Origin of the sequence: Chlorogloea sp. CCALA 695 (assembly GCF_003003885.1) — a bacterium.
Lineage (GTDB): Bacteria > Cyanobacteriota > Cyanobacteriia > Cyanobacteriales > Chroococcidiopsidaceae > Aliterella.
In genome coordinates, this window is the sequence record NZ_PVWN01000040.1 from 1 (window position 1) to 41,398 (window position 41,398).

The 41,398-nt window shown below is 41.8% G+C and carries 43 protein-coding genes and 2 tRNA genes; 26 read left to right on the forward strand and 19 right to left on the reverse strand.

What is annotated here, in order from left to right; translation table 11 throughout:
* Nucleotides 1–184: 184 nt before the first annotated feature.
* Nucleotides 185–340 (forward strand): hypothetical protein, encoded by a 156-nt coding sequence (locus tag C7B70_RS26445; protein ID WP_158260519.1) that lies wholly within the window; start codon nt 185–187, stop codon nt 338–340.
* Between the two features lie 406 nt (nt 341–746).
* Here C7B70_RS26445 and crtO read toward each other — a convergent pair whose 3' ends face one another.
* Complete coding sequence (crtO, locus tag C7B70_RS17370) at nt 747–2,441, reverse strand: beta-carotene ketolase CrtO (protein WP_106370269.1); 1,695 nt, start codon at nt 2,439–2,441, stop codon at nt 747–749.
* A gap of 91 nt (nt 2,442–2,532) precedes the next feature.
* On the reverse strand, nt 2,533–3,273 hold the full coding sequence (locus C7B70_RS17375) for a DUF2993 domain-containing protein (protein ID WP_106370270.1): 741 nt from the start codon (nt 3,271–3,273) through the stop codon (nt 2,533–2,535).
* Nucleotides 3,274–3,448: 175 nt separating this feature from the next.
* Between C7B70_RS17375 and C7B70_RS17380 the strand changes: the two genes are divergently transcribed.
* From C7B70_RS17380 to C7B70_RS17410, 7 genes are all read left to right on the forward strand, one after another.
* Complete coding sequence (locus tag C7B70_RS17380; protein WP_106370271.1) at nt 3,449–3,916, forward strand: tetratricopeptide repeat protein; 468 nt, start codon at nt 3,449–3,451, stop codon at nt 3,914–3,916.
* A 30-nt stretch (nt 3,917–3,946) separates the two neighbouring features.
* Entirely contained in the window at nt 3,947–4,825 is an 879-nt protein-coding gene (locus tag C7B70_RS17385; protein WP_106370272.1) for a YihY/virulence factor BrkB family protein, read from the forward strand.
* Nucleotides 4,826–4,897: 72 nt separating this feature from the next.
* Nucleotides 4,898–5,398: a DUF4112 domain-containing protein gene (locus C7B70_RS17390; protein ID WP_106370273.1), complete on the forward strand. Its 501-nt coding sequence runs from the start codon at nt 4,898–4,900 to the stop codon at nt 5,396–5,398.
* 45 nt (nt 5,399–5,443) lie between these two features.
* On the forward strand, nt 5,444–6,457 hold the full coding sequence (locus C7B70_RS17395) for a cysteine hydrolase family protein (protein ID WP_106370274.1): 1,014 nt from the start codon (nt 5,444–5,446) through the stop codon (nt 6,455–6,457).
* A 112-nt stretch (nt 6,458–6,569) separates the two neighbouring features.
* Nucleotides 6,570–7,703 carry a universal stress protein gene (locus C7B70_RS17400; protein ID WP_106370275.1) on the forward strand — a complete coding sequence of 378 codons (1,134 nt, stop codon included), beginning with the start codon at nt 6,570–6,572 and terminating at the stop codon, nt 7,701–7,703.
* A gap of 75 nt (nt 7,704–7,778) precedes the next feature.
* Entirely contained in the window at nt 7,779–8,948 is a 1,170-nt protein-coding gene (locus C7B70_RS17405; protein ID WP_106370276.1) for an anhydro-N-acetylmuramic acid kinase, read from the forward strand.
* Nucleotides 8,949–9,043: 95 nt separating this feature from the next.
* On the forward strand, nt 9,044–10,606 hold the full coding sequence (locus tag C7B70_RS17410) for a serine/threonine-protein kinase (RefSeq protein ID WP_106370277.1): 1,563 nt from the start codon (nt 9,044–9,046) through the stop codon (nt 10,604–10,606).
* A gap of 164 nt (nt 10,607–10,770) precedes the next feature.
* On the opposite strand, the gene C7B70_RS17415 is transcribed toward C7B70_RS17410, so the two are convergent.
* Nucleotides 10,771–10,959, reverse strand: coding sequence for an NblA/ycf18 family protein (locus tag C7B70_RS17415; protein WP_009633391.1), 189 nt, complete (start codon nt 10,957–10,959; stop codon nt 10,771–10,773).
* A gap of 168 nt (nt 10,960–11,127) precedes the next feature.
* On the opposite strand from C7B70_RS17415, the gene C7B70_RS26450 reads away from it, so the two are divergent.
* Nucleotides 11,128–11,301 (forward strand): hypothetical protein, encoded by a 174-nt coding sequence (locus C7B70_RS26450; protein WP_158260520.1) that lies wholly within the window; start codon nt 11,128–11,130, stop codon nt 11,299–11,301.
* Here C7B70_RS26450 and C7B70_RS17420 read toward each other — a convergent pair.
* The 3 genes from C7B70_RS17420 to C7B70_RS17430 form a co-directional block, all read right to left on the reverse strand.
* Entirely contained in the window at nt 11,298–12,977 is a 1,680-nt protein-coding gene (locus C7B70_RS17420) for an AarF/ABC1/UbiB kinase family protein (protein ID WP_106370278.1), read from the reverse strand. The genes C7B70_RS26450 and C7B70_RS17420 overlap by 4 nt on opposite strands.
* 164 nt (nt 12,978–13,141) lie before the next feature.
* Entirely contained in the window at nt 13,142–13,465 is a 324-nt protein-coding gene (locus tag C7B70_RS17425; protein ID WP_106370279.1) for a DUF6825 family protein, read from the reverse strand.
* A gap of 113 nt (nt 13,466–13,578) precedes the next feature.
* Nucleotides 13,579–16,236, reverse strand: coding sequence for a CBS domain-containing protein (locus C7B70_RS17430; RefSeq protein WP_106370280.1), 2,658 nt, complete (start codon nt 16,234–16,236; stop codon nt 13,579–13,581).
* Between the two features lie 129 nt (nt 16,237–16,365).
* Between C7B70_RS17430 and psbZ the strand changes: the two genes are divergently transcribed.
* The 3 genes from psbZ to C7B70_RS17445 all read left to right on the forward strand — a co-directional run bounded on the left by psbZ (nt 16,366) and on the right by C7B70_RS17445 (nt 17,334).
* Entirely contained in the window at nt 16,366–16,557 is a 192-nt protein-coding gene (gene psbZ / locus C7B70_RS17435) for a photosystem II reaction center protein PsbZ (RefSeq protein ID WP_106370281.1), read from the forward strand.
* 90 nt (nt 16,558–16,647) lie between these two features.
* Nucleotides 16,648–17,199: a 6,7-dimethyl-8-ribityllumazine synthase gene (ribH, locus tag C7B70_RS17440; protein ID WP_106370282.1), complete on the forward strand. Its 552-nt coding sequence runs from the start codon at nt 16,648–16,650 to the stop codon at nt 17,197–17,199.
* 63 nt (nt 17,200–17,262) lie between these two features.
* Nucleotides 17,263–17,334, forward strand: a tRNA-Gly gene (locus tag C7B70_RS17445).
* Between the two features lie 247 nt (nt 17,335–17,581).
* Here C7B70_RS17445 and C7B70_RS17450 read toward each other — a convergent pair.
* Both C7B70_RS17450 and C7B70_RS17455 read right to left on the reverse strand, forming a co-directional pair.
* A complete protein-coding gene (locus C7B70_RS17450) occupies nt 17,582–18,451 on the reverse strand; it encodes an endonuclease NucS domain-containing protein (protein ID WP_106370283.1) in 870 nt (289 codons plus the stop codon).
* 175 nt (nt 18,452–18,626) lie between these two features.
* Nucleotides 18,627–18,824, reverse strand: coding sequence for a hypothetical protein (locus tag C7B70_RS17455; protein WP_106370284.1), 198 nt, complete (start codon nt 18,822–18,824; stop codon nt 18,627–18,629).
* A gap of 358 nt (nt 18,825–19,182) precedes the next feature.
* Here C7B70_RS17455 and sufU point away from each other — a divergent pair, with 358 nt between their 5' ends.
* From sufU to C7B70_RS17475, 4 genes are read left to right on the forward strand one after another with little or no spacing between them, the layout of a single operon-like run.
* Nucleotides 19,183–19,647: a Fe-S cluster assembly sulfur transfer protein SufU gene (gene sufU, locus C7B70_RS17460; protein ID WP_106370285.1), complete on the forward strand. Its 465-nt coding sequence runs from the start codon at nt 19,183–19,185 to the stop codon at nt 19,645–19,647.
* Between the two features lie 9 nt (nt 19,648–19,656).
* Nucleotides 19,657–20,178, forward strand: a complete 522-nt coding sequence (locus C7B70_RS17465; RefSeq protein ID WP_106370286.1) for a Ycf51 family protein — start codon at nt 19,657–19,659, stop codon at nt 20,176–20,178.
* A 6-nt stretch (nt 20,179–20,184) separates the two neighbouring features.
* On the forward strand, nt 20,185–21,339 hold the full coding sequence (locus C7B70_RS17470) for an iron-containing alcohol dehydrogenase family protein (RefSeq protein WP_106370287.1): 1,155 nt from the start codon (nt 20,185–20,187) through the stop codon (nt 21,337–21,339).
* Nucleotides 21,336–22,532, forward strand: a complete 1,197-nt coding sequence (locus tag C7B70_RS17475) for an aspartate aminotransferase (protein ID WP_106370288.1) — start codon at nt 21,336–21,338, stop codon at nt 22,530–22,532. The genes C7B70_RS17470 and C7B70_RS17475 overlap by 4 nt, the downstream gene beginning before the upstream one ends.
* Nucleotides 22,533–22,537: 5 nt before the next feature.
* Here the strand turns inward: C7B70_RS17475 and C7B70_RS17480 are convergent, their stop codons facing one another.
* The 4 genes from C7B70_RS17480 to pgl all read right to left on the reverse strand — a co-directional run bounded on the left by C7B70_RS17480 (nt 22,538) and on the right by pgl (nt 25,101).
* The gene (locus tag C7B70_RS17480; protein ID WP_106370289.1) at nt 22,538–22,927 is read right to left on the reverse strand and encodes a hypothetical protein; all 390 of its coding nucleotides are present in this window, start codon (nt 22,925–22,927) and stop codon (nt 22,538–22,540) included.
* A 200-nt stretch (nt 22,928–23,127) separates the two neighbouring features.
* Nucleotides 23,128–23,415 (reverse strand): FHA domain-containing protein, encoded by a 288-nt coding sequence (locus tag C7B70_RS17485; RefSeq protein ID WP_233220977.1) that lies wholly within the window; start codon nt 23,413–23,415, stop codon nt 23,128–23,130.
* Nucleotides 23,416–23,479: 64 nt separating this feature from the next.
* Nucleotides 23,480–24,253 carry an FHA domain-containing protein gene (locus tag C7B70_RS17490; RefSeq protein WP_106370291.1) on the reverse strand — a complete coding sequence of 258 codons (774 nt, stop codon included), beginning with the start codon at nt 24,251–24,253 and terminating at the stop codon, nt 23,480–23,482.
* A gap of 116 nt (nt 24,254–24,369) precedes the next feature.
* On the reverse strand, nt 24,370–25,101 hold the full coding sequence (gene pgl / locus C7B70_RS17495; protein WP_106370292.1) for a 6-phosphogluconolactonase: 732 nt from the start codon (nt 25,099–25,101) through the stop codon (nt 24,370–24,372).
* Nucleotides 25,102–25,207: 106 nt separating this feature from the next.
* On the opposite strand from pgl, the gene C7B70_RS17500 reads away from it, so the two are divergent.
* The 3 genes from C7B70_RS17500 to hisA are packed head-to-tail and all read left to right on the forward strand — an operon-like array spanning nt 25,208 to nt 28,048.
* Nucleotides 25,208–25,855, forward strand: coding sequence for a TIGR04282 family arsenosugar biosynthesis glycosyltransferase (locus C7B70_RS17500; RefSeq protein ID WP_233220978.1), 648 nt, complete (start codon nt 25,208–25,210; stop codon nt 25,853–25,855).
* Between the two features lie 60 nt (nt 25,856–25,915).
* Complete coding sequence (gene aroA / locus C7B70_RS17505) at nt 25,916–27,271, forward strand: 3-phosphoshikimate 1-carboxyvinyltransferase (RefSeq protein WP_106370293.1); 1,356 nt, start codon at nt 25,916–25,918, stop codon at nt 27,269–27,271.
* A 3-nt stretch (nt 27,272–27,274) separates the two neighbouring features.
* Entirely contained in the window at nt 27,275–28,048 is a 774-nt protein-coding gene (hisA, locus tag C7B70_RS17510) for a 1-(5-phosphoribosyl)-5-[(5-phosphoribosylamino)methylideneamino]imidazole-4-carboxamide isomerase (RefSeq protein ID WP_106370294.1), read from the forward strand.
* Between the two features lie 11 nt (nt 28,049–28,059).
* Here the strand turns inward: hisA and C7B70_RS17515 are convergent.
* The 4 genes from C7B70_RS17515 to C7B70_RS28420 form a co-directional block, all read right to left on the reverse strand.
* Nucleotides 28,060–28,132, reverse strand: a tRNA-Arg gene (locus C7B70_RS17515).
* A gap of 328 nt (nt 28,133–28,460) precedes the next feature.
* Nucleotides 28,461–29,546, reverse strand: a complete 1,086-nt coding sequence (locus C7B70_RS17520) for a hypothetical protein (protein WP_106370295.1) — start codon at nt 29,544–29,546, stop codon at nt 28,461–28,463.
* Nucleotides 29,547–29,596: 50 nt separating this feature from the next.
* Entirely contained in the window at nt 29,597–30,589 is a 993-nt protein-coding gene (locus tag C7B70_RS17525) for a hypothetical protein (protein WP_106370296.1), read from the reverse strand.
* Nucleotides 30,590–30,750: 161 nt separating this feature from the next.
* On the reverse strand, nt 30,751–30,876 hold the full coding sequence (locus C7B70_RS28420) for a hypothetical protein (RefSeq protein ID WP_255409349.1): 126 nt from the start codon (nt 30,874–30,876) through the stop codon (nt 30,751–30,753).
* Between the two features lie 2 nt (nt 30,877–30,878).
* On the opposite strand from C7B70_RS28420, the gene C7B70_RS17530 reads away from it, so the two are divergent.
* From C7B70_RS17530 to C7B70_RS17555, 6 genes are all read left to right on the forward strand, one after another.
* Nucleotides 30,879–31,631, forward strand: a complete 753-nt coding sequence (locus C7B70_RS17530; protein WP_106370297.1) for a winged helix-turn-helix domain-containing protein — start codon at nt 30,879–30,881, stop codon at nt 31,629–31,631.
* An 83-nt stretch (nt 31,632–31,714) separates the two neighbouring features.
* Entirely contained in the window at nt 31,715–33,013 is a 1,299-nt protein-coding gene (locus C7B70_RS17535; RefSeq protein ID WP_106370298.1) for a cell wall metabolism sensor histidine kinase WalK, read from the forward strand.
* A gap of 50 nt (nt 33,014–33,063) precedes the next feature.
* On the forward strand, nt 33,064–33,732 hold the full coding sequence (gene phoU, locus C7B70_RS17540; protein WP_106370299.1) for a phosphate signaling complex protein PhoU: 669 nt from the start codon (nt 33,064–33,066) through the stop codon (nt 33,730–33,732).
* A 258-nt stretch (nt 33,733–33,990) separates the two neighbouring features.
* Nucleotides 33,991–34,578, forward strand: a complete 588-nt coding sequence (locus C7B70_RS17545; protein WP_106370300.1) for a Crp/Fnr family transcriptional regulator — start codon at nt 33,991–33,993, stop codon at nt 34,576–34,578.
* A gap of 144 nt (nt 34,579–34,722) precedes the next feature.
* Nucleotides 34,723–36,606: an iron uptake porin gene (locus tag C7B70_RS17550; protein WP_199192330.1), complete on the forward strand. Its 1,884-nt coding sequence runs from the start codon at nt 34,723–34,725 to the stop codon at nt 36,604–36,606.
* Nucleotides 36,607–36,690: 84 nt separating this feature from the next.
* Nucleotides 36,691–37,554, forward strand: a complete 864-nt coding sequence (locus tag C7B70_RS17555) for a Cof-type HAD-IIB family hydrolase (protein ID WP_106370301.1) — start codon at nt 36,691–36,693, stop codon at nt 37,552–37,554.
* A gap of 129 nt (nt 37,555–37,683) precedes the next feature.
* Here the strand turns inward: C7B70_RS17555 and C7B70_RS17560 are convergent, their stop codons facing one another.
* Nucleotides 37,684–38,502: a DALR anticodon-binding domain-containing protein gene (locus C7B70_RS17560; RefSeq protein ID WP_158260521.1), complete on the reverse strand. Its 819-nt coding sequence runs from the start codon at nt 38,500–38,502 to the stop codon at nt 37,684–37,686.
* A 432-nt stretch (nt 38,503–38,934) separates the two neighbouring features.
* Between C7B70_RS17560 and C7B70_RS17565 the strand changes: the two genes are divergently transcribed.
* A complete protein-coding gene (locus C7B70_RS17565) occupies nt 38,935–39,654 on the forward strand; it encodes a Crp/Fnr family transcriptional regulator (protein WP_106370303.1) in 720 nt (239 codons plus the stop codon).
* A gap of 2 nt (nt 39,655–39,656) precedes the next feature.
* On the opposite strand, the gene C7B70_RS17570 is transcribed toward C7B70_RS17565, so the two are convergent.
* Both C7B70_RS17570 and C7B70_RS26455 read right to left on the reverse strand, forming a co-directional pair.
* Nucleotides 39,657–40,742 (reverse strand): phosphate ABC transporter substrate-binding protein, encoded by a 1,086-nt coding sequence (locus tag C7B70_RS17570; RefSeq protein ID WP_106370304.1) that lies wholly within the window; start codon nt 40,740–40,742, stop codon nt 39,657–39,659.
* 374 nt (nt 40,743–41,116) lie between these two features.
* Nucleotides 41,117–41,398, reverse strand: a 282-nt coding sequence (locus C7B70_RS26455; protein ID WP_199192331.1) for a hypothetical protein, incomplete at its 5' end; no start/stop codon positions are given.

Consider the following 41,398-nt stretch of genomic DNA (forward strand, 5'->3'; position numbering starts at 1 on the left):
TTCGGTAGAGGCAGATAGGGTGTCACGCCTGAACCTGGCGAGTAGGACTTTCACCTACATCAAACTGAGAGTTCAGCTAGACTTAGGAGTCTTGGCTGGAGTAGTTATGTACGGACTTTCACCGTGATTTACTACTCAACGAATCGCACGCCGTTTATAAATGTACTAACTTTGGAGTTTGGTAATGACATCATCGATTTATTTAGCCGCTCCCTTGTTTACCCAAGCAGAGGTAGCCTTTAATCAAAGCTTGGCTGACCAATTAACGGCGGCTTGTTACTCCGTTTATTTGCCACAGCAGCAATGCGCGGGAACTACAGACCCGATAAGAACTATTTAATATTTGTATTCGGGGTTTAGATGCCGCCAGTATGGTACTGGTAATTTTAGATGGCACTGATGCGGATTTACCTGCGGCGCAAACTGCACGTATTCCCTAGGTTGAAAAAATTGTTTAATTCGCGGCTGTCTATGCTGTCCTTTGCCGATTAATGAAAGTTCGTGCCAAGATTAAGAGAATCTCTATTGGGGAATCGTAATGTCTAAAGAGAAGAAAAGCAACAAAGAAACCAAAAAGCCAAAAGCGCAGGCTGAAGAATCTAAAAAAGAAAAGAAAGATCCTAAAAGACACGATGGCTTAGGAGGTAAATAGTTAAGGGAATACTATATAAGCAATCAGCGCGATCGCATTTCAGTACAACGTTGATAGAACAGTTTGTAGGGAAAATGCGATCGCATTCTTTCTTTTAACTTCCTTTAAACACTGATTCCACCGTTGATTTTATCGACTCTCTTGCTTCTTTAAACTTCTGCGCGATGGGTTGTTGGTCGTGTAAGAAAATCCTCGCACAATTGCGCCCAGGCATTCCCGAAATAGAACCACCGGGATGCGTCCCTGCGCCTGTAAGAAACAATCCTTCAATCGGTGTTTTGTAATTGGCAAGTTCCGGTAAAGGGCGGAAAAATATCATCTGGTCAAGAGTCATATCAATGTGATAGTAATTGCCTTTATGCGCTCCCAAACGTTCCCCAAGTTCGGCAGGACTTTCTACCCGACGGGCGATAATTGAATCTTTAACATTGGGGGAATAGTCGGCTAACTTATCAATTACTCGGTCAGCTACTTTATTTTTTAGCTCATCCGTCCAACCCGTACCCTTTAAACCTGTACCTTCAGCGCCAGCAATTTGATAAGGGGCAAAAAATTCAATCCAAGCTGTATGTTTACCGTCAGGAGCCATTGAAGGGTCAAGCATGGTAGGAACTACTAAGTACATAGAAGGGTCAGAATCGGGAATTTCGCCCAAAGTACACTTACTATGAGCTTGTTCTACATGAGTAACGGAATCGGCTATTAGTACCGAACCAATTAAATAGCTGTCATCGTGGTTGTGATGTTCAAAATTAAGGGGTTTATCTAAAGCTAAATCTATTTTGAGGATAGTTTCGTTATTGTTGACGATGCGGCGATCTAATCTTTCCCGCAAATTTGGATCGGCGCTATTAACGTCACCCTCATCGATAAGGTGCAGAAATACCCTTTGAGCATCAATATTTGAAATTACCCCTTTGTTGGCGCGGTACTCAACCCCTCCGGCTACTCTTACTCCTACTGCCCTACCGTTATCAATTAATACTTTTTCTACGTGCTGGTCGGTCAGAACTACCCCACCTTTGCTTTTAACCAACTTCAATAAAGCTTGTACTAGCGCCCCTGTACCGCCACGAGGTCTTGACATTCCCGGCTCGTGCCGCATTGCCATCATAATCGCCCCCACAGCGTTAGTTTTTTGAGAAGGCGGCGCACCGAGTTCGGCACATAATCGGGCTAAAGGTGCTTTGAGAAACTCGCTATCAAACCATTCATTAAGGACATCTTCGCCACTACTAAGCATAGTCCGAATAAAGTCTAGGGTTTTAAACGGCGAACCAATCACAGAAAATAAATCTTTCAGCTTTTTGATATCGTAATTGCCAGCAATATCAATAATAGACTTGGGAGGAGCGTTGAACATGGGAATCATTGCCCCTAGTACCCGTTGCCAAAATTCTGTATATTCTTTGTACTTTTTAGCATCGCGATCGCTATATCTAGCAATTTCGGCGCAAGTTTTTTCTAAAGACTTATGCCCCAAAAAGTATTTACCGTCAGGATGGGGACAAAATACTACCGGATCGCATTCTAAATACTCTAACCCGTATTTTCCTAGTTCTAGTTCTTGCACTACTGGCCCTAGGTGGATAAATTCATGATCGATCGCACACAGATTAAACTTAAATCCCGGCGCTTCAGTCGGCAACGATTCTTCGGTAGTAGCTGCACCCCCTGGAACAGAACGCTTTTCCAATAATAAAACGCTATAGCCAGCTTTAAGTAAATAGGCAGCACAGACTAAACCATTATGTCCTGCTCCAATAATCACCACATCATACGATTGCATAAAGCCTTGGCTCCAGATCCCTATTTCCCGATTTTAGAAAAAAGTTATCCAAGATACAATAGTTATGTAGTGCGATATCGCGCATTTAAGCTCATGTTTGCGGGATTTCGCTCACATGAGCTTCGGTGTAAAGAGTTAATTTACCTGGGTGTACTTCTAAGTTTTTGATGCGGATTGCCATTTTTTCTAGTTCAATAAAAGGCAATTGGGTTAGCTGTTTCATCTGTTGTAACAAGGCTACTGCTAGTTCAAGAGAAATATTTTGCCCGTCTTTACACAAAAAACTTTCAATTAGTATGGGCATATTGGCAGTACGGGGACGAATTACAGCATTAAACCCCAGTAACCTAGTCGTACCCATTTCCGTTAATAAAGCGCTGCCATCGACAACTATTTTGCCCTCACTGGGTAACAACAATTCTATTTGTTGCATTGCCATAGTTACAATTTGCCCGTCTACATCAAGTTCTAGCTTTGGCATCTGATTTTTAACGTAGTCTGAGCTTAGAGTGTGATTTAGATCCTCTTGGGTGACAACAAACTTGGCGATCGCATCTACCGGATGAGTTAGTTCTATTTGCCCAAATAAAGCGCTCAGGGGGTTAATTGCCACTTTATCTAGGTGCAACTCCATTTCTTGAACCCGGATGTCTGCTTGCAGCACTAAGCCTTGTCCAGATATGTTTACAGCATCGGCTTGTCCTTGAATAACCTTAAGTAAGTCGGTGCGAACATCTACATCAAGTTTTTCTGCGGAATCTAATTGACTAGACAAGCCTAATTGGGCGGCTTGGGCGATCGCTTGTTCATCTAACCTAGGACTATCAGACATAAAAAATTACCACTTGTCTACACTCTACTACTGCCTAATTTAGAAGCTGAACTGAGACAGTGTATCTGCATCATGGTGGACTTTTGTTTTGGTTAAAAAATTAGACGGCGGCGGAGCGATCGGTTGGTGAACCTCTGTTAAGGTTACTCTCTATATAGGTAATGGAGAGCTACAAATGGTCGACTCTGGACAAACTCATCTAATTGCGGCGGTTGTCGTTGCTGCAAGCTTAATTGCTCTATCTTTTTTTGTATGGGAAGGGATAACTATGTCATCCCTTTATGATCGCGGTGTTAAGTTGTACCAAGAAAAAGACTATCAGAATGCAGAGTCTGTTTTTATCAAAGTGCTTTCCAGACATCCCAGTAACGATGTTGCACGTTTGCTGCTAGGAGAATCGTTAACAGGGCAAAATAAACTAGAAGAAGCGGTGACTCAATTTACGACGCTGATTTCTCGCGCTCCTAAAAATGCCGAGGCGCAAGTAAGATTAGCAATGGCTTTAATGAAGTTAGAAAAAGTAGAAGCTGCCACATTATCTCTACAAAAAGCCCAAGATTTGTATAAGTCTCAACGCAACGAGCAAAAATCTGAGCAAATCGAGCAGTTATTGCAGAGTATTTCGACTGGTAAAAATATCTAATTTCTCCTTGGTACGCCTTCTATTCTTTCTATGTTCGCAACTCGCTTTGTTAGGTTTTTTCAATATCTGCGTTGGGCTACAATCAAAAAAACTATTGCTCGTGTAGGCGAACGAAGGCTACTCGGGTTATCTTCAGAAATTGCTTACAATGCTATGCTGTCCTTGTTTCCAGCTATTTTAGCTATTTTTACAGCGATCGGTTTATTTGAAGAATCTTTGCAATCATTCTTTAAAGATTTAGCAGTACAAATTAGTAAAGTTGCCCCCAATGAAGCGTTAGTATTGATTCGGGATTTTGCCAAACAAATTACCCAAACCAAAAACAGGGGCTTATTTTCTCTCAGTTTTATTGTGGCAATTTGGGCAGCTAGTGGGGCATTAAGTGCGGCTATGAATGCCTTAGACCAAATTCATCAAATACCCTCTAAACAAGTTCGTCCTTTTTGGAAAGCTAAACTTATTTCTATTGGCTTAACTATCGGCACAATTTGCTTGCTGGTATTAGCTTCTTTTTTGATTTTTATTAGCGACTGGTTACTGAACTTTTTTGTCCGGGAGAGTGGTTTTGTTGCTTTGTTAGTAGTTTGGCAATTGCTGCGCTGGCCCTTAGCTTTAGCGATCGTTTCTACGGCTTTTGCCTTTGTTTATCGCTATGGGCCGAGTGTCTGGGATGCTGGTACGCCAATTATGCCCGGAGCTTTCTTAGCTGCTATTTCTTGGGCGCTAGTGTCTGGTTTATTTCGGCTGTATGCGTCCAATTTTGGTAACTATAATCAAGTTTATGGCGCAGTAGGGGCGGTAATCGTTTTGATGCTGTGGCTGTATATGAGCGCCGTAGTGCTACTCGTGGGCGATCAACTCAATGTTACTGTGGGTGAAGCGATGCGGACAAAATTACCTAAGCACTAAATCTAGCTAGAGGTACAGCGCGATCGCAACTTAATTATGTTTCGATACATTAAAGCGCAATAATTTAAATCCATGTCTCAGCCGTCTCAATTTGCCTCTATGCTTGCTCCGTCAAAACTTGCTACGCTCAACCGTTTGCGGAAGTTTAGCCGCCTGCTGGACAATGCTGTGGGCATTCCTGGGACAAAGTTTCGCATCGGCTTAGATCCCATACTAGGACTAATCCCTGGCGCGGGGGACTTTTTAGGGACGGCTCTTTCAGCTTACTTAGTAATAGAAGCGGCGCGCTTAGGCTTACCTAAAGAAACTTTATTTAAAATGGTGTATAACATTGTTTTGGAAAGTGCCGTTGGTACAGTACCAGTAATTGGCGATTTGTTCGATGTTGCCTGGAAAGCCAATACAAAAAACTTTGAATTAGTCGAAGCTCATCTCAATATTCCTCAAGCAGTAGAAAAGAAAAATACCTGGTTTATTTTTCTACTGATAGCTGGCTTATTTATATTCAGCATAGGAATATTAGCTATTAGCTTTTTTACACTTAAGCTACTGATTAGTGTCATAACTGGCTAAATATCTAAAATAAAAGTAAGTGTTACGTTGAGCTTACTTACATATATGCAGACAAAAACCCAGTTACCGATTCCCCCACACTTTGAAGCGCAAAAAGTAGGGGAAGTCTGGCGCGTACCTTACCTTGAAAGGGCGCAGCAAGCTAGAGATTGGGCAAACCTACACCATATTAAGCCAGCTTTTGAAGATAAAAAACGGACTTGTCTGTTGTTGATTGACGTACAAAATACGTTTTGTATTCCTGGCTTTGAGCTATTTGTCGGCGGACAATCGGGAAATGGTGCAGTAGAAGATAATAAGCGATTGTGTGAGTTTATTTATCGCAACTTAGGGTCAATAAGTGCGATCGCACCTACTTTAGATACTCACACAGCAATGCAAATTTTTCACCCGATCTTTTGGATAAATGCCGAAGGAATCCACCCAACTCCCGCCGCTACCAACATTACCCCAAAAGATATCGAACAAGGCAAGTGGAAAGTTAACCCCGCCGTTGCCTATAGTTTAAATTTGACGTACGAAGTTCTGCAAAACCATGCCCTGCATTACGTCAAGCAACTAAGCCAAAATGGTAAATATCCATTAACAGTATGGTTTTATCATTCTATGCTTGGTGGGATTGGTCATGCTTTAGTTTCCGCCGTAGAAGAAGCAGTATTTTTTCATTGTATTGCCCGTGACAGCCAAACTCAATTTGAAATCAAAGGAAATAACCCTTTAACTGAAAACTACTCAGTTTTGCGCCCAGAAGTGCTAGAAAGCTTTGGGGGAAAACAGTTAGCCCAAAAAAACACCCGCTTAATCCAGCAATTGTTAGATTTTGATAAAGTTATTATTGCTGGACAAGCAAAAAGTCATTGTGTAGCTTGGACAATTGACGACTTGCTGACAGAAATTCAACAAATCGATTCAAGTTTGGCAAAAAAAATATATATCTTAGAAGATTGTACAACCCCTGTAGTAGTCCCCGGCATTGTAGACTATACCTCACAGGCGGACTCAGCCTTTGAAAGATTTGCCGATGCTGGAATGAACTTAATAAAATCCACCCAATTCTAAACCACCATTGGGAATTGAAAACCTCTTAATCACCAATTCCCAATCACCAATTACCCATTCCCAATTACCCATTACCCATTACCCATTACCCATTACCAATTCCCAATTCCCAATGTCAACTACAAACTCTTTTATTCGTTCGGCACGTCGGGGTAAGCATAAAATATTTATTGGTATGGCTCCTGGTGTAGGCAAAACCTACCGGATGCTAGAAGAAGGCAAAATGCTCAAACAAGAGGGAATTGATGTCGTTATTGGGCTAATAGAAACTCACGGGCGTAAAGAAACGGCTCAAAAAGTCCTTGATTTAGAGATAATCCCCCGCAAGCAAATTGAGCGCGGGGAGCTAACTTTAACAGAGATGGACACCGAGACAATTATCGAGCGATCGCCAAGTCTTGTATTAGTAGATGAATTAGCCCATACTAATGTACCCGGTTCTGCCACCGAAAAACGCTATCAAGACGTAGAACTAATTTTAAATGCGGGAATTGATGTCTATTCTACGGTAAATATTCAGCACCTAGAAAGCCTCAACGACCTAGTAGCTAGGATAACAGGGGTTGTAGTCCGAGAGCGTGTCCCTGATCGCCTGTTAGAGGAAGCTGACGAAGTTGTAGTAATAGATGTCACCCCCGAAACCTTACTCGAACGCCTCCAAGACGGGAAAATTTACGCACCTCAAAAAATTCAAGAATCCTTACAAAACTTTTTTCAACGCCGCAACCTGATTGCGCTGCGAGAATTAGCGCTGCGGGAAGTCGCCGACAACGTAGAAGATGACGCAATTTCTTCAACCCCCGCCGAAAAATTTTGTAACATTCACGAACGAGTTTTAGTTTGCGTCTCTACTTATCCTAACTCCATGCAATTGTTGCGCCGGGGAGCAAGAATAGCTGGGTATATGAATGCGCCGCTTTATGCTGTGTACGTCGCCAATCTTGATCGCTTTCTTACCAAAGAAGAAAGCCTGCATATAGAAACTTGCTACAAACTTTGTCGAGAATTTGGCGGCGAATTTATCCACATCAAAGACCAAGATATTCCAAGTGCGATCGCTCATGTTGCCCAAGATAGGCATATTACCCAAATTGTAATTGGCGAAAGTCAGCGATCGCGCTGGAAAATGTTATTTCAAGGTTCCCTAACTCAGCAATTGATACGATTGTTAAAAAACATCGATTTGCACATCATCGCTACCGAAAAAATCGCCGCCCCGTCACAATTAAAGGCAGAAATTAAATAGGCGATCAGGCTTAAACTTTAAATTAAGGGTAGAATCTATGCTTTCTAACCCTAAAAATAACAAATCTATTTTAGTATGACTCGTGTAATTGGTTTAATTAGTGGTACGTCTGTAGACGGTATTGATGCGGCATTAATAGACGTAACAGGCACAGAATTAGACTTAAAAGTTGAACTTATCGCTGGAAAAACCTATCCTTATCCCCCCAACTTGTCAGCGCAAATTTTGGCAGTGTGTGGCGGGGAAAAGCTATCAATGGCAGCATTAGCGCTGCTTGACGATCAGATTGCTTGTAGCTTCGCCTGGGCCGCTCAGGAGATTCAAAACAATAGCGATCGCGCGTCACTGATTGGTTCTCATGGGCAAACAATCTATCATAGACCTCTAGGCAAAGTAATTTCCCCTAACAACTTAGCTTATAGCCTCCAACTCGGTAGAGGAGACTTAATTGCTCAAATAACTAAAATTCCCACTATCAGTAACTTTCGCGCCGCCGATATCGCCGCCGGGGGAGAGGGAGCGCCCTTAGTTCCCAAAGTAGACGCTTATCTTTTAAGCCACGAAGAAAAATATACCTGCGTCCAAAATTTGGGTGGAATTGGCAATGTAGCTTACTTACCCCCACGTAGCCAAGAGAATTGGCTAGATAAAATTTGTGGTTGGGATACGGGTCCAGCCAATTCCCTTTTAGACTTAGCCGTACAACATTTCACGAGTGGCGCTCAAACTTATGACCATAATGGAATCTGGGCTGCAAGCGGTACACCTTGCGATCGCTTAGTAGAGCAGTGGTTACACCAAGATTTTTTTGCACAGCTACCCCCTAAATCTACCGGGCGAGAGTTATTTGGCTCTCTATACCTACACCAATGTTTAGCCGACATGGAACCCTACGAACTTAGTCCCGCCGATAAATTAGCTACCCTAGCCGAATTAACCGTTGCTTCTATCGTCCATAGCTACCAAACTTTTTTACCCCAAAAGCCCGACCGAGTGCTGTTGTGTGGCGGTGGCAGTAAAAATCTCTACCTTACCAATCGGTTGCAAGCTTTGCTGCAAAGCGCCGCCGTACTGACTACCGATGAAGTAGGATTAAACGGAAATTTCAAAGAGGCAATTTCTTTTGCTGTGTTGGCATACTGGCGCAATTTAGGGATTGCTGGCAATTTACCTAAAGTTACTGGTGCAAAACAAAAAATGCTCCTGGGAGATATTTATCAAAGTTTCGCCAATGTTGTTAGTTAATACTGTAAAAGAAATGGGTATCCTAAGTTCGTCACCTCCTGTAGCTCCAAGATTTAGCTCGCTTACAAGTTCTCCCTTGATTGAACCGTTATCCTATGACAGATCCCAACATTGGTCGTTTATTAGCTAAACGCTATCAGATTCAAAAACTAATCGGTACTGGAGCGATGGGGCAAGTTTATTGTGCCAATGATATTTTGTTGGGTGGCGTACCTGTAGCTGTCAAATTTCTTGCTCTCTCCATTCAACACAAAAAAATTCGGGTTAAAGAGCGCTTTGAAACTGAGGCTAAAACTTGCGCTTTATTAGGACAAAAAAGTATTCATATTGTCCGTGTGATGGATTACGGTGTAGACGAACAGGGGACACCATTCTATGTTATGGAATATTTGCAGGGAGAAAACTTGAATGATGCTGTCCGGCTCACTCCAATTACTCTACCTAGGTTTTTGAGTTTATCGCGGCAAATTAGTCTAGGTTTACAATGCGCTCACCAAGGTATTTTAGTTGATGGCGAAATTTGTCCAATTATTCACCGGGATGTTAAGCCGAGCAATATGCTTGTAGTTCAAGATCCCAGTTTTGGCGAATTGGTCAAAGTATTAGATTTTGGCATTGCTAAACTAATGCAAAGTGATAGCAATCAAACAAAGTATTATCTGGGAACTTTAGCTTATTCCTCTCCCGAACAAATGGAGGGCAACGATATCGATCCGCGCTCTGATATCTACAGCCTGGGCGTAATGATGTATGAAATGATTACAGGGAGTATGCCTTTTCAGGCAAATACTGAATCTTTTGGCGGTTGGTACAAAGCTCATCATTTCCAAGTTCCCCGTTCTTTTGCCTCTACAAACATTAAACTTATTATTCCCAAAGCAGTAGAGGAGTTGATACATAGTTGTTTAGCTAAGTCTCCGGGCGATCGCCCCCAAACAGTGGGAGAAATTATTGCCGCGATCGTAGCATTAGAACGAATGCAAAGTATAGGAGTAGTACCTAGCGCCCCGCAGACCCTCCCACCGCCACCGCCCAAACAAGAAAGCATTAACCACTCCCTAACGATGGGAGCGCCATTTTTAGATCGATCTTTTTCTGACGACCCAGTTTTTCTACCTACAGCTTGGCCCAAAAATAAGCCCATCGCCGATATTGTCTTTCCCCAACCCATTCGTACCAAAGGCGAAATTATTTCTGCGCTCTGGGTAATGCTACCTCAACAGGAAATTGAAAAACGTTTGCAAGGTGCGCGTTTTAACCAGTTTTTGTTTATCAGCACCCCTCACCCAATGATGCTTTGGATTACAGCACTTTACAGTTCTCAACATGGTGTCAAGTGGCTAGCCTATTATATGGATTTAAAAACTCGTCAAGGTCAAGAAATAACTAGGCTATTAGGAGAATCTGGCTCTTACCGCTTGTTGCTATTTGCCAGAGAATCTCCAGAGTGTGCTTGCAAAATTTTGTTAATGGCGATCGCGCCAGTGCAGCGCCAACAACTGCAACAATGGGTAATGACTAGCCAAAATCTGGTTTCTGTTGCCGAGCCTCAAGTTAGTAAAGGTTTGCTCCGGCAAGAGTTTGAGAAGCTTAAACCGCAGATTTTAGCCAAGTTGCAACTTTCAGGTTTAGATTCGGTTTTTAGTGCTACTTTGTAGAACTTGTTATTTAGATGTGACAATTATTGCTTTATTAATAAATTAAAGTTTTTTCCACCCAGCTTTTTTAAGGTAACGCCCCGACAGCCCCGGCTAGTTTCTGCTCACAGAATTTAGCTAGAGTTGGAGGTCGCCCTTGGTAGACTTAAAAACATTAACTGAGTTTAAACTCCCCCTTCAAAGCCCCATTGGTGCTTAATTAGCTCTTTATAAGTTGCTTCGCGCATTACCATTTGCTGATATAGCTTGACTAAAAAGTCTTGAGCTTGTTCGTGGCTCATTTGCTGTACTTGAGTTTCAAAGGAGCGAATGCTGAACTGTTGTTCTAGTGATAGTTCAATTGGGTTACTCATGATTGACTCCAACAAAAAATATAAAGACGTGGATAGCATTTCTGCTCAGAAGCTTGGCGCTTTGTCAAAATTAACCTTGCTGTATTAACAAATATAACAACTATTTGACAAACTGCACCTACTTCTAAATGCGTAATTACATATAAACCTTAAGAGATAAATTTAACAATGGGGTTAATACGGAAAACTACAGGTAGTTCTAGCAAGTTGACAAGCTTAAGAATGCTCAAACTGAACAAAGCTAAGTATATGTACTTAAAAAAACGCAGCAAAGGAGTCTTTGCTGCGGAATTGGGAATTGGGAATTGGTCAATTACCCATTACCCATTACCCATTACCTAAAATGTTTTATCGTAGCGATCAAGTTGGACAATAGTTTTAATCAAGACAAATCCTAAAGCCCCCGCAACCGTTGCCGCGATCGCCGCCAACCACAGATAATGATTAATTAGCAGTAAAGTAGCAGATAACGTCAATGTACTAGCTACCAAAGCATAGATAGTAGCTAAGGCGATATTGCTTTGACGACGCATCAGGCGCTCAGTTTCAATGGAACGGACTCGCATCCGAATATCGCCGCGTTCTAGCTTGTCTAAAGTGTCTTCTAACCGTCGTGGTAAGCCTAAAGCAGTATTGCCCACTTGCGCCGCTTGACGACCTAATTCATTGAGAAAAGTATTGCCTTGCGAACCATTACCATTTGTCATAATTTCCATTGCAAAAGGTTTTGCAACCTCCATAAAACTAAATTCTGGATCTAAACCTTTGCCTACGCCTTCTAAGGTTGAAAAAGCCCGCATTACAAAGGTAAAAGTAGCCGGAAAGCGGAAAGGCTGATCGTAAGCAATCTCGTAAAGATCCTCACTAATGGCGCTGACGGATTGATTCTCAAACGGTTGATCCATAAAGTGATCTAACATATACTGAATCGAGCGCCGCACTGGGCCCATATCATCAGTAGGTGCGATCGCCCCCAGTTCAACTAAAGAAGCAACTACTTGATTGGCATCTTTTTGAGCAATACCAAATAGTGTTTTCATTAATTGCTCTCTAACTCCTGTCCGAATTTGCCCCATCATCCCAAAATCGTAAAAAATTAACGAACCATCAGGACTAACAGCAAGATTACCGGGGTGAGGATCGGCGTGGAAAAACCCATGATTAAGCAACTGTCTTAAGTAAGATTCCGCACCTTGACGAGCTAAAAGCTTACGGTCTAAACCCGCCGCTTCCAAGGCTTCGTAGTGACTAATTTTAATGCCTGGGACGTATTCTAAAGTTAGCACTCTAGGCGAAGTGTAACGCCAATAAACTCGCGGTACTTTTACCCAGTTGTGGTCGCGGAAATTGCGGCGAAAGGTGTCCGCGTTGCGCCCTTCATTTAAGTATTCTATTTCTTCCCATAAAATTCGGCAGCATTCCTCATAAATGCCTAGCCAATCTCGACCTTTACCCCATTCTGGGTGACTTTGAAAGTAACGAGTAATGGTTTTGAGAATAGTTAAATCGATTTCAAATAATTTTTTTAAGCCGGGGCGTTGAACTTTAATGGCGACAATTTCCCCCGAATGGAGGGTCGCTTTATGAACTTGACCTAAACTAGCGGCGGCGATGGGAATTTGCTCGAAGGAGTGGAATAATTCTGGTAAACTCTTTCCCAACTCCTGCTCAATAATTGCTTTGGTTTGCTCGTAACTAAAAGCTGGAACTTTGTCTTGAAGTTTGGCAAGTTCGTCAACATATTCGCTGGGGAACAAATCGGCGCGAGTAGAGAATAATTGACCGACTTTAATAAACGTTGGCCCTAACTCTAGCAAGGTATTACGAATCCAAACCGCTTGTTCAATCCGTCGAGCCTTGCGTTTTTCTTCGGTAACTCCGCCGCGATAACTCCAAGATTTTTTGTTGAGCCAAAAACCCGTCATTAAAGACAGCACAAACGACCATATGTCAAAGAATCGCCGATTTCGAGAGTAATTATCTCGATTCCAGCGATAGGAATTATCTTTATACACCATCGAACTACGCTTGAATTTGCCTTTAGTTTTGATGGAATTTTTGACAGGAGGAGAAAGAGACACTCGAATTCCTAATCTTTATTTTTGCAGGAGGTCAGAAATAAATACAATGAGATGTTTTTGGGGTAAATCCCTACAAACATAAATCTAATTTTCGTCCCCACTTAGATAGAATTACTACGGTGGCGTTGTAATTCAGCTCTTAGTAGCGCAATTTCGGCTCTAAGTTCATCGACGGTTGCTTGTACGTCCATCGATGGAGAACTAGGAGAGGAATAGGTTGTAGTGCTACCACTAGAACTACTGGCTGCTTCTCGGTTGGCTCGTTCTAGCACTTCAGTCGTAAATTGGCGCAGGCGTTCGCGCTGTTCTGCATCAAATTTACCTAGTTCGCTTAAAGCATCGGTTAAAGCATTTTCTAAATGTTCGTTGGCAATTTCAGCTACAGCCCGACCAACAAAAAAGGCATGAATCAAAGGATTAGTCATAGGTTGTTTCTGCATTCCATACGCAAAGATTATAGCTTGCTTGTCTAGGTCGCCGCCTCCACCGTAGTAGAGATTGAGGTAGCATCATAAAATATAAACTTCTTTACTTTACTTTACAATGGATAGCGAATAGACAAAAACTTTTCGGCGCTGGGGCGATCGTATATTATTCCGTCTAAGGTCGCCGTTAGTAATTCTGTCAACATTTGCCGAAACTGCGGACTTGGTTTATATCCTAGTTTTTTCAAGTCATCGCCATTAAGGGGCGCTTGAATATTTGCCCAGCAATTAAGATACAGCCATATTTGACGGCGGATAATTTTGGGCGATCGCACCACTAGCAATATTAAAGTAGCATCATCGTAGGGTTGCAATAGTTGGAATACTTGACTTTTGGGCGATGTAGGTAGTAATTCTCTAACTTTTGCTTCCGCCGCCTCTAGATTTACTAATCTTTTAATGCTGTCATCGGGCAATTGCAAGTTTTTGGCAACTAAACCGCGTTCTTGGGGTGGTAAGTGAGCAATTAATACTTCTAATCGTAGTAACCAATTAGCAATGCGATCGCCTTTTAATAGTTCTAAAAGCCGCAATTGCTGCCATAAAGAGCGGTTTACGCTCAAATCTGGGTGAATGCACTTTGTAGCATCTAAATCACTCAGTAAGCGTAACCCAGCCTGCCAATAGGGCGATTGGAGGAGATATTTTAATTCGCTGCGGAGACGAGTTTGCAAAGCAGGACGAGTTTTATTATCTGCTTGGTTATAAACGCCGCTAGAAATGGCGTAACGAATATACTCAATACTGCGCTGTTCAATTTCAAACCCCAAGCGCACGGCAAAACGGACAGCGCGATAAATTCTTGTCGGATCTTCAATAAAGCTATTGGCGTGTAAAACTCGAATTTGCCTAGCTTGCAGATCCCGCATTCCGCCAAAAAAGTCTAATAATTCTCCTTTACGAGGATTAGTTAGCCGCATCGCCAGAGCATTAATTGTAAAGTCGCGCCGATACAAGTCTTGGCGAATAGAACTTGCTTCAACTTCAGGATTTGCTGCCGGATAAGGATAAAATTCAGTACGAGCGGTAGCAATATCTACCCATAAAGAATCTAAAATTGGGTCGTTATGCCACAACAAAGCCGCAGTTTGAAAAGCGCCATGAATTTCTAATCGGGCTTGGGGGTACGATGTTTGTAAAGCTTGAGCAAGTTCAACCCCTGCGCCTACATCGGTTGCGTTGTGAAAGCCATCAACTACTAAATCTATATCTTGAATCAGAATCTCAGCTTCCTCTTGAGCTAATAATAAGTCTCGGACAGCGCCACCAACTAGATACAAATGCCAGCCGCGTTGTTCTGCTGCTGTAGAAGCCTTTGTCAGTAGAGTTTGTAAAGCCGGATTTAGACGACTATTGAGTAAACTAAGCAGTGAGTAATTAACAACGAGGGAATTATCAGCATTTTGGATTTTTCGGGCTTTTTCTTGGTGCATTTCCCGCAAAATATCGGTGCGCGTAACTATACCTACCAATTGCCCAGATTTTAAAACAGGTAAGCGTCCAATATCGTAAGTCACCATCAAGTCTTGGATTTCCGGTAACGTGGTGGTAGGACTAATAGTTTTTACGCTTGTAGTCATGTAACCCTTAACTGGGGCGTGACTAAAGCCATGATGCAAAGCAATATCAATATCTCGCCGTGAGACAATCCCGACTAATTTCCCCACCGCATCAACTACCGACAAGCCCGAATGACCGTAGCGCAAAAGAATCCTTTGCGCCTCAGCGATGGTAGTTTCAGGCAATATAGTCCGAACAGGAGATGACATTAATTCTCTCGCTGTAGGTGGCTGGGGAATTTGGTTAGTAAAAGTGTCTATCAGTTGCTTTAAAGTTTCTTCTGGGTTTACTCCTCGCAGGGACAAAGACGCTGCTTGAGAATGACCGCCCCCGCCCATTGGTTGAAACAAAGTATTTAAGTTTGTTTGGGGAATGTGCGATCGCCCGATTATTGTTAGCTTATCTTCATAGCTTGCCCCTAAAAGCATTGCATCGGTTTCGGTTAGCTGCATTATTTGGGAAATGAACCCCGATAATCCTGGTATGTGGTCATCAGTTTTGAGCATTAACCAACCAACGCTGTAGCCGTCGATTTTAATGGTTTCTAGGCTGTTAAGTGCGATCGGCAATAGTGACTGTAATTGTTTGGATAAACCCGGCTCTAAGTAATCACTAACCATCGCTAAAGAGGCTTTTTGCTGCATTAACCATGCTAAAGCTTGAGCATCTCGCGCCGTAGATTGGGCAAAGGTCAAAGAACCCGTATCGACATGAATACCTAAAGCCATAACTGTAGCTTCAGCAACAGTGAGGTCAATATTCGCAGCTTGCAATTGTTCGACAATTAATGTTGTAGTTGCACCAACATCAGCTATTTTTGTTTCTGTGGCGGGAATATCTAGCTGTACGTCGTCATGATGGTCGTAAACGACTATAGACTCTAATTGCGGTAAATCTAACCAGTCGGCAGCAACTCCCAGGCGATCGCGCTTTTGCGTATCTACCACTGCTAACCGTTTTATTTGTGCTGGATTGACGGCGCGGCGCTCGATGATGGCATACTCATCTTTATGTAGTGCCAAAAAATCCCGTACCACCTGATGACAGCCACCAGGGATGACAATTCGGCTACCTGGCAATAAGCGCGTCAAACCTACTGCTGCTCCCAACGTATCAAAATCGGCGGTGGTATGGCACAAAATTAGATCCATGCTGGCAACAATTCTTTCTCTACTCTTACCTTCTATATTGGTGCAATTTCTGATAGCGTAACTATAGGAAATGCTAGTAACATAGCTTGCTTTATACTCAATTTTTTTGCCCCTCTAGGAGAAATATCAATGTTTACAATCCTATTTCAAATTGCTTTATTGGCTTTGGTTGGCTTATCCTTTGCAATGGTTGTTGGTGTTCCGGTTGCCTATGCAACTCCCCAAAGCTGGAACGAATCTAAAAAATTGCTCTGGCTAGGCTCTTTTGCTTGGATTGGGCTAGTATTTTTGGTAGGTGCTTTAAACTTTTTAGTAGCTTAAGTTAGCCTGTAGCTATTAGCTCGTGTCTGAGTCGGCAATTGCTCCTAAAGCTAATAGCTAATGTTCGTATTATTTATGTGAGAGAGATTGATGGCAGTTTTTGAGGGGACTTTTACCCAAACCGAACCGTTACGACTAGCAATAGTAATTGGGCGATTTAATGACTTAATTACAACTAAGCTCTTAGAAGGCTGTCAAGACTGTTTAAAACGTCACGGTGTAGACCCCAATCCTCACGGTACTCAAGTAGATTATTTTTGGGTTCCCGGTAGCTTTGAAGTTCCCTTAGTCGCCCATCAAGTAGCTTTGACTCAGCGCTATGATGCGATTATTTGTTTGGGTGCGGTCATTAAAGGTCAAACTCCCCATTTTGACTATGTAGCTGGAGAAGTGGCTAAAGGTATTGCCGCCATTGGGTTTCAAACGGGAGTCCCGGTAATTTTTGGGATTTTGACCACTGATACCATGCAGCAAGCGATGGAAAGAGCAGGCATTAAAAGCAATAAAGGCTGGGATTATGCCATGAATGCGCTAGAAATGGCAAGTTTAATGCGTAGTATGCGCTCCAACAGCGATTATAATCAATTGCCATCGTCCTTAAAAAGTGCCTCAGCGCAGCTAAGTGAATTGGCGGCGGAATAGTTTGGGCAAAAAGCTTGACAAACTCTGAGAAATTTGAGATAGTGAGTTTTGCACGTTAAAAGTGCGGGTATAGCTCAGTGGTAGAGCGTCACCTTGCCAAGGTGAAAGTCGCGCGTTCGAATCGCGTTACCCGCTTAAAAAAATTATTTTGAATAACCAGTGATGAATATTGCAGGTTGCGATCGCATTTTCTTTCGCGCATCTCAGTTAAACTTAACCACGCCTAATTCAAAACTTGTTTTTATGTGTAATCGTTAATCAAACCCATTGGCAATAACAGTATCTCAAAGTTGAATCTCAACAGTTACTCCATGTTTTGAAGGTAATTTGTAAATTCCAAAGTTGTCAGACAAAAAGTAATAAATAATATGCAAAAAAATATTCAAACATCACTACTTTTTGAGGGCTTATGGAAAAATCCCATGTAATGACTACCACTCGGACTAATGACTTCAGTTGCAGTTGGTACATTATGTTGCACCCAAGTCACAAAAACCCCAACTCCGATACTCGAAGGAACTCGTATTGATACTTCTCTATAGCCACTTTTCGCTCTCTGTTCTTTTACACTAATCTTGAAAAGCTTACTTACCTTCGTAGGATATCCTTGATTATTTAGTCTTTCAATCTCAGATGGTTCTAATTCAGGAAGCCCTAATTTGTAAGCATTTTTGACAAAAACGTAGTACAACAATATATCATTTAAAGACGTAGTAAAAGCAATATCACCACTTTCCGTCCTTACTATAGTATTGTTAGATTGCGAAATATTGACTTTTTTAAGTAGTGAAATATCTACAATTTTTACTTGTGATACTTTCTTTGTATTTAAGTCTGTTAAATGCAAGTAAACTTTACTTTCTTGCTGCATAGTTACAAAAGACATAAACTCAAAATTTAGTTTATGATACTTTCGATCTATCCAACTATGACGATGAAAACTAGGAGCAACTGCAACAAGTCGTACTGGAAGTTCATAATTGATCTGCTGCTGAAAAGGTTTTTCCTCTAACACGCTATGGTAATAACGAGTGAGTTGTTGAATTATGTATCGATCTTCAACATTTTTTAATTCTATTATTACCAATCTATTGTTTTTATCTAGTGCTAAAATGTCGCAGACATCACCGGATGCTGCGTATTGTCGTTTTAAAGGCAATAGCTCAAACAAACTATCTAACTGAGTCCAAACAAAGTTTTCTAGATTATTTTCACTTGCAAACTGCCAACTTTCACCTACTTTTTTCAGCATATACTTCAAAGACGCTAACAAGCTTGACCAGTAGTTTGTTCAGAGGCAATGTACTTTATTATACTCTGTATGGTCTGTATTCTTTGATTTATTAAATCTCCTACCAGTCATAAGATTAAGGGACTGACAGGATAAAAGTAGGTGAAAAAAATTGTTAGTGAAGGCTGTGCGATCGCTACAAGCCTAGTTTTTCTCGAATCGCCCTTTTCGTAACTTCCAAATTCTCTGGAGTATTCGGACAGGGATAGCTTATGGAAGACAGATTAGTATTTAATCTATCCATCAAAGTGTAAAAAGCTTCTTGATCGTGCCGATTTTTCAAAACATAGATACGCAAATCAGAGGTAATCATAGTTGCAAAGTCAGGCTTCATTCTAAAAACCTCCATTCCCCGTTTGGCTCAATTGTAATCTCTATTGCTTCACCTGCTAGTATAACTAACCTGCTATCCCGTTCATCCAGCCTCACTAAGTAGATGGGAAGATAGAATCCCGTTAGATCGAGACACACTTGAACGCAACTTACACACTGTTCAACACTTGGAAAAATAAATAGCTCCTTGCCTTTACTTGGTTTATTAAATGTAATCTAGCATCAGTAGTAAATGCGATCGCCTGTTTACAAATACAAGAGTAAAAAACTTTTTTATACCAGAACAACAACAAATAAATTGCCTGTTACGAATTTAGGGGACTGATAGGATAGAAGAATAATGTCTTGATTATGCAAATATGGCTTTAAGCAATGTCCGCGATTTATATCAGCAGGTAATTTTAGAACACTACAAAAAACCGCGTCATAAAGGGCAAACAAGTCCTGTACACCGCCAGCAACGCGGACACAACCCTTCTTGTGGCGATACGATTGAACTAACCGTACAGCTAAACGAAACGGGCGATCGCATTGAAGACGTAAAGTTTGTTGGTGAAGGCTGTGCGATCGCTATGGCTTCAGCAGACTTAATGGCGGATGCTTTACGCGGAAAGCAAGTAGACGAAGCTTTGGCAATGGTGAAACGCTTTCAAGGCATGATGAAAGGTGAAGATGAGTTTCCCAAAGAATTAAGGAAACTAAATGTTATGCAAGGCGTAGCTCAATTTCCGGTCAGAATTAAGTGTGCTAACCTCTCTTGGCATACAATCAAAGCTGCTTTGGAAAACGATCAATCCCAAGCTATCAGCAACGAACAAGAGTAAATTAAGTCAATGCTAAGTACAGCTACTTTTCTCACCATTGCCCAATGGGTAGGTATTACAACTTTATTCTGTGCTTTTTTAGCAGTATTAGGTTTTAGATTTCAATGGGCGGCTAGGTTTCAGCTAGTCGGCGTTACAGGTTTTTTTGGTGTACTTACGGGGGGCTTATTTGCTTTAAGCTTAGTCCCTATTATGCGAACAGTAGTACCGGGAGCAGTAAAGTTTGCTAGAGTTTACGACGCTGGCTCAAATCAAGCTGTAATTTCTGTAGCGCCCACTATTACCGAAACTGAGCTAGAAGCAACCTTGCGTCAAGCTGCCGGAAACTTGTATTCTTATGGTCGATTGGGGCGAGAGGAGGATAAACTAATTATCCGGGCTAGAACTATTATTCATCCTCAAAAAGGAATGTCAAAGCCCCTATATATTGGGCAAGTCAAGCGCAGCCTTGTAAATAAAGAAGACTCCCAAATGCAGATTGAGATTTTCCCTGATAAATTTGCTCAATTACCTAAACCTGATGTCCGGTAAAAGTCGATGAACCAAGCCTTAAACTCTGCAATTTTTACTCTTAGTGTCGCCCCAGCTAAAGTATTACGCGGCGATCGCATTCTAGAACAAGCTGGAAACGCGATCGCATTTTTAGGTAATCGTCCCCTGATTGTCGGAGGCGATCGCACTTTAAAAGCCACATTACCCCGCTTGCAGAGTGTTTTAGCAGCCCAAAAACTTGACGCAAGTACCGCAAACTACGGATCTGATTGTAGTGAGGCGGGTTTAGCTACGATGCGCGCAGCCGTGAAAGCCCATCAAGCAGATTTAATTATTGGTGTCGGTGGTGGTAAGGCTTTGGATGCGGCAAAGCTATTAGCTTATCAGTGTCATTTGCCCGTAGTGACAATTCCTACCAGTGCGGCTACTTGTGCGGCGTGGACAGCACTATCTAATGTTTATTCCGAGGAAGGGGCATTTTTGTACGATGTCAGCCTCGAAAATTGTCCTGATTTACTATTGCTTGATTACGATTTAATTGCTACTGCTCCTTCTTATACATTAGTAGCAGGAATTGGAGATGCGATCGCTAAATGGTACGAAGCTTCAGTTAGTAGCGGCAACTCTGAACAAACTTTGATTGTTGCTGCTGTACAGCAAGCGAGAGTATTGAGAGATATCTTATTTCAAAAATCCGCCGCCGCTTTGCAATCTCCTGGGAGCGCTGTATGGAAGGAGGTGGTAGACGCAACAGTGTTATTAGCGGGGGTAATTGGTGGGCTAGGAGGCGCAGAATGTCGGACAGTAGCCGCCCATGCCGTTCATAATGGTTTAACTCATTTACCAGTACATAGCAGCATTCACGGCGAAAAAGTTGCTTTTGGGATTTTGGTACAGTTGCGTTTAGAAGAAATGGTACAAGGAAATCAATTAGCCGCGACTTCAAGGCAACAGCTATTAAAGTTTTATACAGAAATTGGATTGCCCCAAAAACTAAGCGATTTAGGACTAGAAAATATTAGTTTAAAAGAGTTAGAACAAGCGGCAGAATTAGCTTTATTACCAAAATCTGACATTCATCGCTTGCCTTTTAAAGTCGCTGTAGAACAACTCCTAGCGGCAATGGTTTCGACAACTGCACCGACTAACAATAAAGACTCCCTCAACCCTATCTGCATCAATGAGGAGGTCAAAAAATGAGTTTAAGTTGGATTAGTCCCGCCGATCGCATTCAATCGTTACCGCCCTATGTATTTGCGCGTTTAGACGAACTAAAAGCCAAAGCTAGAGAACAAGGGTTAGATTTAATTGACTTGGGGATGGGCAACCCCGACGGCGCTACACCTCAGCCAATTGTAGACGCTGCGATTTCTGCCATGCAAAATCCGGCAAATCATGGCTACCCTCCTTTTGAAGGTACGGCTAATTTTCGTCGCGCTATTACTAATTGGTATCATCGCCGCTATGATGTCAAACTCGATCCTGATAGCGAAGCCTTGCCTTTAATAGGTTCTAAGGAAGGATTAACCCATTTGGCGATCGCTTATATCAATCCGGGTGACTTAGTTTTAGTTCCCAGCCCTGCCTATCCCGCTCATTTTCGCGGCCCTTTAATTGCGGGCGGTAAGGTTCACAGCTTGATTCTTAAGCCGGAAAATGACTGGTTAATCGATCTAGCCGCTATTCCTGATGCTGTAGCAAAGCAAGCAAAAATTCTTTATTTCAACTATCCCAGCAACCCCACCGCCGCCACTGCACCGCGCGAGTTTTTTGAGGAGATTGTAGCATTTGCTCGTAAGTACGAAATTCTTTTAGTTCATGACTTGTGTTATGCCGAATTAGCTTTTGATGGCTATCAGCCCACTAGCTTACTTGAAATTCCCGGCGCAAAAGATATTAGTGTCGAGTTTCATACTCTATCAAAAACCTACAATATGGCAGGTTGGCGAGTAGGTTTTGTTGTAGGCAATCGCCATATTATTCAAGGACTAAGGACGCTAAAAACTAACTTAGATTACGGCATTTTTGCGGCTTTGCAAACCGCCGCCGAAACTGCTTTGCAATTACCCGATTCTTACTTGCACGAAGTTCAAAACCGTTACATTCGCCGCCGCGATTTTTTAATTGCGGGATTAGGGGAACTAGGCTGGAATATTCCCAAAACCAAAGCAACAATGTATTTATGGATTCCTTGTCCAGTGGGGATAGGTTCTACAGATTTTGCGCTTTCGGTATTGCAGCAAACGGGAGTAGTTCTCACCCCTGGAAATGCCTTTGGGATAGGGGGAGAAGGTTATGTCAGAATTAGCTTAATTGCCGAATGCGATCGCTTGGCGGAAGTTTTGCAGCGCTTTAAACAAGCTAATATCTGCTATTCAATGGTGAATATTTAGCCCTGTTATCGCTGCGGAGATATAAAGATAAAACTGCTAACCTCTGACGCTGGGCAGCTTGCAAGGTTAGCTAAATTCACTTTTCTATTTTTGTTATTAATGTCATCAATATAGGTATAAGCTAAATCGATATTGCTATTGTTAACTTGTACACCCCAGTAAGATTGATATCCTACTGTTCCCGCCGAAACAGAGTTTATTTTGAGGGTTTCAGGAATAGTATCGCCACAAGGTTCGCATAACTGGTAAATAGTTTGACCTTCTTCTAAGCGAGACACCGCAGCTATTGCTTGCTGCTTGCTCGTGTAGGCGCATTGATCGGCATATACCGCCGATCCTATGAGGGTAAATCCAAATCCTAAAGAAACTACATTAAATATTTTTTTGATTGTCATAAATTTAACCACAAGTATTTTACTTACATAGACTGTGGCTAATAAATTATAGTTCCAAGCTTTTAGACTAAGCTAACGCTTATAAAATAGTTAATTTAATTTTCAATTCTTAATTTATTTAGCCAAAAATGCTAGATGCGTTATCAAAAACTTTGAAGCGCGATTACGCAAAGCCTAGCATCCACTCCAATTTATCGCTATTAGTTAGGTGGACACGGTATCATTGCCACATCGCCAAACCGAATTTGCAACTTTGGCCCAGAAGGAGCAATTCGCATTACTACTCCGTCTACAACAGGTACTTGAGAAATACGTTGCTCGTCTACATAAGTACCATTTGCACCCTTATTAATAATTTCCCAATTTCCATTGCTTTCTCGTAATTCAACGTGCAAGCGCGAAACTACAGAACTGTATAAGACAACTTCATTCTCTTTTGCTCTGCCAATCCGAATTAAAGATTTGTCGTTGAATTGCCAACTTTGCATTGGAGCAGAGTTTTGAGGATGCAAAAGCATTAATGTAATCACGTTGCCAGTATTTTAAAAATTACTAAGAAATTTGAAATAGGAAAGTTACTAAGTCCCCCTTACCTAACGCAATGCGATCGCCTGCGCGCAAGCGATGACGGTTACCATGAGGCAAAGGCAGGTTATTAACATAAGTACCATTAGCGCTGCCTACATCTTCAATGTAATAAGTATCTCCTTCTACCCGAATATCGGCATGAACCCGTGAAACAATTTCCGAATTGGGAAAGCCAGACACGTCAACATCTGGAGGAATGCGATCATTTTGCTTGCCCATATGGACTACCGATAAATTTGGCGGTAATTCAATCAATGTATCGGTTTGAATGTGCAGCAACCGCGCGTGCTGTTGCTGTAATTGAGTTGTAGAACTTGGCTTAGATGTTGCCATTTCTACGGGTGGAACTATAGGGGCAGTTTGTGCCTCTATAGGCTGTGGAGTTAATGGTTCTTCTATAACAGACATCATTGGTGGTTTTGACACCTCTTTTGCTGCTACAGGCATTGCTTCAGTTTGATTATTATTAGTAACTAAAGGCTCTGGTTGCACGAGTGGATCTAAAGCCATCAAATCGGGCATTGGCGAAGTGATATCTGTAGCAATACTTGGTTCCATTTCTGTGGCAACACTAGCCGTTGTTAAGTTAGAACCACACTGACCGCAAAAAGTCGCATCAGACTGAACTTCTGCCGCGCAATTGGGGCAATTTGTCATAGTTGGTAAAGGAGTATAACAAGCTTCGCACGATTGTGCGCCTTCGGGGTTGGAGTGATTGCAGTTAGGGCAGACGGTCATAAATGGGATATGAATAAAAGAACAACTTTCACTTATTGCCGGGGAGAAAGATAATATTTCTACCCCATTTAAGTTTTAGCCTGACAACTTACCATCAGGTGGTAATAATTATTTTATTATGCGCTCTTTGAGGGCAATTCTTGACCTGCGGCCCCGTCGAGCAGCCACCAGAGCTTACCTTGAGGTTGAATTAAGCGGCTGGGATAATTATTAGCATCGGCTACGGGAGCAAAAATTTGTGTTAAAGCCGATCTTTTGCTTGCTCCGGCAACTAAAAATATTACGTCACGAGCTTTATTAATTAGAGGATACGTGAAGGTAATTCGCGGCTGTCCATCTTTATTTCCTACAGTAACAGCGCGATCGCTCACTTTCAAAGCTGCGGTATGGGGAAACAATGACGCTGTATGCCCATCATCTCCAATCCCTAGCAAAATGATGTCTAATACTGGTAGTTCGCCGGGGGAAAGTTGAAAAAACTCTACTAATTCTTGCTCGTACTGGCTGGCGGCGGCGGCGGGATCAACTTCACTTGTTCTTATAGGGTGGATATTGGTAGCGGGAATTGGGACTTTATTTAGCCAAGCAGTACGCGCCATCAATTGATTGCTGTCTGGATGCTCTGGGGGTACATAGCGTTCGTCACCCCAAAAAACATGAATTTTATCCCAAGGTAACGGCTGCTTAGAAATCGCTTCGTAGAGGGGTTTGGGCGTACTTCCTCCGGCTAGAGCGATCGCGCACATTCCTCGCTCGGCAATAGCTGTATTGATGCGCTCAAGAACAATTGCTAAACTGCGTTCAATCAGCGATTCTAAGCTTGGTAAAACTTCAACTATTTTTTCCATTTCTTGCCCATCACTTCTATCATTTAGCAAGACCTACCGAAGTTATCATATTTTTTATTAGTTTACTCGTAGCTACAATAGCAAAAATTTCCAATTTATCAATACTTTGTTTTATAATCAGCCGCCCACAATCATCAACAAACGCTTAATAATTTTTACTCGTTATCCAGAGCCAGGAATCACCAAAACTCGCATGATTCCGGCTTTAGGCGCTGTAGGTGCAGCAAAACTTCAGCGTCAAATGACTGAACATACTTTAGCTCAAGCCCAACTATTGCAGAGTATTGATGACGTTTCTATAGAAGTACGTTTTGCTGGTGGCGACAAACAGTTGATGCAAGCTTGGTTAGGAAATGATATTGAGTGTATAGCTCAAGGAGAAGGGGATTTAGGTCAAAAAATGGCAAATTCATTAATATCTGCCTTTCAAAACCAAACAAAATTAGTAGTAATTATTGGTAGCGATTGCCCAGAGTTAACACCTGCATTAATCTTAAAAGCTTTTCAACAATTGCATTTAGGTAGCGATTTAGTCTTAGGTTCGGCAATAGACGGGGGTTATTATTTAATTGGTTTGAGTAGATTTATCCCAGAGTTATTTGCAGGAATTAGTTGGGGTAGCGCTCAAGTATTTTCCCAAACCGTAGAAGCCGCCCAAAGTCTTAACCTAACCACTGCTTATTTACCACCTTTAGCCGACGTTGATCGCCCGGAAGATTTGCCGATATGGGAGCAAATACAGAAAGAATGTTAACTTCCTGGGCAGGTTTTCTAAGGTACGATAGAACCGCTCAGTCATACGCTAGTTATCCTCATGTCGGCAACCTTAATTACGGTCGAAACTACTACGCAGCTTACAGACGATCTGATTATTCAGCCCCCCGTGTCGGGAATAGCTTTACAAGGTCAAATTGAAGTTCCCGGCGATAAATCAATCTCTCACCGGGCTTTAATGTTAGGAGCGATTTCCCAAGGTGAAACCCAAATTCAAGGTTTGCTTTTAGGCGAAGATCCTCGTAGTACCGCCGAATGCTTCCGGGCGATGGGTGCAGAGATTTCTGACTTAAATACCCAAATGGTGAGCGTTAAAGGCATCGGTTTAGGGCAACTTAAAGAGCCTGTAGATATCTTAAATGCGGGTAATTCGGGTACTACTTTAAGACTTATGCTAGGGCTACTAGCATCGCACCCAGGGCGGCTATTTACGGTTACAGGAGATAGTTCTTTGCGATCGCGTCCCATGTCTCGTGTAGTGAAGCCTTTGCAGCAAATGGGCGCTCATATTTGGGGACGCTCTAACGGAACTTTAGCGCCTTTAGCCGTCCAAGGACAAAGTTTGAAACCTATTCATTATCAATCCCCTATTGCTTCGGCTCAAGTTAAGTCTTGCATTCTTTTAGCAGGATTAATGACCGAGGGACAAACAACAATAACTGAGCCTTCGGTGTCACGAGATCACAGCGAACGAATGTTGCAAGCTTTTGGGGCGCAACTTACCACCGATCCTGATAGCAAAAGCGTGACGATTACAGGTGGTGCGACTCTACAAGGACAAAAAGTAATTGTTCCTGGAGATATTAGTTCGGCGGCTTTTTGGCTAGTCGCAGGTTCAATTGTCCCCGGTTCGGAAATAGTAATTGAAAATGTTGGCGTTAATCCGACTCGCACCGGGGTTTTAGATGCTTTAGAAATGATGGGCGCAGATATAACTCTCGAAAATCAGCGCGTGGTAGCCGGGGAACCTGTAGCCGATATCCGAGTACGAGCAAGCTCTTTACATGGTTGTACAATTTCTGGTGACTTAATTCCCCGATTAATTGATGAAATTCCGGTACTTGCGGTAGCCGCCATTTTTGCATCGGGAACGACAACTATTAAGGATGCGGAAGAATTAAGGGTAAAAGAAAGCGATCGCATTACAGTAATGGCAAATCAGTTAAATAAAATGGGGGCAAAAATTACCGAATTAACCGACGGGATGGAAATTACTGGCGGTACTCCTTTAACTGGGACAGAGGTTGAAAGTCATAGCGATCATCGTATTACTATGAGTTTAGCTATCGCCGCTCTCAATACTCAAGGCAAAACTACTATTCACGGTGCGGAATCGGCTTCAATTTCTTACCCTACTTTTGTTGCTACGCTCAAACAAGTCTGCGGAATTAACTAAACAATGGATGTAATACCAGCAATTGATTTACTCAACGGTGCTTGCGTGCGGTTGTATCAGGGAGATTATGCGCGATCGCAACTTTTCAACGACAACCCCGTAGAAGTGGCTTTGCAGTGGGCAAAACAAGGCGCTACATTACTGCATCTTGTAGACTTAGATGGCGCAAAAACTGGGCAATTAGTCAACCATCAAGCGATCGCTCAAATTGTCCAAGCTGTACCGATTCAAGTTCAAGTAGGCGGGGGTTTGCGCGATTTTGCCAGCGTCGAGCGATTATTGAATTTGGGCGTACATAGAGTAATTTTAGGTACTGTGGCGGTAGAAAACCCCAAACTTGTAGCCGATTTATGCCAAGCCTTTCCAGCGCAAATTGTTGTGGGGATAGATGCGCGTAATGGCAAAGTGGCAACTCGTGGCTGGTTAGAAACTTCGGAAGTTTTAGCTACTGATTTAGCCCAGCAGATGCAAGAATCAGGAGCAGCAACCATTATTTATACAGATATTCACCGCGACGGTACAATGCAAGGGCCAAACTTAGAAGCCTTACGCGAACTAGCTGCCGCTATCACTATTCCTATTATTGCTTCTGGTGGCGTTAGCTCTATTACTGACCTTTTAAGCTTACTAGCCCTAGAACCTTCCGGCGTAAGTGGGGTAATTATTGGTCGTGCCTTATATACTGGCGATATTGAGCTTACAGACGCAATTAGAGCGATTTCCCAAGGACGTTGGCAAGATGTCCTGCCAGATATTGATTCCTCAGCGTGGGTGTAAAATTTGTTAAGCCTCCCTGGTTGGGCTCGAACCAACGACTCTCCGCTTAGAAGGCGGATGCTCTATCCACTGAGCTACAAGGAGATGAATTGCTATTATACCAAATAAATAGAATATTTTTCGATAATAGTTGGGATTTTGATTTGTGCGATCGCAATAAACCTTACTTTTAGCAGCAAGGCTTCCTATTTCAACGACACTTTTAGAGAATATTTTAAAAGTCTCTGCATTGATGTCACATCCCTATGTTTCTCTTAACCCTCTTTCATCACTCTGAGAAAAATCGACGAGCTTGCGTCGTTTCAGCCTACGGAAAATCAAGCTTTCGACCCAGTTTGACAGAAGAGGGTTAAAAAGGTAACTAATCCATATTTCCCCCCCTTAATAAGGGGGGTTAGGGGGGATCTCCCTACTACTTATTTTTCACCTGAGTTTTCGCCTGTTCTATAGCAATTTCTTTAACAGCTTGATAAGAATTAATATTCGCTGCTCCTTCAATAGCTTTTACTGCTAAGTCTTGAACTTGTTTAAGTGCCGATTCAAGCTGTTTTGCCAATCCTTGCATCCGCGCTTCTTGATTTTGGATAGTTTGTGCTAAAGATTCTAGTCTTTGCTCGTAAAAACGCTTTTGCCCTTCCACATCTTTAGCATACAAATCTGTTTTTATCTTCGCTTGATAATGAGCAATTCCTTTGCCTTCTTCGGTTGCTCTTTTAATGGCTAATTCTTTTTCTTTAGCAAAACTTTCTACCTTATTTTTCGCCTCGGCAATTTGTTGTTCTTGTTCGGCGATTACTTTCTCTTTTTCTGTCCATTGTTTCTCTTGTACTTGTCTAAATTCTTCTAACTCATTATTTAGTCTGTTTTGCGTTTGCTCATATTCATCGTTACTTAATTTACGTTGCAATTCCAAATCATACTTATATTCTGCGGTTTCTCTTTGGGTTGTTTTATTACGCTCGTCGTTGCGTTCTTTACCTAAGCGTTTATGTTCCTCCTGTTCTCGCTCCCAAGCTTTTTTCTGTTGTATAAACTCTTGAACTAATGTTTCTTGTTTCTGACTAAGTTCTTCTACAAAAGTCTGAGCATTATTACCATAAGCTTTAAGCAAATTATCTAAAGTATCGGGCGCTATCTCTAGCTCGTGCAATTCTTCTAACTGCTTAATTTCTATTGCAACAGCACCTCTCAATTCTTCTAAGTTAGCAGCTTTTGTTGTCAGTTGTTCGGATAGTTCGCTAACAGCCGTACCAAATCCCATTTGAACTTTTGCTAGGCTTTCAATGGTGTAGTTCATTTTTTGTTGCACTGACGAAGACTGATTCATAACTTCTTTTTTTGCTGGTAATTCAGACTGTTCTTTCATTACTTTTACTGGCGAACTATGGGCTATCGTATCGATTTGAGCCTTGAGTTCTGTTTTTTCTTTCGCTAACTCGTCAAAAGCTTCTAAAATCTCTGCCTTAGTGCTTTTAGCGCTGGGTTTTTTAACTACCACAACTAATCCTCTAATATTTTATTCAATGGTTATGACTGGTTTACCAAAAGCTACTCGATTTTAGCTGTAAATTTTCCTGAAGCATTTTCAAAAGCTCTCATTGCTAGGTCTTGAGATTGCTTCATTGCAGCTTGCAACTGATTTTCTAATCCGTGTATTTGTTCTACCTGCTTAGTAATAGAGCCTTCTAAATCTTGAACTTTTAGCTCGTAATTTTGCTTTGTAGATTGCCACTCTTTCTCAAACAAATCTGCTTTAACCTTAGCGTCTTGGTGTACATCTCTGATTGCTTCTTCCCTAGCTTTCTTAATTGCTTCTTCTAATTCAACATTGAAAGATTCTATTTTCTTTAAGTTTTCTTTAAACAATGGTTGTTGCTCAGTTAAAATTGTTTCCCGCTCCGTCCATTGCTTTTGTCTAATTTGCGTTATTTCTTGAACTTCTCTTTCTAAATTGCGCTTTCTAGAATCGTAAGCATCAGTATTAATTTTTCTAGTTAGTTCTAAACGATATTGATAATCTTCAGTTTCTCTTTGCCGCTCTCTTAACAACAATTCATTTTGTTGTGAAAGGATACTTTCGTATTCTGATTGCTCTTGCTGCCAGCTTTTACGCTGCTCTATTATTGCTTTCTCTAAAAATTGTTTTTGATTACTATTGTTTTGCTCTAATATATTTAACTGCTCTTGATGTTCTTGATTCAAGATATGTACGGTATCTGCGGCAATTCTAATTTCTTGTAATTCCTGCAAATGTTGAGTTTCAATCTCTATTGCTAGTTTAAGTTCGTCTAACTTAGAGTTTTCGTTGGCTAATTTTTCCGAAAGCTGGCGAATAATACCACCAAATTCTAATTGTAAGTCCGCCAAACCTTTAATGATGCTATTTACGGTGTAGGTAGAAGCAACTTCTAAAACTTGCTGGTCTTTTTCTTTTTCAGCTATTTCTTGCCTCGTTGCTATTTTAAATTCCGATTTTTTCTTATCTGCAACTATTTGTTGAAATGCTTGCTTTAATTGTTCTTTAGCAACAATTTTTGTCATGTTTTAACTCCTCTAAAGTTGTAATAGTTTTGGACACTCAAAATCTCCGCCACATCCTAAGATGTGTCTAATGTAGCTTTGTTAATTTTATTATTTCAGGTAAATTACGGAAATACTCCAACCTAAAAGTTCTACGTGCAGAACAAATGTACTATCAAGATTTATACATAACCTCCGGCGATTGTCAAGCTATAAAGACATGATTTCTTGACAAAGGCAGAAATAAAGTTGTATGTACCCTCAGAGCGGATAATAGAAATGTGCAAAACCGCTAAATAGTTTTTCATTCATGATTACCCGCGAACTAACAAAAAGTCCTCCTAGGGCAGAGATTGGACAAATGAGCCGCGTTTTAGTAGTAGAAGATGAAGAATTAATCAGAGAGATGCTCGTTTTGGGTTTAGAAGGCGAAGGTTATACAACTTTCACCGCTACCGATGGGCGTACAGCCTTGGCTTTGTTACAAACTACTGAACCTAGCTTTGGTGACTTTCCTTTTGACTTGATAATTTTAGATATAATGCTGCCGCAAGTGAATGGGATGGATATTTGCCGCCTACTGCGCCACCAAGGAAACCCCGTACCAATTTTGATGTTGAGTGCTAAAGGTAGCGAAATTGATCGCGTTTTGGGCTTAGAAGTTGGCGCTGACGATTATCTTACCAAGCCTTTTAGTATGCGGGAATTTGTTGCCCGTTGTCGCGCCTTACTGCGCCGTCAGCGTTTAGGTGGTTTACCGCAATTGCCTATATTACAGTTTAAAGACATTGCTCTTTATCCTCAAGAATGTCGGGTAATGGTACGAGGAGAAAAAGCTAATCTTTCTCCTAAAGAGTTTCGCCTTTTAGAATTATTTTTGAACTATCCGCGTCGCGTATGGTCGCGCGAACAATTGCTAGATAGAGTATGGGGAGGAGATTTTGTTGGCGATAGCAAAACTGTAGATGTGCATATTCGTTGGCTGCGGGAAAAATTAGAGGTAGATCCTAGTCATCCTGAATACGTTGTTACGGTGCGGGGGTTTGGTTATCGCTTTGGATAGGGAAATTTTAAATTCAGCACGTATCCTAAATCTTATTGGTATCTCTAGCAAAAATTGTTAAGCTGATACCTAAGAATCTAATAGTGCCTGTGGTTCCATTTTTCCTAGGGTTGGCAGTTGCAATTGGATTTTGGTTTTGGCAACAAATTCGACTCAAAAGCAAACTGCGACGTTTACTTGAGACTTTTGATACTGAAGTCTCCAAAGTTTCACTGCCGTTAATTCCTCGCTTGCGTAGAGAAATTGCGCTGCAAAATCAGCGTTATCAAGAACTACAATCTCAACTACAGACATGGAAAACTATCCTAGAAGCTGCCCCCATCGGATATTTGCAAGTTGATGAAGAAAATCAATTGCTGTGGTGCAATCAAAAAGCAAAGCAATTACTAGGATTGCAAAAATGGGAACCAGGGCAAGTACGGTTGCTTTTAGAATTAGTCAGATCCTACGAATTGGATCAGTTAATTGAGCAAACCCGCGATCGCCAAGCACCCCAAGAACAAGAATGGTTGCATCATCCAGATTGCGCTGATGCTGCGGCTATGAGCAATTTACAAAAAATTAGTTTGCGCGCCTCTAGTTTACCTTTAGCCCAAGCACAAGTTGGGGTGTTTTTAGAAAATCGGCAGCCAGTAATAGATATTATTCAAGCGCGCGATCGCTTGGTTTCCGATTTAGCCCACGAACTAAAAACCCCCCTTACTTCTATTCGCTTGGTAGTAGAGACTTTACAGCAGCAAATAGACTTTCCCAAGCGGCGATTAATTGATCGCTTGCTTCCAGAAGTTGATCGCTTAATTAATTTAGTCCAAAATTGGCTAGAAATCAGCCATTTAGAGCTAGAACCGCATAAAAAATTAAATCTTCAGCCTGTAGAATTACAAAGTTTGATTTCTTCCGTTTGGCAAAATCTCGAACCCATTGCCCAGGTCAAGCATCTCCAGTTTTCCTACTCTCAACCTAATCCTGTCTGGGTTAGGGCAGATAAATCGCGACTGACGCAAGTATTTTTAAATTTACTCCACAACAGTATTAAATATAGTCCTGCCGAAGCGACTATCTATGCGATCATTAATTTGCTCCCCACTAAAACTGCTCCCAAGCAAGTGCAAATCAATTTTATTGATTGCGGTAAGGGTTTCCCGGCGGTAGATTTGCCTCATGTTTTCGACCGCCTGTATCGCTGCGAACCAGACCGAACCAGGCAGTCTCTTGAATCAATAAATTCATCGATAGTTAATGGTAGCGGCTTAGGTTTGGCGATCGCCCAGCAAATTATTCTTGCTCACGGGGGTACAATTAAAGCCAAAAACCATCCCGATACTGGCGGTGCATGGCTACAAATAGAATTACCACAAGTTATCCCAGATTTGAGTAACTAGAACTATATTAAACAAATGGTTCTGTAGCTGGTTGTAACCAAAAGCTAATAGTGAATAATGCCGTTTCTGATCGCAATTTTGAACGAGGTCACTTTCAACGCCGAATCCGGCGTTTAGAACGCGATATTTTACGCATGGGTGCTTTGGTCGAAAACTCTTTTCGCTTGAGTCACCAAGCTTTATTTGCTCGTAACTTGATGGCGGCGGAACAACTCCCTTTACTTGATAAACAAATCGATCAGTTTTATCGCCAAATTGAATTAGAATGTGCGGCTTTAATTACTTTAGAAGGACCTGTAGCTCAAGATTTGCGGCTTTTGAGCGCTTTTATGCAGTTAGTCCGAGACTTAGAACGTATTGGCGATTATGCCGAAGATTTAGGCGAAATTGCGCTGAAAATTTTTCCTTACCCTCCCCATCGCTGCGTCCCTCAAATTGAAAGTATGTCTCATCACGCGCAAGCAATGTTAGCTACAAGTTTAGTTGCCTTAGCAGATTTGGATGCTCAAGCAGGGCGATCAGTGAAGCGTCTAGATGATGTAGTTGATACTGCGTACGAAACAGTTTATCAAACCTTAGCCAGCGAACGTGATATCAAAGGAGTTGTAGAGCCAATTTTACTATTAGCATTAGTTATTCGTCATTTAGAGCGCATGGCAGATCATGCCACGAATATTGGGCAAAGAGTGGCATATATAGTTACTGGACAAAGAGGCTAAAGAATTAACTTTTAATAAAGCCTTACCTATTCTTAATCTTACTCCTTTAAAATATGGCTAATCATTTCCTAGCCAGCGCTGAAAAGCCAATTTAAGGATTAAAAGTATTAAATTAGCCATGAAAAGCGCGATTAGGCAAAGCGTAACGCCAAGGGCAATCACATTACATTTTTAGAGTTTCTTTTTTATTTAACGTCTGTCAAATTCTACCCTTGGGCGATCGCGCAATAGTAAATGTATCAAGAGCGATTTTAACCTATGACAATTTCAGCTTTGAATCCCACCTTACCCTCCATGCTGACGCAGCGAATATTTAGCCGCCGCGAGATGATTCCACCACGTCATGACATTTTATGGAGAATTGATCGTGGAGCAGTTCGCACTTATACTTGGAGCGAACAAGGTACATTAATCGCTTTAGGATACTGGGGAAAAGGAGATATTGTCGGTCATTGCCTATCACGGGTTAATCCTTACCAAATAGAATGTTTGACAAGTGTAGAGACAAGTTTGCTCCCCGTTAAGTTTTGGGATGAAGCCTTAGAAGCAATGCTGTCTCATATCCAGCAAACAGAGGAACTTTTAAGCATTATTCATCGCAAACCCGTCTCTCTAAGATTGTGGCAATTTTTAAACTGGCTGAGTCAAAAATTTGGTCGTCAGGTTGATAGTGGACAATTGATAGATATCACAATAACTCATCAAGAAATTGCTGAAGTTATCAACACAACGAGAGTTTCAGTAACAAGGATGTTGCAGCAATTTGAACAGGAGGGCATCTTACTACGTCACCAAAGACAATTAATTATTCCTTTGGTAAATAATGACAAAATAAAGTTTAGATAAAGCCTGAGAAATATGTATCTTTTTGTAGACATATTTAGGCAAAAGATTTGTATAATAAGGTTGAGGCTCGAACGAAAGTAGCAAGACTGCAACCAGCAAAATGCAATTTACTACAATTATTTAAGGTGTGAGTGAGAGGAATATATGTCTAAAGTTTTTTGGAACGCGCTTAAACTAAGTCCAGTTTTATTAGGAGCTACCCTACTTGTAGCCAGCCGCGCCCAAGCTGCGGAAGTATCGGCGGCAGATTTAGCGCCAATTCCCAGCGCAAGTACAAATCAAGTAGTAGAAAGTCAGGTAGTAGCAATAAATGCTCCGGCAACTACTAAAGAAGTTGCCCAAGTTAGCCCCGCAACTCAAGAAATTATTGAATCAGCGCCCGTAGTTGTGAGCCAAAACGCTCCTGCTACTGGCAATCTAGCTCAAGTAACATCAGTTTCTCAGCTATCCGACGTACAACCAACAGACTGGGCGTTTCAAGCCTTACAGTCTTTAGTAGAGCGTTACGGTTGTATTGCTGGTTATCCTGACGGCACTTATCGCGGTAATCGCGCCTTAACTCGTTACGAGTTTGCCGCAGGTTTGAATGCTTGTTTAGACCGCGTTAACGAATTAATTGCTACTGCAACTGCTGACCTAGTAAGACGCGAAGACCTCGCCACCTTACAGCGCTTGCAAGAAGAATTTTCTGCCGAACTTGCTACCTTACGCGGTCGTGTAGATGCCGTAGAAGCTCGGACTGCGGAATTAGAAGCTAACCAGTTCTCTACCACAACTAAGTTGACTGGAGAAGTTGTTGCGGCGGTTTCTGATGCGTTTGGCGACGACAGAGCTATAGAAGATATTGATGGACAAGATAATGAGAATGATGAAAATGCTGAGGATGATGACGATGAGGATGATGAGGGAAACCTAGATGAAGGAACCAATACTACCCTTAGCGCTCGCGCTCGTTTGAACTTCAACACCAGTTTCACTGGTAGAGATTTACTCAGAACTCGTCTGCAAGCTGCAAACGTTAATACCTTCAATACTGGCACTCCTATGACCCGCTTAGGGTTTGAGACAAATACTGAGAACCAGTTTGAAATAGACGACTTTTTCTATCGTTTCCCCATCGGTGAGAGAGTCCAAGTACAAGTAGACTTTGCTAATACTGAATTTAACGATAACGTCTATACATTCAACCCAGCTTTTGAAAGTAGTGGACGTGGTGCAATCTCCCGCTTTGGTCGCTTTAACCCAATCTATCGTGTAGGTAGCGGTGCAGGGCTAACACTTCAATTCAACCCCAATGGTCCAATTGGCGCATCAGTAGGTTACATAGCAAATACTGCTGAAAATCCAAGTGAGGGTACAGGCTTATTTGACGGTTCTTTTGCTGCTCTCGGTCAAATTGCTTTTAGACCCAGCGAAGCAATCAACATTGGTTTGACCTACGCTCGTACTTATGACAAAGGTAATGGTGGTGATTTAGATAACAATGGTATCATTGACGGGGACGAGGTTCTTGGCGGTGGCGGCGTTGCTGGTGCTGACGGTACAAGCTTATTTGATGGTACAGGTAGTAATCGTGCTAACCGACCTTTCGGTAACGTACCTACGGCGGCTAACCACTATGGTGTACAAGCTAGTTTCCGTGCTAGTGACAAGTTTACACTTTCTGGTTGGGCTGGTCTTACAGACGCAGAAGATAAGTTCCGCGCTGGCGAGAACAGCGCAACTTCCTTCAACTATGCAGTTACTCTAGCTATCCAAGACGTTGGGCCCGAAGGTAGCCAACTTGGTTTAATCTTTGGTCAACCACCAAAAGTTACCGACAACGACTTAACCGTAGCTAACAACGGCGGTCTTGGCGGTGGTGGAGAAGACCCAGATACTTCTTACCACATTGAAGCGCTTTACCGTTTACAACTTAACGATAATATCGCTGTTACCCCAGGTTTATTGGTGATTCTTAACCCAGAACACAATGATGCTAACGACACAATTTATGTAGGAACCTTGCGTACTACATTCACATTCTAGAAACAGTGAATAACTGATAAAAAACTCGCTCTAGCTTCTTTAGTTAGAGCGAGTTTTTTCGTAATAGAAAACTAGCAAGCAATTATGCAGATATCTGTAGACCAAAATACACAAATAGCGCCCAGGGAAATTAAACTACTCGTGTTAGATATTGATGGCACGATCGCCGGAGAATCTAATACAATTAATCCCCGTGTCAAGGAAGCTGTCAAAGCGGCTCAAAATTGCGGCGTACAAGTTGCGATCGCAACAGGGAGAATGTATCGCTCGGCTTTGCGTTTCCATCAAGATATTGGCTCTACTTTGCCGCTACTCGCTTATCAGGGCGCTTGGATACAGAATCCAGCTACAGGGCAAATTCACCGTCATTTGTGCGTGCCTCCCGCTACCGCCCACAAGCTTTTAGACTACTTCGAGCAACCCCAGTTGCGGAGTCTGTTATCGGTACATTTTTACATCAACGATTGCTTGTATGTACGAGAGATTACCCCAGAAACAGAGATTTATGCTCAAAGATCGGAAATAGAAGCGATTTCTGTAGGAGATTTGCGCCGCGTTTTAAAGGATGCACCAACCAAAGTTTTAGCTTTAAGTGACGATACGGAGGTAATAGATCGCTTGCTAGGCAATTTGCGATCGCAATATACCCCCGCAGAACTCTATTTGACTAAATCTGTGGCGACATTTTTTGAAGCTACAAACCCTCTTGTCAATAAAGGTACAAGTGTGCGGTACTTAGCCGAAGAATTACTGAAAATAGACGCGGCTAATGTGATGACTATTGGCGATAACTTTAATGATGTAGAAATGCTAGAGTATGCAGGACTAGGTATAGCAATGGGTAATGCGCCTATGGATGTCCAGGCTGTTGCTCAGTGGGTTGCGCCTAATGTAGAGCAAGATGGAGCCGCCATAGCCATTGAAAAATTTTTACTAAATGACTATTAAACTTAGAAAGAACACCTACGACTTGCCGTATTTCGTCTCAACGTTTTTGCTAGTTCGCCCCTCACCCGAAATAAAATATATCTAAAGTCTTTTTAGAGTTTTCTATCTAAAGATGGATAGAGATATTAATTAAAGTTCTCGCGGTGCAAAAACTCCCAAGCGCTGTAACATAACCTTTAGGACAACGTAAGTCCCTAAAACTAAACCTAACCGTGCTTGTGCTAACTTGGGATTTTGGGCGTTCGTTTTGCCAAAAATTCGGCAGTCACGGTAAAAATCGGCAAAAGCTTTGCTTAAATTTAAGGCAGTTTTAGCCCAGTAATCTAAATTTAAGTCAGAACAACAAAGTTCGTCTACGACTTTAACAAGTTGGATAATTAAAGCATATTCGCACTGATGACAAAATTGCAATTGCTGCGGCGCACTCAACCAAGGTAAGGGACACGGCGAAGCGATAGTCATAATACTTGCATCTAGGGGCAAAAGGTTGAAGTCAGCAAATCTTGACTTAATGTTATTAGCTGCTATTTCTTCCAAACTAATCAAACCCTCCTTTTGAGCCAACTGCATCAAACCATAGCAACGTGCATGAGTGTATTGAATTGCGAACAAACTTGAATCATTCATTAACGGATGAGAAGATTTTGGGCATGGCAAACTATCTAACCGTAGTAACAAAAATGGCAGGCATTGAAGCCAAATTGCTAATTTAGGCTCTGTTAGTTTTAATTGCAAAAAACCCGGCGCTACGGCGGCGAAGGTAAAATACTGCTCCGAATTGGGAGTTTGAGCATGAACATTAACAAAGTCTTTTGCTATTTCTAAAGGAGGAAGATTTAAAAATTTACTGAATGTAAATGCTACGTTAGATACATACACTACTTGACAGCGATCGCCAGATCGGTAGGATGTAGAAATAGAATAAGCTTGTTGCTGTGAATAGTTCACAAAATAGTTATCTACAGCACTTTGTAATCTGCTTAAAGCTAGTTGCTTAATTGCAGGATAGGCAATAAATAATTGACAAGGGTGATATTGTATACTCAAGCAAACCCGCTCGAAACAAAAATGATCGGTTAGATAATTTCAACCAATGCGATCGCGCCATTAATTTATGCACACACTTATTCTACTATTTCACATCTAATTACTGATTTTTATCTGCCTAGATTGAATTACAATAGCTACAAATTTACAATCACTAACATTAACTAAATAATAAGTAAATCCAACTACGAGTATTTAGATAAATGTGTAAATATAGTAAGCTTGACAGCTTAGATCGCCCGATTCCTTTGTATAGACCTATCATTACAGAAAGTCGGTAACGCCTGCAAATAATGTAACTTTTCGCGCTGTTAGTGCCATTTATTTTAAATTATGCAATCTCCATCTTTTTCAGAGCCATCACGACCTTTTTTAACTTGGCAACGGATTCTCGACTGGGCTAACGAGCATTATCGATGCCGCAGTTTTAGTAAAGATGAGCGAATCCCTGCTAGACCTGGATTGCTGTATTTAGTCCAACGAGGTGCTGTGCGGCTTGTTGGAACTGCTCAACCTAGCACTACAGCAAGTCAATTAATGTCCCGGCGGATTCACCGTACTCCTGAAGAAGCTTTTTTAGGTTTTGTAGGAGCGGGACAGCCCTTTGAAATTGTTGCTCAATCTCCTTTTACACTCCAAAGTTACGCCCATGTAGACCAAACTTCAGTAGTATGGATGTACTGGCACGACTTAGATAACTGGCCCCACTTCCGTCGGGAAGTGCTTGATGCCTTTCGCTACCAACATCAGCGCAAGCTTTTATGGCTCAGTGCTTTGGGTCAAAGACGGACAATTGATCGCTTGTTAGGCTTTTTGACTTTATTAGTAGAAGAATACGGCGAAGCTTCAGTAAGTGAAGAAGACCCCGAAACTCTGCGCGGTTATTATTTGCCTTTTCCTTTGACTCATGCTCAAATTGGTAGCGCCATCGGCTCTACGCGCGTTACCGTCACTCGTTTAATGGGTAAGCTACGTCAAAAGGGTTTATTAGTTAATCAAGGAGATAACTTAATTTGTTTGCCTGCTGCTTCGATCAATTTGGTACGACATTAAGGTTAGCGAATTCTCACAAACCCGCTTTGAGTAATTAATTCTTGCCCTTGATTTGAGAGCAGAAAATTTATGTAAGCCTCCCCAGCCAACTGCTCGTCTTGACCATTTTGTTTGATGATCGCAAATAAATTCCGAGTAAGGGGGTACGCGCCCGATTGAAAAGCCTCGGTATTTAATCGGTTGCGCTGACTAGGGCATTGAGACAACGACACAAAAGGTTCTTGATAGGGGGCAACTAATTCGTTAGCTTTGCGCCCTAAAGGAATAGGCTTAATCGTACACTGGGGGACGACTTCGGGGGCAGAAGCATAGTAAATTCCCCCAGGGCTATTAGCTAATTTTTGCAAAGCTTGAGTAGTCGTACCTACAAACTGGACATTGGCGGCAAACTTTTGACCACCCAAAACATCCTGGACGAAAAGCTCTACCGTACCACCATCATTAGCGGGGCGCGAATAAGGTTGGATAGGAATATTTGCGCCGCCTAATTGTTGCCAGTTAGTAACTTTGCCTGTATAAATAGACCGAAGTTGGTCTATGGTCAGTCCAGAGATAGCTAAGTTAGGGTTTACAGCTACCGCCAAACCATCAATAGCAACAGGAGTTTGTTGCAGCTTGAATCCTCTAGTTTGAGCGCTGCTTAACTCCTCGTCTCGAAGACTTCGTGAGGATTGAGCAAAGTCTAGTGTCCCAGCAATTAACATCCTAATCCCCGTTGATGACCCCGGTGATTCCCCGGTGGGCGTGACGTAACGCAAACGAAATTCGGGACGCGCGGCTTGAATGGCTGAATCAACGCTCAAACGGATAGGGGCCCAAGACGTACTACCACCATAATTAAATAAACCGCTAGGAACTTTGGGAATTGAGGCAAAATCCTTAATAAAGTTGCTTTGCTGTCCAACTGGACTAGAGTTGTTTATGCCACCATTATCTGCGGGACTAGAATCGGTTAGAGGAGAAGAATTATTTAATTTGTCTAATCTAATGCCAGATTTTTGAGTAAACCACCAGAAGCCTCCAGCAATTAACCCTGCTGTAACTAAAAGCGCCAAGACAAGAACAGTTGTTTCGTTTCTTTGAGACATAGGTGACGATAGCTTCTACGGGTTACTGTTGCTTGCTCTAAGGCAGACAACTTCTCTTAAATAAACATTTGTTACTCAGGTCTTTTAGCTAAACTTACTAACTTTTACCCTTTGTCAAAACTTACGGTAAGTTGTAGGTTTACGTAACTAATATTACCATGCTCAGTAAGTATTTACCCTTAAAACTTTTTATAGTTGTTATTAGTATAATCAAAATTTAATCTTATTTAAATTTAAATTTAACCTAACTTTAATAGTTCTTAACTTAATTAAAACCAAAGTTTATCTAATTTTTCATAAAGCTTTAAACTAGATCGCTTTAAATAAAGGAAGTGAAAAAATTTAATTGCTAAGGAAAAGCGTAGAGAGGCAAATTATAAATAACGATGCACCCCCCCTATTTTTCTTCCCTGAATTACTCCCTCTAATCGGCTCTTTATAAACTTCTCCTCTTTTCTTTCCCCTCTTTCCCTCTCCCTCTCCCCCTCCTCCTCTCCTTCTCTCCCTCTTTCCCCTTCTTTTCCCCTCCTCCCTTTTCTCTCCCCCCTTTTCTCCCCCTTTTCCCCTCTCTTCCTTTCTTTCTCTTCTCCCCCCCTTCTCTCTCCCTTCTCTTTCTCTTCCCTTTTTTCCCTCTTCTCTTTCTCTCCCCCTTTCCC

Bases quoted from the DNA above. Each gene is read 5' to 3' on its own strand.
- C7B70_RS17485 (WP_233220977.1), bottom strand. From the start codon at position 23,415: ATGCAAAGTTGGCAATTCAACGACAAATCTTTAATTCGGATTGGCAGA.
- C7B70_RS17480 (WP_106370289.1), bottom strand. From the start codon at position 22,927: ATGACAATCAAAAAAATATTTAATGTAGTTTCTTTAGGATTTGGATTT.
- C7B70_RS17530 (WP_106370297.1), top strand. From the start codon at position 30,879: ATGATTACCCGCGAACTAACAAAAAGTCCTCCTAGGGCAGAGATTGGA.
- C7B70_RS17490 (WP_106370291.1), bottom strand. From the start codon at position 24,253: ATGACCGTCTGCCCTAACTGCAATCACTCCAACCCCGAAGGCGCACAA.
- C7B70_RS17420 (WP_106370278.1), bottom strand. From the start codon at position 12,977: ATGGTGTATAAAGATAATTCCTATCGCTGGAATCGAGATAATTACTCT.
- C7B70_RS17570 (WP_106370304.1), bottom strand. From the start codon at position 40,742: ATGTCTCAAAGAAACGAAACAACTGTTCTTGTCTTGGCGCTTTTAGTT.
- pgl (WP_106370292.1), bottom strand. From the start codon at position 25,101: ATGGAAAAAATAGTTGAAGTTTTACCAAGCTTAGAATCGCTGATTGAA.
- ribH (WP_106370282.1), top strand. From the start codon at position 16,648: ATGGCAGTTTTTGAGGGGACTTTTACCCAAACCGAACCGTTACGACTA.
- C7B70_RS17455 (WP_106370284.1), bottom strand. From the start codon at position 18,824: ATGAAGCCTGACTTTGCAACTATGATTACCTCTGATTTGCGTATCTAT.
- C7B70_RS17400 (WP_106370275.1), top strand. From the start codon at position 6,570: ATGTCAACTACAAACTCTTTTATTCGTTCGGCACGTCGGGGTAAGCAT.
- C7B70_RS28420 (WP_255409349.1), bottom strand. From the start codon at position 30,876: ATGAAAAACTATTTAGCGGTTTTGCACATTTCTATTATCCGCTCTGAG.
- C7B70_RS17395 (WP_106370274.1), top strand. From the start codon at position 5,444: ATGCAGACAAAAACCCAGTTACCGATTCCCCCACACTTTGAAGCGCAA.
- C7B70_RS17380 (WP_106370271.1), top strand. From the start codon at position 3,449: ATGGTCGACTCTGGACAAACTCATCTAATTGCGGCGGTTGTCGTTGCT.
- C7B70_RS17470 (WP_106370287.1), top strand. From the start codon at position 20,185: ATGAACCAAGCCTTAAACTCTGCAATTTTTACTCTTAGTGTCGCCCCA.
- C7B70_RS26450 (WP_158260520.1), top strand. From the start codon at position 11,128: ATGGGGTTAATACGGAAAACTACAGGTAGTTCTAGCAAGTTGACAAGC.
- C7B70_RS17430 (WP_106370280.1), bottom strand. From the start codon at position 16,236: ATGGATCTAATTTTGTGCCATACCACCGCCGATTTTGATACGTTGGGA.
- C7B70_RS17375 (WP_106370270.1), bottom strand. From the start codon at position 3,273: ATGTCTGATAGTCCTAGGTTAGATGAACAAGCGATCGCCCAAGCCGCC.
- C7B70_RS17385 (WP_106370272.1), top strand. From the start codon at position 3,947: ATGTTCGCAACTCGCTTTGTTAGGTTTTTTCAATATCTGCGTTGGGCT.
- C7B70_RS17425 (WP_106370279.1), bottom strand. From the start codon at position 13,465: ATGACTAATCCTTTGATTCATGCCTTTTTTGTTGGTCGGGCTGTAGCT.
- C7B70_RS17565 (WP_106370303.1), top strand. From the start codon at position 38,935: ATGCAATCTCCATCTTTTTCAGAGCCATCACGACCTTTTTTAACTTGG.
- C7B70_RS17465 (WP_106370286.1), top strand. From the start codon at position 19,657: ATGCTAAGTACAGCTACTTTTCTCACCATTGCCCAATGGGTAGGTATT.
- sufU (WP_106370285.1), top strand. From the start codon at position 19,183: ATGGCTTTAAGCAATGTCCGCGATTTATATCAGCAGGTAATTTTAGAA.
- crtO (WP_106370269.1), bottom strand. From the start codon at position 2,441: ATGCAATCGTATGATGTGGTGATTATTGGAGCAGGACATAATGGTTTA.
- C7B70_RS17390 (WP_106370273.1), top strand. From the start codon at position 4,898: ATGTCTCAGCCGTCTCAATTTGCCTCTATGCTTGCTCCGTCAAAACTT.
- psbZ (WP_106370281.1), top strand. From the start codon at position 16,366: ATGTTTACAATCCTATTTCAAATTGCTTTATTGGCTTTGGTTGGCTTA.
- C7B70_RS17405 (WP_106370276.1), top strand. From the start codon at position 7,779: ATGACTCGTGTAATTGGTTTAATTAGTGGTACGTCTGTAGACGGTATT.
- C7B70_RS17450 (WP_106370283.1), bottom strand. From the start codon at position 18,451: ATGCTGAAAAAAGTAGGTGAAAGTTGGCAGTTTGCAAGTGAAAATAAT.
- hisA (WP_106370294.1), top strand. From the start codon at position 27,275: ATGGATGTAATACCAGCAATTGATTTACTCAACGGTGCTTGCGTGCGG.
- C7B70_RS17525 (WP_106370296.1), bottom strand. From the start codon at position 30,589: ATGACAAAAATTGTTGCTAAAGAACAATTAAAGCAAGCATTTCAACAA.
- C7B70_RS17415 (WP_009633391.1), bottom strand. From the start codon at position 10,959: ATGAGTAACCCAATTGAACTATCACTAGAACAACAGTTCAGCATTCGC.
- C7B70_RS17475 (WP_106370288.1), top strand. From the start codon at position 21,336: ATGAGTTTAAGTTGGATTAGTCCCGCCGATCGCATTCAATCGTTACCG.
- C7B70_RS17550 (WP_199192330.1), top strand. From the start codon at position 34,723: ATGTCTAAAGTTTTTTGGAACGCGCTTAAACTAAGTCCAGTTTTATTA.
- aroA (WP_106370293.1), top strand. From the start codon at position 25,916: ATGTCGGCAACCTTAATTACGGTCGAAACTACTACGCAGCTTACAGAC.
- C7B70_RS17555 (WP_106370301.1), top strand. From the start codon at position 36,691: ATGCAGATATCTGTAGACCAAAATACACAAATAGCGCCCAGGGAAATT.
- C7B70_RS17410 (WP_106370277.1), top strand. From the start codon at position 9,044: ATGACAGATCCCAACATTGGTCGTTTATTAGCTAAACGCTATCAGATT.
- C7B70_RS17545 (WP_106370300.1), top strand. From the start codon at position 33,991: ATGACAATTTCAGCTTTGAATCCCACCTTACCCTCCATGCTGACGCAG.
- C7B70_RS26445 (WP_158260519.1), top strand. From the start codon at position 185: ATGACATCATCGATTTATTTAGCCGCTCCCTTGTTTACCCAAGCAGAG.